The 45,256-nt window shown below is 73.2% G+C and carries 45 protein-coding genes; 23 read left to right on the top strand and 22 right to left on the bottom strand.

Annotation, left to right across the window (positions count from 1 at the left end):
- Positions 1–274 precede the first annotated feature (274 nt).
- The 3 genes from ABZW32_RS29250 (at position 275) to ABZW32_RS29240 (ending at position 3,201) form a co-directional block, all read left to right on the top strand.
- The gene (locus ABZW32_RS29250) at positions 275–1,090 is read left to right on the top strand and encodes a PP2C family protein-serine/threonine phosphatase (protein WP_356221411.1); all 816 of its coding nucleotides are present in this window, start codon (positions 275–277) and stop codon (positions 1,088–1,090) included.
- Positions 1,091–1,175: 85 nt separating this feature from the next.
- On the top strand, positions 1,176–2,129 hold the full coding sequence (locus ABZW32_RS29245) for an MASE1 domain-containing protein (RefSeq protein ID WP_356221408.1): 954 nt from the start codon (positions 1,176–1,178) through the stop codon (positions 2,127–2,129).
- 106 nt (positions 2,130–2,235) lie between these two features.
- Positions 2,236–3,201: an aldo/keto reductase gene (locus ABZW32_RS29240; RefSeq protein ID WP_356221405.1), complete on the top strand. Its 966-nt coding sequence runs from the start codon at positions 2,236–2,238 to the stop codon at positions 3,199–3,201.
- A gap of 23 nt (positions 3,202–3,224) precedes the next feature.
- Here the strand turns inward: ABZW32_RS29240 and ABZW32_RS29235 are convergent, their stop codons facing one another.
- Both ABZW32_RS29235 and ABZW32_RS29230 read right to left on the bottom strand, forming a co-directional pair.
- Positions 3,225–3,482, bottom strand: a complete 258-nt coding sequence (locus tag ABZW32_RS29235; RefSeq protein WP_356221404.1) for a hypothetical protein — start codon at positions 3,480–3,482, stop codon at positions 3,225–3,227.
- On the bottom strand, positions 3,469–3,759 hold the full coding sequence (locus ABZW32_RS29230) for a DUF6400 family protein (protein ID WP_356221401.1): 291 nt from the start codon (positions 3,757–3,759) through the stop codon (positions 3,469–3,471). Before ABZW32_RS29230 ends, ABZW32_RS29235 begins: the two co-directional genes overlap by 14 nt.
- A 225-nt stretch (positions 3,760–3,984) precedes the next feature.
- Here ABZW32_RS29230 and ABZW32_RS29225 point away from each other — a divergent pair, with 225 nt between their 5' ends.
- On the top strand, positions 3,985–5,193 hold the full coding sequence (locus ABZW32_RS29225) for a cytochrome P450 (protein WP_356221398.1): 1,209 nt from the start codon (positions 3,985–3,987) through the stop codon (positions 5,191–5,193).
- 45 nt (positions 5,194–5,238) lie between these two features.
- Here ABZW32_RS29225 and ABZW32_RS29220 read toward each other — a convergent pair whose 3' ends face one another.
- Together ABZW32_RS29220 and ABZW32_RS29215 are read right to left on the bottom strand one after the other, a co-directional pair.
- The gene (locus tag ABZW32_RS29220; protein ID WP_356221396.1) at positions 5,239–5,721 is read right to left on the bottom strand and encodes a hypothetical protein; all 483 of its coding nucleotides are present in this window, start codon (positions 5,719–5,721) and stop codon (positions 5,239–5,241) included.
- Between the two features lie 67 nt (positions 5,722–5,788).
- Entirely contained in the window at positions 5,789–6,343 is a 555-nt protein-coding gene (locus ABZW32_RS29215; protein ID WP_356221393.1) for a YceI family protein, read from the bottom strand.
- A 269-nt stretch (positions 6,344–6,612) separates the two neighbouring features.
- Between ABZW32_RS29215 and ABZW32_RS29210 the strand changes: the two genes are divergently transcribed.
- Positions 6,613–7,461 carry an aldo/keto reductase gene (locus tag ABZW32_RS29210; protein WP_356221391.1) on the top strand — a complete coding sequence of 283 codons (849 nt, stop codon included), beginning with the start codon at positions 6,613–6,615 and terminating at the stop codon, positions 7,459–7,461.
- 21 nt (positions 7,462–7,482) lie between these two features.
- Here the strand turns inward: ABZW32_RS29210 and ABZW32_RS29205 are convergent, their stop codons facing one another.
- Positions 7,483–8,682 (bottom strand): MFS transporter, encoded by a 1,200-nt coding sequence (locus ABZW32_RS29205; RefSeq protein WP_356221389.1) that lies wholly within the window; start codon positions 8,680–8,682, stop codon positions 7,483–7,485.
- A 96-nt stretch (positions 8,683–8,778) separates the two neighbouring features.
- Here ABZW32_RS29205 and ABZW32_RS29200 point away from each other — a divergent pair, with 96 nt between their 5' ends.
- Together ABZW32_RS29200 and ABZW32_RS29195 are read left to right on the top strand one after the other, a co-directional pair.
- The gene (locus tag ABZW32_RS29200; protein WP_356221386.1) at positions 8,779–9,375 is read left to right on the top strand and encodes a hypothetical protein; all 597 of its coding nucleotides are present in this window, start codon (positions 8,779–8,781) and stop codon (positions 9,373–9,375) included.
- A 131-nt stretch (positions 9,376–9,506) separates the two neighbouring features.
- Positions 9,507–9,857 carry a hypothetical protein gene (locus ABZW32_RS29195; RefSeq protein WP_030230066.1) on the top strand — a complete coding sequence of 117 codons (351 nt, stop codon included), beginning with the start codon at positions 9,507–9,509 and terminating at the stop codon, positions 9,855–9,857.
- A 55-nt stretch (positions 9,858–9,912) separates the two neighbouring features.
- Here the strand turns inward: ABZW32_RS29195 and ABZW32_RS29190 are convergent, their stop codons facing one another.
- A complete protein-coding gene (locus ABZW32_RS29190; protein ID WP_356221383.1) occupies positions 9,913–10,890 on the bottom strand; it encodes a hypothetical protein in 978 nt (325 codons plus the stop codon).
- 251 nt (positions 10,891–11,141) lie between these two features.
- On the opposite strand from ABZW32_RS29190, the gene ABZW32_RS29185 reads away from it, so the two are divergent.
- Positions 11,142–11,423, top strand: a complete 282-nt coding sequence (locus ABZW32_RS29185) for a hypothetical protein (protein ID WP_266846054.1) — start codon at positions 11,142–11,144, stop codon at positions 11,421–11,423.
- A gap of 45 nt (positions 11,424–11,468) precedes the next feature.
- Here the strand turns inward: ABZW32_RS29185 and ABZW32_RS29180 are convergent, their stop codons facing one another.
- Both ABZW32_RS29180 and ABZW32_RS29175 read right to left on the bottom strand, forming a co-directional pair.
- The gene (locus ABZW32_RS29180) at positions 11,469–12,332 is read right to left on the bottom strand and encodes a class I SAM-dependent methyltransferase (protein ID WP_356221380.1); all 864 of its coding nucleotides are present in this window, start codon (positions 12,330–12,332) and stop codon (positions 11,469–11,471) included.
- 208 nt (positions 12,333–12,540) lie between these two features.
- Positions 12,541–13,134: an MBL fold metallo-hydrolase gene (locus ABZW32_RS29175; protein WP_356221378.1), complete on the bottom strand. Its 594-nt coding sequence runs from the start codon at positions 13,132–13,134 to the stop codon at positions 12,541–12,543.
- A gap of 92 nt (positions 13,135–13,226) precedes the next feature.
- On the opposite strand from ABZW32_RS29175, the gene ABZW32_RS29170 reads away from it, so the two are divergent.
- Entirely contained in the window at positions 13,227–14,183 is a 957-nt protein-coding gene (locus ABZW32_RS29170) for a helix-turn-helix domain-containing protein (protein ID WP_356221376.1), read from the top strand.
- Here the strand turns inward: ABZW32_RS29170 and ABZW32_RS29165 are convergent.
- The 3 genes from ABZW32_RS29165 to ABZW32_RS29155 are packed head-to-tail and all read right to left on the bottom strand — an operon-like array spanning position 14,153 to position 19,092.
- The gene (locus ABZW32_RS29165; protein ID WP_356221373.1) at positions 14,153–15,367 is read right to left on the bottom strand and encodes an FAD-dependent monooxygenase; all 1,215 of its coding nucleotides are present in this window, start codon (positions 15,365–15,367) and stop codon (positions 14,153–14,155) included. The two genes, ABZW32_RS29170 and ABZW32_RS29165, sit on opposite strands and share 31 nt — an antisense overlap.
- Before the next feature lie 35 nt (positions 15,368–15,402).
- Positions 15,403–18,291, bottom strand: coding sequence for a BTAD domain-containing putative transcriptional regulator (locus ABZW32_RS29160; protein WP_356221370.1), 2,889 nt, complete (start codon positions 18,289–18,291; stop codon positions 15,403–15,405).
- A gap of 36 nt (positions 18,292–18,327) precedes the next feature.
- The gene (locus ABZW32_RS29155) at positions 18,328–19,092 is read right to left on the bottom strand and encodes an SDR family oxidoreductase (RefSeq protein ID WP_356221367.1); all 765 of its coding nucleotides are present in this window, start codon (positions 19,090–19,092) and stop codon (positions 18,328–18,330) included.
- 269 nt (positions 19,093–19,361) lie between these two features.
- Between ABZW32_RS29155 and ABZW32_RS29150 the strand changes: the two genes are divergently transcribed.
- The 3 genes from ABZW32_RS29150 to ABZW32_RS29140 all read left to right on the top strand — a co-directional run bounded on the left by ABZW32_RS29150 (position 19,362) and on the right by ABZW32_RS29140 (position 21,455).
- Positions 19,362–20,309 carry a nucleoside hydrolase gene (locus ABZW32_RS29150; RefSeq protein WP_356221365.1) on the top strand — a complete coding sequence of 316 codons (948 nt, stop codon included), beginning with the start codon at positions 19,362–19,364 and terminating at the stop codon, positions 20,307–20,309.
- A 211-nt stretch (positions 20,310–20,520) separates the two neighbouring features.
- Positions 20,521–20,730: a hypothetical protein gene (locus ABZW32_RS29145; protein WP_356221362.1), complete on the top strand. Its 210-nt coding sequence runs from the start codon at positions 20,521–20,523 to the stop codon at positions 20,728–20,730.
- Between the two features lie 95 nt (positions 20,731–20,825).
- Entirely contained in the window at positions 20,826–21,455 is a 630-nt protein-coding gene (locus ABZW32_RS29140) for a restriction endonuclease (RefSeq protein ID WP_356221359.1), read from the top strand.
- A gap of 87 nt (positions 21,456–21,542) precedes the next feature.
- On the opposite strand, the gene ABZW32_RS29135 is transcribed toward ABZW32_RS29140, so the two are convergent.
- Both ABZW32_RS29135 and ABZW32_RS29130 read right to left on the bottom strand, forming a co-directional pair.
- Entirely contained in the window at positions 21,543–23,099 is a 1,557-nt protein-coding gene (locus ABZW32_RS29135) for a hypothetical protein (RefSeq protein WP_356221356.1), read from the bottom strand.
- Positions 23,100–23,187: 88 nt separating this feature from the next.
- Positions 23,188–23,355, bottom strand: a complete 168-nt coding sequence (locus ABZW32_RS29130) for a hypothetical protein (RefSeq protein ID WP_356221353.1) — start codon at positions 23,353–23,355, stop codon at positions 23,188–23,190.
- Between the two features lie 218 nt (positions 23,356–23,573).
- Here ABZW32_RS29130 and ABZW32_RS29125 point away from each other — a divergent pair, with 218 nt between their 5' ends.
- Positions 23,574–24,254 carry a class I SAM-dependent methyltransferase gene (locus tag ABZW32_RS29125; protein ID WP_356221351.1) on the top strand — a complete coding sequence of 227 codons (681 nt, stop codon included), beginning with the start codon at positions 23,574–23,576 and terminating at the stop codon, positions 24,252–24,254.
- Here the strand turns inward: ABZW32_RS29125 and ABZW32_RS29120 are convergent.
- Complete coding sequence (locus tag ABZW32_RS29120) at positions 24,251–27,862, bottom strand: pentapeptide repeat-containing protein (protein WP_356221349.1); 3,612 nt, start codon at positions 27,860–27,862, stop codon at positions 24,251–24,253. The genes ABZW32_RS29125 and ABZW32_RS29120 overlap by 4 nt on opposite strands.
- 89 nt (positions 27,863–27,951) lie before the next feature.
- The gene (locus ABZW32_RS29115; RefSeq protein ID WP_356221417.1) at positions 27,952–28,773 is read right to left on the bottom strand and encodes a helix-turn-helix transcriptional regulator; all 822 of its coding nucleotides are present in this window, start codon (positions 28,771–28,773) and stop codon (positions 27,952–27,954) included.
- Between the two features lie 142 nt (positions 28,774–28,915).
- On the opposite strand from ABZW32_RS29115, the gene ABZW32_RS29110 reads away from it, so the two are divergent.
- A complete protein-coding gene (locus tag ABZW32_RS29110; RefSeq protein ID WP_356221346.1) occupies positions 28,916–30,328 on the top strand; it encodes an MFS transporter in 1,413 nt (470 codons plus the stop codon).
- 105 nt (positions 30,329–30,433) lie between these two features.
- Here ABZW32_RS29110 and ABZW32_RS29105 read toward each other — a convergent pair whose 3' ends face one another.
- Together ABZW32_RS29105 and ABZW32_RS29100 are read right to left on the bottom strand one after the other, a co-directional pair.
- Positions 30,434–32,359, bottom strand: coding sequence for a choice-of-anchor J domain-containing protein (locus ABZW32_RS29105; protein WP_356221343.1), 1,926 nt, complete (start codon positions 32,357–32,359; stop codon positions 30,434–30,436).
- A gap of 217 nt (positions 32,360–32,576) precedes the next feature.
- Positions 32,577–33,149 (bottom strand): TetR/AcrR family transcriptional regulator, encoded by a 573-nt coding sequence (locus tag ABZW32_RS29100; protein ID WP_356221341.1) that lies wholly within the window; start codon positions 33,147–33,149, stop codon positions 32,577–32,579.
- Positions 33,150–33,289: 140 nt separating this feature from the next.
- Between ABZW32_RS29100 and ABZW32_RS29095 the strand changes: the two genes are divergently transcribed.
- Positions 33,290–34,027 carry an SDR family oxidoreductase gene (locus ABZW32_RS29095; RefSeq protein WP_356221339.1) on the top strand — a complete coding sequence of 246 codons (738 nt, stop codon included), beginning with the start codon at positions 33,290–33,292 and terminating at the stop codon, positions 34,025–34,027.
- Positions 34,028–34,115: 88 nt separating this feature from the next.
- Here the strand turns inward: ABZW32_RS29095 and ABZW32_RS29090 are convergent, their stop codons facing one another.
- Positions 34,116–35,228 carry an alpha/beta hydrolase-fold protein gene (locus ABZW32_RS29090; RefSeq protein WP_356221337.1) on the bottom strand — a complete coding sequence of 371 codons (1,113 nt, stop codon included), beginning with the start codon at positions 35,226–35,228 and terminating at the stop codon, positions 34,116–34,118.
- Between the two features lie 201 nt (positions 35,229–35,429).
- On the opposite strand from ABZW32_RS29090, the gene lpdA reads away from it, so the two are divergent.
- Both lpdA and ABZW32_RS29080 read left to right on the top strand, forming a co-directional pair.
- Positions 35,430–36,833: a dihydrolipoyl dehydrogenase gene (gene lpdA, locus ABZW32_RS29085; RefSeq protein WP_356221335.1), complete on the top strand. Its 1,404-nt coding sequence runs from the start codon at positions 35,430–35,432 to the stop codon at positions 36,831–36,833.
- Positions 36,834–36,878: 45 nt separating this feature from the next.
- A complete protein-coding gene (locus ABZW32_RS29080; protein ID WP_356221332.1) occupies positions 36,879–37,472 on the top strand; it encodes a putative glycolipid-binding domain-containing protein in 594 nt (197 codons plus the stop codon).
- Positions 37,473–37,533: 61 nt separating this feature from the next.
- On the opposite strand, the gene ABZW32_RS29075 is transcribed toward ABZW32_RS29080, so the two are convergent.
- The 3 genes from ABZW32_RS29075 to ABZW32_RS29065 all read right to left on the bottom strand — a co-directional run bounded on the left by ABZW32_RS29075 (position 37,534) and on the right by ABZW32_RS29065 (position 39,439).
- A complete protein-coding gene (locus ABZW32_RS29075) occupies positions 37,534–38,316 on the bottom strand; it encodes a maleylpyruvate isomerase family mycothiol-dependent enzyme (protein WP_356221330.1) in 783 nt (260 codons plus the stop codon).
- Positions 38,317–38,415: 99 nt separating this feature from the next.
- Positions 38,416–38,913, bottom strand: a complete 498-nt coding sequence (locus ABZW32_RS29070; RefSeq protein WP_356221328.1) for a GNAT family N-acetyltransferase — start codon at positions 38,911–38,913, stop codon at positions 38,416–38,418.
- 79 nt (positions 38,914–38,992) lie between these two features.
- Positions 38,993–39,439, bottom strand: a complete 447-nt coding sequence (locus ABZW32_RS29065; RefSeq protein WP_356221325.1) for a MarR family winged helix-turn-helix transcriptional regulator — start codon at positions 39,437–39,439, stop codon at positions 38,993–38,995.
- An 88-nt stretch (positions 39,440–39,527) separates the two neighbouring features.
- Between ABZW32_RS29065 and ABZW32_RS29060 the strand changes: the two genes are divergently transcribed.
- From ABZW32_RS29060 to ABZW32_RS29035, 6 genes are all read left to right on the top strand, one after another.
- Positions 39,528–40,451: a zinc-binding dehydrogenase gene (locus ABZW32_RS29060; RefSeq protein ID WP_356221322.1), complete on the top strand. Its 924-nt coding sequence runs from the start codon at positions 39,528–39,530 to the stop codon at positions 40,449–40,451.
- 178 nt (positions 40,452–40,629) lie between these two features.
- Complete coding sequence (locus ABZW32_RS29055) at positions 40,630–41,289, top strand: DUF4360 domain-containing protein (RefSeq protein ID WP_356221319.1); 660 nt, start codon at positions 40,630–40,632, stop codon at positions 41,287–41,289.
- Between the two features lie 227 nt (positions 41,290–41,516).
- A complete protein-coding gene (locus ABZW32_RS29050) occupies positions 41,517–42,320 on the top strand; it encodes an ABC transporter substrate-binding protein (RefSeq protein WP_356221414.1) in 804 nt (267 codons plus the stop codon).
- Positions 42,317–43,117, top strand: coding sequence for an amino acid ABC transporter permease (locus ABZW32_RS29045; RefSeq protein WP_356221316.1), 801 nt, complete (start codon positions 42,317–42,319; stop codon positions 43,115–43,117). Before ABZW32_RS29050 ends, ABZW32_RS29045 begins: the two co-directional genes overlap by 4 nt.
- 7 nt (positions 43,118–43,124) lie before the next feature.
- On the top strand, positions 43,125–43,985 hold the full coding sequence (locus tag ABZW32_RS29040; RefSeq protein WP_356221313.1) for an amino acid ABC transporter ATP-binding protein: 861 nt from the start codon (positions 43,125–43,127) through the stop codon (positions 43,983–43,985).
- A 127-nt stretch (positions 43,986–44,112) separates the two neighbouring features.
- Positions 44,113–44,280 (top strand): hypothetical protein, encoded by a 168-nt coding sequence (locus ABZW32_RS29035; protein WP_356221310.1) that lies wholly within the window; start codon positions 44,113–44,115, stop codon positions 44,278–44,280.
- On the opposite strand, the gene ABZW32_RS29030 is transcribed toward ABZW32_RS29035, so the two are convergent.
- Positions 44,262–45,256: carotenoid oxygenase family protein (locus ABZW32_RS29030; protein ID WP_356221307.1), on the bottom strand; the 995-nt coding region annotated here is incomplete at its 5' end. The two genes, ABZW32_RS29035 and ABZW32_RS29030, sit on opposite strands and share 19 nt — an antisense overlap.

Raw genomic sequence — 45,256 nt, 5'->3', positions numbered from 1 at the left:
GGCGGATGCGGCCCGCCCCGCCCTGCATCCGTTCTGCATTTGCCCCGCCCCCATCCGCCCCGCCCGGGGGCGCGCCGTCTGCCCGGCACGGCGTGCGCGTCCGCTCCGGCCCGGCCCGCCATCTGCCCTGACCAGGGCTGATGCCGTGCGCGCCCGCTCCGCACCGGCCCGCCGCCTGCGCGGACCCCGGCGAGCGGAAATATGATGAGCAGGATCCCGCGCAGCGGAAGCGAAGGCGGAAGCAGAGGCACATGGACGTACTCCGGAGCGGCCCGTGACCCGGCGCCGCCCCCCTCGGCCGGACAGCGCCGACCTGCTGAGCATGCTGGGGCAGCTCACCGCCCAGGCTCGGGAGGGGGCCGAGCTGCACCAGGCCCGCGTGGAGCTGGCCGAGGCCCTCCAGCGCGAACTGCTGCCCGCCACCCTGCCCACCCTGCCCGGACTGCGCGCCGCCGCCCGCTACACGCCCGCCCGGCGCGGCCTGGAGATCGGCGGCGACTGGTACGACGGGTTCCTGGTGGCGCCGGACGCCGTCGCCTTCTCCATAGGCGACGTCCAGGGCCACGACGTCGCGGCCACCGCCTTCATGGGCCAGGTCAGGGTCTGCCTGCGCGCCCTGGCCTCCGTCATCGCCGACCCCGGAGAAGTCCTGAACAGGGTCAACGACGTCCTGCTCGCCATGGACAGCGAACTGTTCGCGACCTGCACCCTGCTGCGCGTCGATCCGCGTACGGGCGAGATCGCGGGCGCACGGGCGGGCCACGTACCGGCCGTCTGGGCCACCTCCGACGGCCGGTACGGGATCGCCGAGGACGCCGGGGGCCCGCCGCTGGGCACGCTGCCCGGAGCGCGCTACGAGGTCACCCGGCGCACCCTGGTGGACGCCGGGTCCATCGTCCTGCTCACGGACGGGGTGGTCGAGGGGCCGGCGTTCCCGATCGAGGAGGGGCTCGCGCGCGTGCTGCGACTGGTCCGCGACGCCGCGGGCGGGGATCCCGACGAGCTCGCCGCCGAGGTGCTGAAGGTGGCCGACTCCACCGGGCACGCCGACGACGCCGCCGTGCTGGCCATCGCCTACGACCTCGGCTGACCGCCCGGGCGCCCGCCGTCGCGGGTCCGGCTTCCCCGTCGCGCGTGTCACGCGGCCCCGCGGGCCCGGACTGTTGTCTGATGCTGTGATGCGCACCGTGGAATGGCGGGGTCCGGCCCTGGCGCTGTCGCGGATCCTCGCCGTCGCCGCGGCCTACTACGTGTCCGGCCGGCTCGGCCTGCTGTGCCAGGTGGTCGTCGAGGGTTCGGTCGTCACACCCCTGTGGCCGCCCACCGGCATCGCCCTGGCCTCCCTCCTGTGGTTCGGCCCCCGGATCTGGCCCGGGATCGCGGTGGGCACGTACCTGACCATCGAGAACCTCAGCTCCTTCAGCGTGTCCGACATCGGCATCGTCGCGGGCAACGTCCTCGCCCCGCTGTGCGCCTACGCGCTGCTGCGCCTGGTGGGCTTCCGTCCCGAGCTGGACCGGCTGCGGGACGGGACCGCCCTGGTCTTCCTGGGCGGGATGCTCCCGATGCTGATCAGCGCGGGCACCGGCTGCGGGACCCTGCTGCTCACCGGAAACCTGCCGGCCTCGAACTTCTGGGCCGTGTGGTCCGCCTGGTGGACGGGGGACACGATGGGGGTGCTGCTGGTGACCCCCCTGCTGCTGGTCCTGCGCCGGCCCCGGCTGCCGCGGGACCCGTACCGGGTGCTGGAGGCAGTGGCCCTGGCGGTCGCCACCGCCGCGGGCACGTTCCTCGCCACGAGGAGCAGCCTGTCCCTGCTCTTCCTCGTCTTCCCGCTGCTGATCTGGGCGGCCGTGCGCTTCCGGCTCGCCGGGAGCGCCCCGTGCGCCCTGCTCGTATCGGTGCTGGCGATCTCGGCGGCCACCGAGCACGTCGGCCCGTTCGCCGGGCACACCCTGCTGGAGATCATGGTCAACCTCCAGGCCCTCAACGGGGCGGCGGCCCTGACCGGGCTCCTGCTGGCCGCGCTCGTCACCGAGCAGAACAACATCCGGATGAAGATCGAGGAGGTGTGCGAGGACCTGGCCGAGGTGGTGGCTCACCTCACGCCCCGGAAACCGGCGGACTAGGCCCTGTCGTCAAAGTGGTGCCGGGCGTCGCGGGCCAGGCTCCAGTTTGACGACAGGGCCTAGCCCGCGCCGCGGCCCGGCCGGGCGCGGCCCCTACGCTGGGCCCGTGACGAACGCGAGCGTGGTGGGTGCGGGGCAGGGCGGCCGGGTGCTGTACGGGTGCATGGGGCTGGGCGGGAGCTGGGATCCGCAGCCGTACGGACCCGGGGACGTGGACGCCGCCGAGGCCGCCGTCCACGCCGCCCTGGACATCGGGATCACCGTCTTCGACCACGCCGACATCTACCGCCACGGCAAGGCGGAAGCGGTCTTCGGCGAGGTCCTCGCCCGGACCCCGGGCCTGCGCGAGCGGATCGTCCTGCAGACCAAGTGCGGCATCCGGCTCCCGGACGGGGACCGCCCCGGCCACTACGACCTGCGCGGTACGAGCATCGTCCGCCGGGTGGAGGAGAGCCTGGCCCGGTTGCGGACCGACTCCGTGGACGTCCTGCTGCTGCACCGCCCCGACCCGCTGGCGGACCCGGACGACATCGCCTCCGCCCTGATGTCCCTCCACCGGCAGGGCCTCGTCCGCCGCTTCGGGGTCTCCAACACGGGCGCCGCCCAGATAGCCCGCCTCCAGGCCCGCCTGGACGTCCCGCTGGTCGCCAACCAGCTGGAGATGAGTCTGCACAGCCGCGCCTGGGTCGAGGCCGGGGTCCTGCTCAACACTCCCGAGGGGGCCGCGCACGGTTTCCCGTCCGGCACGCTGGAGCACTGCCAGGAGCACGGCATCCGTCTCCAGGCCTGGGGCGCCCTGGCGCGGGGACGTTTCACCGGCGGCCAGCGGACCCCCGCCGAACACGCCACGGCCGAGCTCCTCTCCGACCTCGCCCGCCGCAAGGACACCACCCCGGAGTCGGTCCTGCTGTGGTGGCTGACGCGGCACCCCGCCGACATCGCCCCCGTCATCGGCACCGCCCGCCCCGACCGCATCCGCGCCTGCCGCGACGCCTCCCTGCGCGCGCCCGACCTCACGCACGAGGAGTGGTACGCCCTGTGGACCACCGCCCGGGGCCTCCCGCTGCCCTGAGCCGGAGGCCGGTCAGGGGCCGGTCAGAGCCCGGTCAGGCCGCTGCCGATGCGCCTCCACAGGGAGCGCGTCGCCCCGAAGCCGCTCTCGTGCTCCCAGACGTGGGTGCACCCCGGGCACTGGAGGTGGAGCAGGCTCCCGGTGTTGGAGAGCATGTAGCGCCAGTGCTCCGAGCAGCTCCGGCGCTCGGCGCACGGGGCGCACCCGCGGGCGTCGTCGCAGTTCGGGCAGGCCACCCAGGCGCGTCGCCCGATGTCGGCCTGCGGGTCAAGCGGCAGCACGGCCGCCCCCGCGCGGGGGCAGCACGCCGGCAGCGACGAGCTCCTCGTACACGCGCTGCTGCTCCGCGTCGAGGCCGGAGTACAGCAGGTCGTACGCCGCCTCCTCGCCGCGCAGTACCTCGATGGGGTCCCAGTCGGGGCCGAGGGCGGCCATGACCTGGGCGCGCCGGGCCACCTCCTGGGAGGTCAGGTCGACGTCGAAGGGCACCAGAGCGGGGCCACCGGGCTCGGTGGGGCCGTCGGGGCCTGTGGGGGGTGTGTGGCCGTGGGGGGTCATACCTCGAAGTTAGGTAACCCTTCCTTTCCCGGTCAAGGGAGGGTGGGCGGAGTCACAGCGGGCCGGGGGCCGGGGCGGGCGGCCGCCCGAAGGATGCGGAGGGATGGATTCCGTACCGCTCAAGGGCGTCAGGACCTCACCGGCGGCCGTATGGCCGCCACCACTGTGGGGGATACATGTATCCGCGGAGTGATACCGCGACGCATTCGATTCAGGGGGAATGGAATGGCGACTCGGCCTGGCATGATCGATCTGCTGGAACTCGGCCCGGACTTCGTCCGCGACCCGTATCCGGTCTACGCGCGACTGCGGGCCGAGGGGCCCGTGCACCACGTACTCACCCCGGACCGCCAGGAGGTCTGGCTGGTCGTCGGACACGAGGCCGGCCGCACGGCCTTCACCGATCCCCGGCTGAGCCGCGACTGGCGCCGCTCCGGCGACATCGGCAAGATCATCAACGCCGAGCAGGACCACCCCGCGCTCGCCCACATGCTCATGGCCGACCCGCCGGACCACACCCGGCTGCGCCGTCTCGTGGCGAGCGCGTTCACCCCACGGCGGATCGAGACCCTGGCCCCGCGCGTCCGGCAGATCACCGACGGACTGCTGGACGCCATGGCGGCGCTCCCGGAGCGCCGGGCCGACCTGGTGGACGCCTTCGCCTTCCCGCTGCCCATGACCGTGATCTGCGAGCTGCTCGGCGTACCGGAACTGGACCGCGGGGCGTTCCGCGGCTGGTCCAACGAGATGGTCGCCCGCACCAGCCCGGAAGCCGAGGCCGCCGCGTACGCGCAGATGCCCCGGTACCTCGTCGGGCTCATCGAGGCCAAGCGAGCCGCGCCCGGCGACGACCTCCTCAGCGCGATGATCCACGCCGTCGACGAGGGCGGCGACCGCCTCTCGCCCGACGAGCTCATCGGCATGAGCGTGCTGCTGCTCATCGCGGGGCACGAGACCACCGTCAACATGATCGGCAACGGGATGCGCGCCCTGTTCGCCCACCCCGACCAGCTCGCCGACCTGCTCGCCCACCCCGGCCTGCTGGACGGGGCGATCGAGGAGATGCTCCGCTACGACGGGCCGGTGGAGACCTGCACCGACCGCCTCGCCCTGGAGGACGTGGAGATCGGCGGGGTGGTGATCCCGGCCGGTTCCGCCGTCCTGATCGCCATGGCCGACGCGGACCGGGACCCGGCGCGCTTCGCGGACCCGGACCGTTTCGACATCCGCCGCGACGCCCGCGGCCACATCGCCTTCGGCCACGGCCTGCACCACTGCCTCGGGGCGCCCCTCGCCCGCCTGGAGGGCCGCATCGCGTTCCGCTCCCTGCTGGACCGCTTCCCCGGTCTCACCGCCGACGCCGACGGGGCCGAGCCGGCCTGGGTGCCGGGCATGCTGATCAGGGGCGTACGACGGCTGCCCGTGCGCTGGTGACCCGGTCCCGGGGAGGGGGCCCGCGTCCGTGGCCCCTGCCCGGGATCAGCAGCCGGACGTCGCGCCGGGCTCGGGAGGGTACGGGACCACGGCGGCCGACGGATCGTCGGCGGGCCCCACCGGCCGGCGTCCACGGGCGAAGGCACGGGCGAACTCCACCGGGTGATCGAGCGTCAGCGTGGCCGCGCCGCCCGCACCGCGGGGCCCGGAAGGCGACGAGTCTCCGCAGTCCAGCCGGTACCCCGTACGGATCAGTTCGTCGTCCGGGCCGCTGTGGTCCACGGCGGCGAAGCCTTCCGAGCCGATCCCCCACTGTCCGTCGACCCGCCACGTGTAGCGCAGTTCCAGCAGGCCGGGACCGGGGCAGCTCCAGCGGAACCGGCCGACGCTCAGCTCGGAGCTGAAGCTCTCGAAACGGCTCCAGCCCCGGCCGTCCGGCAGGAGGGCGAGCGCACTGGTTTCCATCGCGCCCTGTTCCAGGGGCGCGCTGTCCCACAGGCCGGTCAGACGTTCGTCGAGAGGAGTCACCGCCCGATCATGGCCGATCCGGGCCGACGGCGAGCACCCGGCCCCCTGAGCGGGGGAGCCGACCCGGTCAGGCCTGCCGGATCGCGGACACCTCGAACTCCAGGACGACCTTGTCGCCGACCAGGACGCCGCCGCCCTCCAGGGCCGCGTTCCAGGTGATCCCGTACTCCTTCCGGCTGATCGGCACCGAACCCTCGAACCCCACCCGCAGGTTCCCGAACGGGTCGGTCGCGCTGCCCTGGTACTCGAACTCGATGCCGATCGGCCGGGTGACGTCCTTGATGGTGAGGTCGCCCGTCACGCGGAAGCGGGTGTCGTCCAGCGGCTCCACACCCGTGGACACGAAGGTGATGTCCGGGAAGTTCGGGGCGTCCAGGAAGTCGTTGGTGCGCAGGTGGCCGTCGCGCTGTTCGTTGCGCGTGTCGATGCTGGCGGCCTTGATGGTGACCGTCGCCGACGACTTCGCGGGATCCGTGCCGTCCAGGTGGGCGGTGCCTTCGAACTCGTTGAAGGCCCCGCGGACCTTGGTGACCATCGCGTGCCGGGCCACGAACCCGATCTGGGTGTGGGCGGGGTCGAGGGAGTAGTTCCCTGTGAGCGAGGTGAGGGGGGTCGTGGTCATGGACCTGCTCCGCGGGGTCTGGGGGACGGGGGAATCGCTGGACCACGCTAGCCAGACCCGCCCTGACGGGCGCGTGCGACCACGCCCGGAGCGCCCGCGCGTCACCCGATCGGCGAACGGGCCCCGTCGCGTCGGCAGCCCGCGGTCGGCGGCCACTTGGAGGACGCGCCGGGAGGCGGCGCCGGACGCGGGGTAGCGCTGGGAAGGGGGCCGGCGTCCGTCCTGGCACCGGTCCCGGCCCGCGCACGTCCCCCGCGTAAGGACCCCGCATGCAGCACGTCACCCTGAACAACGGCGTCGAGATGCCGATCCTCGGCTTCGGCGTGTACCAGATCCCGCCGGAGGAGACCGAGCGGGCCGTCGGCGAAGCCCTCGCCGCCGGATACCGCTCCCTCGACACCGCCGCCGCCTACGGCAACGAGGAAGCCGTCGGCCGCGCGATCAGGAGCAGCGGCGTCCCGCGCCACGAGCTGTTCGTCACCACCAAGCTGTGGATCTCCGACGCCGGCGAGGACAGGGCCGGGCGCGCCTTCCACACCTCGCTGCGCAAACTCGGCCTGGACCACGTCGACCTGTACCTGATCCACCAGCCGTACGGCGACGTCTACGGCTCCTGGCGCGCCATGCAGAACCTCCAGCGCGAGGGGCTGGTCCGGGCCATCGGGGTCTCGAACTTCCACCCCGACCGGCTGCTGGACCTGATGGACCACAACGAGATCACCCCGGCGGTCAACCAGGTCGAGACCCATCCCTTCCACCAGCGCACCGGAGATCAGGAACTGATGGCCGAGCGCGGGGTCCAGATCGAGTCGTGGGGCCCCTTCGCCGAGGGCCGGGGCAGCCTCTTCACCCACCCGGTGCTCGCCGGGATCGCCACCGCGCACGGCAGGTCGGTGGCACAGGTCGTACTGCGCTGGCTCGTCCAGCGGCAGGTGGTGGTGATCCCCAAGTCGGTGCGCCCGGAGCGGATGGCGGAGAACCTCGACGTCTTCGGCTTCGAGCTCACCGACGAGGACATGGCGGCCATCGCGGCCCTGGACACCGGGGCGTCGGTGTTCTTCGACCACCGCGACCCGGCCGTGGTCAGCCGGCTCGGCAACGTCACCATCGACACCTGAGGGACGGCCGGGCGGCCGTCCTCACGGCTCCGGCGCGGGCGTCGGCACGGGGCGGCGCAGCAGGTAGAGCGCCGCCGCCGAGACCAGGACGGCCATGCAGGCGATGAACACCAGCCCGGCACCCTCCAGCCCGAGCGGGCCCGTCAGCACTCCCACGCCGATCACCGGCAGCGAGATGCCCGTGTACGCCACCACGAACAGGGTCGAGATCACCGCCGCCCGTTGGTGCGGCGGGGACACCCCCGCGACCGCGGACAGGGCCCCCCGGAAGGCCATCCCCTGTCCCACGCCGCCCACCAGCGCGCTCAGCACCACCAGTGCCAGAAGGTCCCATCGCAGCGCCCCCGCGAGCAGCGCCAGACCCGCGAGGAGCCCGGCGCAGCCCAGCGGCAACGACCGCCGTACACCCACCCGGCCGACGGCCAGTTGCCCCGCGGTGGAGGCGAAGAAGGCCAGCGCGACGACCAGTCCGCTCACCGCCGGGTCGTGGACGCCGAGGGACTCGGCGAGGAACGCCGGGCTGACCGAGGTGAAGACCCCGAACAGCGCGAACCCCACGAACGAGGCGATCGCCGCCGGTCCGAACACCGCCCTCACCTGCGCGGGGAGCCGGAGCCGCTGCGGCCGTACGGTGCTCAGCGGACGCCGCTCCCGTACGGTCTCCGGCAGCCCCGCCAGCACCGCCGCCGAGCCCGCCACCAGCGCGAGGTGTACCCAGAAGGGCAGGTACAGGGGCCAGGGGGCGTACTGCGCGAGCAGTCCGGCGAGCAGCGGACCGCAGCCGAGGCCGCCCATGTTGGCGGCCGTCGCCACGAACGTGGCCCGGGAGGTGCCGCCGTGCGGGGCCAGCTCCATGACGAACACCGTCGCCGCGCCGGTGAACAGCCCGGCGGAGAAGCCCGACAGGACCCGCCCCGCGTACAGCCAGCCGAGGCCCGAGGCGCACAGGAAGCAGACGGCGCTGCCGGCCGCGCACGCGAGGCCCGTCCAGAGCACGGGCCGCCGCCCCACGGCGTCCGAGGCGTTGCCCGCCAGCACGAGCACCCCGATGACCGCGAAGGCGTAGACCGCGTACACGACGGTGACGGTCAGTTCGGAGAAGCCGAACTTCTCCTGGTAGAGGCCGTAGAGGGGGGTCGGGAGCGTGGTGCCCGCCATGCACACGGCGAACACGGCCCCGGCGAGCAAGCACTGGCGCCACTGCCGGCGATCACCGTCCATGCCGCCGAAGGTAACCCCGCGCGGGTCCCCGTGCCCGGCGCGCGGCGCGGCAACCGGGGGCGGGGCGGCGGGCGTCCCCCTGCGGGGGTGGTGTTCATGACAGAGATGGTCCGACCGGGGTGGCGGCTCGCCACCGTGGCCCTGCCCGGCCTCGCCGCCGGGGCCGTGTACGCAGGGGCGAGCTGGTGCTATGCCGCCTCCTCCGCGCCCTCAGGGGCGGTCGCCGTCGTCGGCGGAGCCGCGCTGATCCTCGGCGTCTGCACGGCGTACTCCGTGCTCCTCGGCGGCGCCGGGGGCCTCTTCGGGGCCCTGCTGCTGTCCCTGGGGCTGCTGCTGGCCGTGGCCGCGGCCGACCAGGCGGCGGCCCGCACGGCCGCCGCCACCTGCGCGGTGCGCGAGGTCCGCACCAGGGTCCAGGACTCCGCCGGGGAGGGGGCGCCGCCCACCCGCACGGTGTACCGGCTCGTGCTGGACTGCCCGGGAGGCTACCCGGCCGAACTCAAGGAGGACCGGCCCGTCGCCGCGCGGGGAGAGCGGATCCGCGTCGCCTTCGACCCGGCGCACCGCGTCTCCCCGGAGCTCCAGGGGCGTACCCGGCCCTGGAAGGCCGGCCTGTGGGGCGCGGCCCTGATCGGCCTCAGCACGGTGATCGCCTGGGCGAAGCGGCGCCCCTACCGGGAGGACCGGACCTGACCGGACGCGCCCGGCGCCCCGTCCGTCGCGGGCCGGGGTTCATCCGGCCGGCCGCGCAACGGATGCCGCCGGAGCGCCGTCGGTGCAGGCTGCGGGCAGGAGAGCCACCACCGCACAGACGAGGATCCGCCATGTCCCACCACCGGCGCACCGGCGTCATCACCGGGGTCGCAGCCCTGCTGCTCACCGCCACCGCCTGCTCGGGCCTGGGCCGGAGCACGGTCGGCATGCTCACCTTCCGCGGCCACGACTCCCCGGTCGCGCTGTCGTACTCCAACACCAACGTCAACGGCTGCCACCGCATCAACCTGCCGCGGGGCGCCACCCACGTCGAGAACAACACCCTCGTCGACGTCGTCCTGTACCGGACGGAGAACTGCCAGAAGACCGACAAGGCGGACGGCATCTACGTCGCCACCACCCTCTCGAACGTGACGGCTCCGGTCTCCCTGCCCTGGCGCAGCTTCAGCGTCATCCACTGACGCGCCGTGCGGGGCAGCGCCGGCCCCGCCGCGGGGGCGGGGCCGGCGCGCGCGGTCACCAGTAGATGACCACGTACCCGTTGCCGCCGTCCTTGCCGTTGCCGCCGGGCCGGGCGGGATCGCCGCCGTAGCCGCGCTCGCCGCCGTTGCCGCCGACCACCGTGTTCGGGGGCAGGCCGACGATGCCGTCCGGGGCGACCCCGCCCGTGCCGTTGGAGCTGCCGTTGCCGCCGTTCAGGTTGACCCCGCCGGTCGAGCACCAGCCCTTGCCGCCGGCCCCGCCCGCACCGTTGCCGCCGTCGACGATTCCGCCGCCGGCCCCGCCGCCGCCCCCTTCGCCCCCGGTCGCGTTGAGCAGGAGCGTGCTGTCCGAGGACCGGGTCAGCGAGGACGCGGTGCCCGCGGTGCCGGAACCGCCGGTCGAGCCGGGGCCGCCCATGGTTCCGGGCGCACCGCCCTGACCGCCGTCGCCGCCGTCGCCGACGTCCACCCCGTACGTGGTCAGCGGCTTCACCTGGATGGCGCACCAGGTGAAGCCGCCCGCTCCGCCGCCACCGCCGTTGCCGCCGTTGTAGGCACGGGCCTCCATGCGGCCGCGGCTGCCGCCGCCACCGCCGCCGCCCCCGCCACCGGCACCCCACGCCTGGACGAACACCGAGGTGACGCCCGGCGGCGGGGTGAAGGTGTTGTCGGACGTGAACTGCTGCAGCCCGTGGATGACCTGAGGCGGCTTCTTCTTGTCCTTGTCCCTGTCCTTGTCCTTCTCTTTCTCCTTGCCCCAGTCGTCCCCGTCGTCGTCGCTGTTGCCGCCGTGGTCCTTGTCCCTGTCCTTGTCCTTGTCCGACGGGTTCTGCTTCTGCTGGGCGGCGGGCGCCGGCTTCGGGCCCGAGGGCCCCGGCCCGTGGGCGGACGCGGCCGGAGCCATCGCCACCACCTGGCCGGTCAGGGACGCCGCGGCGGCCAGGGAGGCGAGGAGGACCCGGGAACGGACACGGGGCCGCCTGGTCGTGACGGGATGCTGCGAGAGGTTCATGAGTTCCTTCCCCGCCGGCCGCCGGAGGCGCCGCGGGATTGCGAGGGGACGGGTGCGTGGCCGACTGGGCACCCCCGTGGACCGGGCGTCCCCGCCACGCGATGCCCATCCCAGCGCTCCCCGCCGCCGGGCCGCCGTCGGCACGGCCGGGGCTGTGGACCAGGCAGGTGAGCATTTCGTCAGACCGGAGCAACGCTGGGCCGGCCGGGGTAGCCGGTGTCACGGAGCCGACCGGCCGTCGTTGCCTTGACATGACCGACTTGATGGTGAAGATCCCCGCCGACTGGCTCGCCCGCGTTTTCCTCTCGCTGCGCCGCAGCGCCCTCGACGACGCCCAGGCCGTCGCCGCCGAGCTGTGGCCGTTCACGGAGCAGCCCGGGCAACGGGTGCCCGTGCCCCGGGCCACGGTGATGCGTACGGAACGGGCCCTGCGGGGAGAACTGGCCCGCGTGGAGGAACCAGGACGCCGCGCCCGCCTGCACGAGGAGACCGCCCAGCTGATCAGCGCGCGCCTGGGCACCGGGGACCGCTGACCCGGCCGGGGCCGGGCCGGGGGTTCCGGCTTCCGCCCCGGGCGCCTACCCGGACGACCGCCCGCCCTCCGTGCCCGCTCCGGCCCGCCGGCCCCAGGCGGTGATCAGCCCGGGGGACAGGGCGGCGCAGTCGGGGGAGTCCAGGTAACGGACGGCCGCGTCCACGGCGGCGTCGTCCACGAGCCCGGTCGCGGTCATCGCGGCCTTGGCCCGCTCCCAGGTGTCGGCCCAGAAACGGCTGATGGGGCTGCCCGGGAGCAGCGGCGGGACGTGGATCTCGGCGGCCACCTCCGACAGCCCTGCGGCGCGCAGCAGTTCCGGGTACCGCGGCGTCCAGTCCACGTCGGTGCCGATGGTCGCCCGCAGCCCCTGCCACATGGCGCGCACGGCCCGTGTGTACGGGGTCGCGGGCGCCGCCGCGGTCGTCAGGTCCACGGCATCGCCGAGCACCAGCACCCCGCCGGGGACCAGCAGATCGGCGAAGCGGGAGATCAGGCGCTCCCGTTCGGGCAGGTGCATCAGGACGAAACGGGCGTGCACCAGGTGGAAGCGCCCGGGGTCGAAGGCGGGGTCGCCGATGTCCGCCTCCAGGGTGGCCAGGCCCGGCTGCGGGCGGGAGGCCAGGAATCGGATGTCGCGGTCGACGGCCAGCACGCTCGTCACGCCGGCCCGCGTCAGCAGCCCCCGGGCGACGCTGCCGGTGCCCGCGCCCAGCTCCAGGCAGATCCAGCCGGGTCCCGCGCCCAGGGCCGTCAGCCGGGCGAGCGTGATGTCGTCGTAGGCGAGCGCGCCGAGGTCGATGCGCTCGTCCTCACCGGCCCGCTCCGGCCGGAACACGGCCGTGCCGTAACGGCCCGGCACCCCGTCACCGGGCCGGGCCCCGTCGCCCGCCGCCGCGTGTGCGCCCATGAACCGGTCACCGCCTCCCGCTCGTGCCGGCCCGGCCCGCGCCTCGCGCACGGCACCGGGTCCGTGGCTCCAGTATCGGCGCGCGCCGCGGGGTCGGCGCGGTGGTCCCCCGGAAGGCCACGGTGACGGCGACGGCGACGGCCACGTTCAAGGCCAAGGCCACGTTCAAGGCCAAGGCCAAGGCCAAGGCCAAGACGGCGCTCGCCGCCTAGCGGGGCGCCGTGTCGTCGGCCGGGAAGGCGGGGCCGTGGCCCGGGACGATCACGTCCGCGGCGTCCAGCACCCGCAGCCGGGACCGGAGCAGCACCTCGTGGTCGGGGGCCACCGGGTCCTCGACCGGGCCGTTCGGCCGCCACCACAGGTCGCCCACGAAGGCCACGACCCCCGCCTCCGTGCCCGCCAGCAGCGTGATGTCCTCGGCGCTGTGCCCCGGGGTGCGGATCAGCCGCAGGGACGGGGCGAGTTCGTATCCCTCGGCATCGCGGTCGGTCCACTGGTCGTCGCGGTAGATCGCCTTGTGGTCGTGGACGCGGGCCCCGCCGAACAGGCCGACGTTCATGGTGTTGTCCGGATGGTGGTGACTGAGCACCACGTCGGTGATGTCGTCCGGGCCGAGTCCCAGCGCGGCGAGCGGGCCGAGGATCCGGTCGCGGCCGGCCACCATGCCCGGGTCGACGACCACATGGCGGTCCCCGTCCGTGACGTAGGAGACGGTGGCGGCGACGCCGGGGCCCGTGGAAAGGGTGTAGCCGGTGGTCAGGATCGTGTACGCGGCGCTGCGGCCGAGCGGGGTGTCGTTCATGTGCCCCAGTCTTCGCGAGCCGCGGCACCGCGACGAGTGTCCGTACTGCCACCCATCGCAGGAAACGTGCCACCGCGTGGCACACTCTCCCCATGCCGCCCTTCGTGACCGTCGCCGCCCATGCCCCGCCCGGAGTGGGGATGCTCGGGGCCGCGATCGTCTCCGAGGTGTTCGACGCACGCGGCCAGGGCCTGCCCCCCTTCGACTTCGCCCTGTGCACCGAACGCCCCGGCACGGTCCGCACCGACGTCGGCCTGCCGCTCCTCGTCGAACACGGTCTGGACCGCCTGGCCTCGGCCGACCTGGTGATCGCCCTGCCCTGGGCGGACTTCCGCACCCCGCCCGGCCCGGCCGTGCTCGACGCGCTGGCCCGCGCCCACGCGCGCGGGGCCCTGGTCGCGGCACACTGCGTCGGCGCCTTCGCGCTCGCCGCGGCCGGGCTCCTCGACGGGCTGCGCGCCACCACGCACTGGCGCTTCGCCGGCCTGCTGGCCGGGCGCCACCCCGAGATCAGCGTGGAGGCGGACGCGCTCTACGTCGACGAGGGCCGGGTCGTCACCGGCGCAGGCGCCGCCGCGGGCTTCGACCTGTGCCTCCACCTCCTGCGGCGCGAGCACGGAGCGGCGACCGCCAACGCCATCGCCCGCGACCTGGTCCTTCCTTCCCACCGCGAAGGCGGACAGGCCCAGTACCTCACCACCCCCGCGCCCGAGGACTGCCGGGACGAGCGCCTCGCCGACGTGCTCGCCTGGGCCCGTACGCACCTCCACGAGCCGATGCCCGTCGGCGAACTGGCCCGCCGCGCCCTGATGAGCCGGCGCTCCTTCGCCCGCCGCTTCACCGCCGCCACCGGAACCACCCCGCACGCCTGGCTCCTCGGCCTGCGGCTCAGCCGCGCCGAGGAACTCCTGGAGACGACGGACCTGCCGGTCGAGGAGGTCGCCCGCCAGGTCGGCTACGGCAGCGCGGCCGTGCTCCGCGCCCAGTTCACACGCCGCCGCGGGGTACCGCCCCGCACCTACCGACGCTCGTTCACGCGCACCCCGTAGTCCGGCAGGTCGATGTTCTCGGCGGCCTTGCGGGCGATCCTGGCGGCCATGTCCTTTCCCGGCAGGTACGGCATGAGGCGGTAGTAGCGGTTGAGGAACGCCGCGAGGAAACGGCTGCCCGGGACCATCAGCTTCGCCACGCCGTCCCCCATCTTCTGGCAGCCCTCCGCGTACGCGCGCATCCGCTCCTCGTAACGGGCGAAGGCGACGCGGTGGTCGCCCGCCGCGGCGGCCAGTTCCCCCGCGAGGACGTAGGCGCCGACGAGCGCCAGGCCCGAGCCCATCCCCGACAGTGAGGAGGGGCAGGACGCGGCGTCGCCGACCAGGCAGACCCGGTCCCGCGACCAGGTGTCCATCCGCACCTGACCGACGGAGTCGAAGTAGAAATCGGGGGCCCGCCGCATGTCCCGCAGCAGCCGCTCGCATTCCCAGCCGTTGCCGGAGAACTGCTCCGCGAGCACGTCCTGTTGCGCGGCCGCGTCCCGGTGGTCGAGGTCCAGCTCCGGTGAGGCGAAGTAGAAGACGGCCTTGGCCTCGGTGTTGTTCCGGGCGCTGTACATCGCCGCCAGCCGGCCCGCGGTGCGGTAGGCGTGGCCCGTGCGGTCGAGGCCGAGGTGGTTCTCGGTGGTGAACACCGCGCAGTGGACGCCGAGGTGGCGCACGAACCGGTCGTGCGGACCGAAGGCCAGCCTCCGGGTCGTCGAGCGCGTTCCGTCGGCCCCGATCACCAGGTCGAACCTGCGGGGCGCGCCGTGCTCGAAGGTGACGTCCACGCCGTCCGCGTCCTGGGTGAGGGAGGTGACGGAGTCCCCGAAGACGTACTCGGTGTGGTCCTCCGTGGCGTCGTGGAGGACCCGGGCGAGGTCGCCGCGGAGCACTTCCAGGTCCCCCGCGAACAGGTCGGCGGGCAGGGTGGCGCGGGTCCGGCCGCGGGTGTCGACGTAGCTCATGGAGCCCGTGTGGGTGCGGACGGCGTCGAGTTCCCCGAGGAGGCCCATCCGGTCGAGGACGGAAAGGTGGGCCCGGCCGCGGAAGTCGACGGCGTAGCCGCCCTCGCGCAGGGCGGGGGCGCGCTCGACGACGGTCGGGCGGAAGCCGTGCCGGTGGAGCCAGTGGGCAAGGGCGGGGCCCGCGACGGAGGCGCCGGAGATCAGGACCGTGGTGTTCTTCTTCGTGTTCGTCATGCCGGTCAGCCTGGACGGGGAGGCTCACCGGGCGCTCACATCCGGCTGACCGCCTCGGTGAGCGGCTCCGGCAGCCCCAGGATGCGCAGCGCCTCCCGGGTGTCCCGGCCGGTGAGCCTCCGGGCGTACGCGGCGGCCTCCCGGGCGCGGGCCCGGGCCGTCACGCCGTCGCCGCACAGCCCGGCGACGCGGGAGAGGCCGGCGAGGATGCGGACCCGGTTGCCCGCGCTCTTGACCCAGTGCGGGTCGGCGTGTTCCAGGGCCTCGGCGTACAGGCGCCCCGCCCCGCCCGGGTCGGCTTCCAGGAGGGCCATGTCGCCGAGTCCGCGCAGGGCGGCGGCCAGGCCCGCCGGGCTGCCGGCGCTCCGGGCCAGGGCGGCGGCCTGCGCGTAGTCGGCGCCGGCGGCCACCGGGTCCGCGTCGACGACGTGGTCGCCCCGGTTGACCAGCAGGTCGGCGCTGTCCTCCAGGGCCCCGAGCTCCTGGGTCAGCGCGAGCGCCTCGTCGGTGAGGGCGACGGCCCCCGCACGGTCCCCCCGCGCCCCCGCGAGGCCCGCGAGCACGTCCAGGGCCAGCGCCCGGCCCCACCGGTCACCCACCGCCCGGAAACCGTCCGCGGCCTCCGCGAAGGCCGCTTCCGCGCCCGCGTCGTCCCCGTCACCGAGGGGCCCGAACCCCGCCACGTAGCGGGCGGCCGCGCGTACCCACGGGTCCCCGCAGTCGTGTTGGGCCGAGACGAAGGCGAAGGCCCCGTCGGGGTCGCTCTCGGTCGCGTTGCGCATCATCCACGACAGCAGCACCACCGGGTAGCGGCCCGTCCGGTCACCCGGCCAGGCGGCGGCGAGTTCCCGCCCGGCCCGCTCGCGGTGGCGCCGCCACACGGCCGCGCCGCCGTCCCCGGCGGCGGCCAGCAGCACGCAGACCGCGTACTCCTCGCCGAACCCCTCCGGCACCTGCGTGCCGACGCCCTCCAGCAACGCGGCGGCCTGCGGGGAGACGGAGGACCGGACGCCGCGGATCCACAGGTAGGAGGAAGCCGAGGCGAGGAGTTCCAGGCCCGTCTCCCACCGGCCCGCGTCGACGGTCCAGGCCAGCGCCGCGAGCAGGTTCCCGTGCTCGGCCGACAGCGCCGCGAGCCGGCGCAGCTGGCCGGCGCCCCTGGTGTCCGGATCGGCCGCCCGTACCAGGTCCAGGAGGAGCCGGGCGTGGACCGCCCGTACGTCGTCGGCCTCGCCCGCCGCCGCCAACTGCTCGGCGCCGTACGCGCGGATCGTCTCCAGCATCCGGTAGCGGCCGCCCGCCACCTCCAGGAGCGATTTGTCGATCAGGGACTCCAGCGTCTCCCCGTCCGCCCCGCACACCCGCCGCGCCGCGTCGGGGGCCGCGCCGCCGGCGAAGACGGTGAACCGCCGTGCGGCACGCTGCTCGGACTCGGAGAGCAGCTCCCAGCTCCAGGCGACCAGCGCCCGCAGGGTCCGGTGCCGCTCCTCGGCGCTGCGGTTGCCGCGGGCCGCGCCGATCCCGAGCCGGTCGTCCAGCCGGCCAGCCAGGTCCTCCGGCTCCAGGGTGCGCAGCCGTGCCGCCGCGAGCTCGATGGCCAGCGGCAGGTTGTCGAGGGCCGCGCAGATCCGGCCGACCGTCTCCGGGACGGGCGCCGGCCCCCGCCGCACCGCCGCGGCCCGGTCGGTGAACAGCCGGGCGGCCGCCGTGTCGTCCAGCGGCCGCACCGGCCACAGGCTCTCCCCGATGACGGCGAGCGGCTCGCGGCTGGTGGCGAGCACGCGCAGCCGCGGACAGGCCGCCAACAGGCGGCCCGCCAGCAGGGCCGCCCCGTCGACGAGGTGCTCGCAGTTGTCCAGGACGAGCAGCAGCGCCCGGTCGGACAGGGCCATGACCAGGCGCTCCACGGGCGTCTGCCCGGCGGGCCCCAGCTGCAGCCCGCTCTCGCGCAGGCCGAGTGCCCCCAGCACCGCCTGCGCCGGATCGGCTCCCTCGCGTACCTGGGCGAGCTCGACGAAGCAGACCTCGTCACCGCTGCCCGCCGCGACCTCCACCGAAAGCCGGGTCTTGCCGACCCCGCCCGGACCGATCAGGGTGACCAGCCGGGCCGCCCGCAGGAGGGAGGCCACCTCCTCGACCTCCGTGGCGCGGCCGACGAAGGAGGTCAGCTGGGCCGGGGGAGCGGTGGGGCCCGACGAAGGGCCCGCGCTCAGCAACTCCCGGTGGAGTGCGCTCAGATCGGCCGACGGGTCCGAGCCGAGCTCGTCCGCGAGGTGCCGCCGGGTCTCCTCGAAGACGACCAGCGCCTCGCCCTGCCCGCCGTCGGCGGCCAGGGCCCGGATCAGCAGCCCCGCCAGCCGTTCCCGCAGCGGATGCCGGCCCACCAGCTCGCGCAGTTCGGCCGAGACCCCCCGGTGCCCGCCGAGCCGCAGCTCGGCCTCGATGCGGTCCTCCAGGGCGGCGAGGCGCCCCTCCTCCAGCCGCGCCGCGGCGGCCCCGGCCGTCCGGCTCTCGGCGAGGTCGGCCAGGGCGGGCCCCCGCCACAGCCCCAGCGCCTCGCGCAGGAGCGGGACCGCCCGCGCGGCGTCGCCGGCGTCCAGTGCCTCCCGCCCCTCGCGGGCCAGCCGCTCGAACCGGCAGGCGTCCACGTCTTCTTGACTGACCGTCACCCGGTAGCCCGCTCCGGCGCGTTCGATCGCCGCCGGGCCCAGGGCCGCGCGCAGCCGGGACACCTGGGAGTGCAGCGCGTGCGTCGACGTCGCCCCGTGCGGGGCCGTCTCCTCGGCCAGCAGGTCGGCCGAGACGACCTCCCCGGGCCGCACCAGCAGCAAGGTGAGCAGCGCCCGCCGGGCCGGCCCTCCGAGGGCGACCTCGGTGCCGTCTTCGTGCCGTGCCAGAGTCTCGCCCAGGATGGAGAAGCGCATGCGGGCGATTATCCATCAGCCGTCCATCAGCGGAGATCATCCCAGGGGGCCGAGCCAGGTTCCGCCGGAGACGTCGACGGTCTGCCCGGTCACCCACCGCCCGTGCGGACCCGCCAGGAATCCGACGACGTCGGCCACGTCCTCCGGCTCACCGAGCCGTCCCAGCGCGGTGATCGACTCCAGTGCGGCCACCACCTCGGGAATGGCGGTGTATCCGGCCGTCATGTCGGTGCGTACCGCACCCGGCGCGACCGTGTTCACCGTGATCCCGCGCCGGCCCAGTTCGTTGGCCAGCGAGGGCGCCATCGCCTCGATCGCGGCCTTGGTGATGGTGTAGCCGATCTGCGTGGTGACGGCGAACCGGCTGGCCGTCGAACCCATGTTGATGATGCGTCCGCCGTCGTTGAGCAGCGTCAGCGCCCGCTGGATGACGAAGAACGGCGTGACCACGTTGACGGTGAGCAGGTTCGCCAACTCCTCCAGGCCGAGGGTGTCGACCGAACTGCCCGAACTCATACCCGCGTTGTTGACCAGGATGTCCAGCCCGCGCCCGGCCAGCCCCTCGGTCAGTCCGTCGAACAGCCGGCCCACGGCGTCCGCTTCACCGAACCGCGCCCGTACGGCGAACGCCTGCCCGCCCGCTTCCTCGATCAGGGCCACCGTCTGCCGGGCGGCGGCCTCGTTGCCACCGTAGTGGACGGCGACCAGGGCGCCCTCGTCGGCCAGCCGCAGCGCGATCGCCCGCCCGATGCCCCGGGATCCGCCCGTCACCAGCGCCGTCTTGCCGTTCAGCATGCCCATGGTCCGCTCCCTCGTCAGGTGGCCGGGTCTCGGTCGATCCGGCGACGAGGACCACATTGGCGAGACCGGCTCACCGCCCGCTCACCGCCCGCTCACCGCCCCCGTCCCAAGGAGCACGGGCCTCGGGCCGTGACCGGGCGACGCCCGCATCCGGCCGACCCGGCCGACCGGGTCGGGGCGCCGCGCGTTTTGGCTCGGAACGAGCGGCCGACGCGCCCCGACGACGGCAGACTGGGCAGGTCAGCAGCCCCGTACGAGGAGGACCGCCCGTGCCCGTCCCGATCATCATCGACTGCGACCCCGGGCACGACGACGCCCTCGCGATCATGCTGGCCGCCGCCGACCCCGCGGTCGACCTGCTCGCCATCACCACGGTCGCCGGCAACCAGACGCTGGAGAAGACCACCCTCAACGCCCGCCGCGTGTGCACCATCGCCGGGATCACCGACGTGCCCATCGCCGCCGGGTGCGCACGGCCGCTGCTCCAGCCGCTCGCCGTCGCCGAGGACGTGCACGGCGCGTCGGGGCTGGACGGACCCCGGTTCCCCGAACCCACCGTCGACGTGGTGCCCGAGCACGCCGTCGACCTCATCCACCGCATCCTCCTCGAACACCCCGAACCGGTCACCCTGGTGCCGACGGCCCCGCTGACCAACATCGCCCTGCTGCTGACCCGCCACCCCGACAGCGCCGCCCGGATCCGGGAGATCGTGCTCATGGGCGGATCCACCGAACGGGGCAACCGCACCCCGGCGGCCGAGTTCAACATCATGACCGACCCGGAGGCCGCCGACATCGTCTTCCGCAGCGGGGTCCCCCTGACCATGTGCGGGCTCAACGTCACCCACCAGGCCCTCGCCACGCCCGAGATCCGGGCCCGCTTCGACGGCCTGGGCACCGAACTCGGCCAGGTCTGCTCGGAACTGCTGGCCTTCTTCGCCTCGACGTACAACCGCCTGTGGGGCATGCCCCACCCGCCGCTCCACGACCCCGTAGCGGTGGCCCGGGTCATCGATCCGTCGATCGTCGACGTCGAGGACGCCAACGTCACGGTCGAACTCCACGGCCGCTACACCCGCGGGGCCACGGTCGTGGACCTCCACCGCTACCTGGACCGCCCCGTCAACGCCCGCGTCGCCGTGCACCTGGACGCCGAACGGTTCTGGGACCGCATGGTCACGGCCGTCGAGGTCCTCGGATCCCGCCGCACCACGTAGCACCGGGACACGGCCGCCGGCGCGGCCGGCGCTCCGCCGCGCCCGGTCGCACGGACGGACTCGAACGCACGCACTCGCGGATCCGGCCACCACAGCACATTTGCCGCCTTTCCCCATCGATCCGGGCACGACGCGCCCGGGCACGGGCTACACAGGAGTACGGGGCCGTCGTCCGCGGCCCCGGTGGGATTCGGGGTGGGGGGCTGGGCGCTTGCTGTCGATCGACGTGGCGGTACTGCTGTCGGTGGTCGTGGTGCTGCGGCTGCGCCGACGGGTCCAGGCCCGGAGCCGGTCCGACGAGAGGATGACCGTGCTCATCGTCCTGGCCCTGGGTGTCGTCCTCGCTCCCACCGAAGTGGGCCGGAGCATCGCCGATGTCGTGGGCCGGCTCGTCGACGGCGTGTCGCAGGCCGGCCAGTGACCGGGCCGAGTCGCCGGCGCCGGCGACCCGTACGGGGGCCCGTGCGCCGCGCCGTGCGGCGGCAACGGCGGCGGCGGAAGCAGTTCCCGGAACAGGTGGTACTCGCCGTGCTGGCGGCGGCGTTCGCGGTCGCCCTGGCGGCCACCGCCCTACGGTGGCTCGCCGCCCACCCCTGGACCGTGGTGGCCGTCCTCTCGGTGGCCGCCGTGGTGGCCGCCGCGCGGGTGTGGCACCGCAGGGAGGCCCTTCGGTGGGACCGGGTGCGGGCGAGCGGTGTGCGCTACGCGCTCGGGCAGCTCGACGCCCTGCACCACCGGGAGTTCGAGTTCGCGGTACGGGACCTGATGCGCCGCGACGGCTGCGCGGACGCACGGCAGGTCGGGGGACGCGGGGACAACGGCGCCGACGTCAAGGCCACCGACCCGTCCGGCCGGCGGTGGGTCATCCAGTGCAAGCACCGCAGGGACGGCTGGGCCGGGAAGCCCGTCGGCACCCCCGACCTGCACGTACTCAACGGGACCGGCAGGCAGGTCCACCACGGCGACGTCCTGGTCATGCTCACCAACGGCCGCATCACCGACAACGCGGCCCGGTTCGCGAAGTCCCAGCGGCTGCACCTCGTCGACCGTCACCTCCTCGCCGAATGGGCCGGCGGATCCCGCCCGTTGTGGGACCTCCTGCGCGCCCTCCCGCCGGGCGGCCGCCCCACCCGCCTCGAACCCTGAGGGCCTCGCGCGGATTCCGGATCGCGCCCGACCACGCCGGCGCCGGTGCCGTGACCCGGTGAACCCGCCGGGTCACGGCACCCCGGATCAACGGCGCGGGGTACGGCGCCCCTGGTCGGGACGGGAGGAGGCCGCTGCCAGCTCCCGGCTGGAGGCCTCCACCATGACGCGCACCATCTCGTCCGCGGACGGTCCGGGGGCGCGGCACAGGGAGTCGAGGCTGTAGCCGTTCGGGGCGAGCCGCAGGAGGGTGTCGGCGATGTGGTGGCGCTGTTGCGCGAAGGCCGCGTGGTCGCCGGTGTCGTGCTCCCGGGCGGGCCCCGGCGCCGGTCCGGCCGTGACGGTGTGGAGCTGCTCCTCGGCACCGACGGCCGACAGGACCTCGCGGAAGGCCTCGGCTTCGGACCGTTCGAGAGCCGCCAGGGTGGTCGCCAGATCATCGGAGGCCGGTGCCTTGCGAAGCCGGCGGGCTTCCTTGAGGTAGCGGTCGAGGATGAGGTGGAGGAACGAGCCGGCCGGGGGAGGAGCCTGGTCCATGGCGTCCAGGACGGCGCTGAGCCAGTCGACCATGCGCCGGCCCGCGAGTCCGAGTTCGTCCCAGCACTCGGACCGCAGGTTCTCGGCCAGGTAGCGGGCCCGTTCGAAGGCCTTCCGGCTCGATGTCATGGGGCTCGGGGCGTCCAGCGGGCCGTGGACGTCCCGTAGCCGGGGAGCGTGCTGCTCCGCGAGGGAGCACAGCAGGGCCAGGTGGACGTAGACGTGGAAGGCCGCCATGGTCCGGTGGGCGTTCCAGCGGTTGTTCCCGTCGAGGCCCGGGACGTTCCACAGCGACACGACGCGCCGGACCTCGGTGGGGGCGTGCGGGGAGTCGTCGAGGTCGCGGGCCAGCACGGAGTGGGCGTGGCGGAAGTCGTACAGCTTCTGGTGGAGGGCCTCGTGGAGCAGGTGCTCGGCCACCCACCACGGGTTCTGGAGGAGCTTGCGGTTCAGGAAGACGATGCCGACCAAGGTGAACTGCGAGCTCGACGCCTTGCCCGCCCACGCGTCGGTCCCGGAGGTGATCCCGATCAGGTGAGTGTGGCTCAGGGCGCCGCGGGAGGTCAGCGGGAGGAGTTCGCCGAGGAGCCGGTAGCCCTGGCGCAGCCGTGCCAGGTCCCCCTCATCGGGTTGCTCCAGCCCGGCGGCGAACTGCTGCTCGACGAAGCGGTCGAACGTCCGGCCGAGGAGGCCGTCGTCCCGGCCGGGGGAGTAGACCCAGGGCGTGTCGGACGGATCGCCGAGCCACTGCGCGCCGACGGGGTCGCCCTGCAGCGGTCCGTGGTCGGCGCCGGTCTCCACGTGCTGCGCGACGGCCTCGATCACCTCGGCGCACACCTGCGGGGACAGCGAGTTCCGCCGGGGCCCGATGGTCTCCTGGGCCAGCAGCTGCTGGACGGCCTGGCGCAGGAGCGGATCGCCCAGGGCGCGGTATTCGGTACGGGGCCGGGCCCGTCGCAGTGCGGTGAGCAGGTGGCCGGCGGCCGGAACCGACGGGCTGAGGCCTTCGAGCCGGCGTTTGAACGCGAGGTGCATCTGATCCCGCACGTAGGGGCTGTCGCCGAACGGCTTGCGGGACAGCGCCGTGTCGAATGCGTTCAAGTCCATCTCTCGCCTTTCCGTCTGTGCCGTCCCGGCGCACCTGCGCGCCGTTCTCGTGTCGCCCGGTGGTGGTTCGCAGCTGCGGCTCGTGGGGCTACTCGGGGTCGTCGACCTCCCCGGCGTCCACGACGTCGGGAGTGTCGTCGTCGTCGTGGTGGTGGTGGCCGCCCGCGGCCTCCAGGAACGCGGAGGTCGCGTTGTGCTTGGCCTGCATCTCCTCGACCTCCTGGTCGGTCACCTCGCGGTCGAATTCGAGGATCACGCGGGATTCCGGATTGCGGTTCCCGTGATTGCTGGAAGCTCCCATGGCGCGGCGCCCTTCTCCGGAGGGGCGGCATCGGCCGGCTCCGGTGTTCGAATGCGGTGCGAAATTGCGGGACAACACCCCCCGTGCGAACATCATTTATGGCCGGGCTGCTCGCCACTACCACGTCGTGCGCCGGAAAGCCACCTGAACGGGCGCGTCCGAGGAGGCATGCCATGGAGCAAACGGCGACGCGGTCCTGGGTCAGCCTGACGTTCGACCGCGAGATGTCGACGGCCGAGGTCGAGGGCATGAAGCGGAGCCTGGGCGCGCGAACGGCCCTGCAGGTGCCGCCCGCGGTCGGCGCCGCCTACGCCCGGGCCCGGCAGGTCGGGTTCGCCAGATCCTGCTGCCCCGAGGTGGGCGCACTGATGTCCGTCCTCTCGGCGGCGGTCCCCACCGGCGGGCGGATCCTCGAACTCGGCACGGGAGTCGGCGTCGGCCTCGCGTGGATCGTGCACGGGCTGCGCTCCCGCACCGACGTGGAGGTCGTCAGCGTCGAGATCGACCCGCGCAACTCCGCCGTCGCGGCGGGCGCGGGATGGCCCGACCGGGTGACGCTGGTGGTCGGCGACGCCAAGGAGGTCGTCCCGTCCCTGGGGGAGTTCGACCTGATCTTCCTGGATGTCCCCGGCGGGTTGAAGGCCTCCCTGTTCGACGACGCCATCACCGCACTGAGGCCCGGCGGACAGCTCCTGATGGACGACATGAACCCGTACTGGGGCAAGGGCAGGACGCGCCTCCCCCTGGACGGGAACGACCCCGAACGGCTGCTGGAGGACTCCCGGGTCGCCTGCGCCCGGCTCGGCTACGCGAGCGGAATGATCCTCGCCGCGCGCCTGCCCGACAGGGCCTAGGGCTGCTCCTGGTCGACGAGTACGCCGCCGGCCCGGGTGACGGCGTCCAGCGTCTCCCGGTCCAGGCCGCAGGAGCGCGAGAAGCGGGTGCCGCGGAGTCGGCCGGTCAGCACGGTCCGCGACAGGATCTCACCGCTGCGGAAGTCGCACACCCACAGCTCGCCCATCTTCGTCGCCACGAGGAGACGGTCGCCCCGCTCGGAGCACCAGAGCGAACGGGTGCCGCCGGGCACCTTCAGCACCCAGCGGGCCTCCAGGGAGGAGGACACCCGCATGCTCCACCCGAAGAGCCGGTCCTGGGCGGCCAGGGCCAGCAGCCTCGACGAGGCGCGGAAGGCGAAGGCGTCCACCGGGCCGTCCCCCGGGACCATGATCGGCAGTCCCTTGCCGTCGATCCTGACCTCCTGACCGGCGGCGTCCACGATCGCGACGGCCCGGCCGTCCAGCATGAGCAGGGCGTTGTCGCCGGACGCGCTGATGGCCGTGCTCGCGGCCTCCCGGGAGTGTTCCTCCCCCTTGAGCGTGCGCCAGCAGCCCTCGGCGTTCTCGTCGGCGACGGCGTAGTACAGGGAGTCCTCGGTGTAGACCAGGGCGCTGATGCCGTGCGGGCCCGCCAGGAAGCTGATGACCCAGTGCCGTAGGGCGGGGAAGGGCACCTCCGCGACGACACGGCCCGAGGCCGGCTCCGTCAGCCGCAGGCACCTGCCCGCGAAGTCCCACTCCACGAAGGCGTGCCGGCCCTTCCAGACCACCGGGGAGTGTTCCCCCGTGGCGGCCGTCCTGCCCGTCACCCGGCCCGTCCCGGCCTCCACCAGCAGTCCGCCGTCCGCGTCCCCGCACCACCAGGTCGTCGCGTCCCAGTGGTCGACGGCCACGGGTCCGCCGTCGCCGTTTGCCGTCAGCCGGCCGGGAGGGGAGTCCACCCGGCCGTCGGGCCAGTGGAGCACCTCGTTCCCGGAGGTGATGACCACCGCTCCGCCGGAGTGGAACAAGCCCCGGCGCGACCGGCCGTCATCCAGCAGGTTCCCGTCCCCGAGCCGGGCACCCGTGAGGTCGGCCCCGGAGAGGTCCGCACCCTCCAGGTCCGCCCGCGAGAGATCGGCCCCGCGCAGGTCCGCGCCCGCGAGGGACACCTCGACCCACCACCTGCGGGGCGCGAACCCCGCCAGATCGAGCCCCGCCAACCGGGTGCCCTCCAGGCTGCCGCCGCACAGCACGAGCAGGTTCAGGCAGTTGCCCGCGAGGTTGCCCGCCTCCGCCTCCCGTCCGGCGGTCGAGCCGGCCAGCGCGAGCAGCCGCTCCCGGTGATCGGGGCACTCCCGCACCATCGCGGACAGGAACTGGTACACCGCCTCGTCGCGCCCGAACGCCCCGAACGTGCCGCCCAGCACCTCCACCGGTTCCGCCACGAACTCGCCGAGGGGCGGGAGCGTTCCGTCCTCCGCGCGCGCCGCGAAGTACCGGGACCACGTCCACTCGCGCGTCCCGGCCTGCGCCGACCCGGCCGCCGGGATCACCTTCATGAAGTCGCCGCTGAGCAGACCGAGTTCGGCCGCGAACTTCAGGGCCACCAGGAATTCCAGCAGCGACTTGTGCGAAGGCCCGTAGTCACCCTCGGCGTTGCGCACCAGCATGCCCTGGTTGCGCATGTCCTGCTCCCAGTAGTCCAGGTCCTTCGCGCTCTGCACGGTCGACCCGAAGCAGGACCGCAACCGGTCCGGGAAGTCACGGTAGTTGAGGGTGAGGCGATGGGTGGAGAGCATCTCCCAGGCGACCTCGCACAGGAAGAGCAGCTTGTCCCCGCGCGAGGTGAACGTGCGCTCCGCGCTGACGTCGCGGTCCATCTTGCGCTGCACGGCGTAGAGATAGATCCGGGCCAGGTCGATCTCGGCGCCCTGCTCGATCTCCGGGAGCGCGTCGATCACCAGCTCCGACATGAGCGGGCGCCCCATCAGCTCGCGCACGTCGTCATGGGCCATCACCATGCGGACCTTGTCCTCGGACAGGTCGTGGCGCAGCATCCGCTCGATCTGCTCGTCGTCGAAGCGGACCAGCTCGACGATGTCGAAGTTCGGCCCGTCCTGGGGCACCTTGGATCCGAGCGCGGACGCGCTGACCTTCGCGCCGAAGAGGTTGCGCGCCTCCTGGGCGTTGCGGAAATGCTCCTGGCGGCTGCTGAGCAGCACCTTGGAGCCCGGGTCGACGGCGTTGGCCAGTTCCCAGAAGTTGGCGACGACCGTGTTGCGGTCGGCCCGCGCGGCCATCTCGTCGAAGCCGTCGAAGATGAGGAGTAGCCGTCCCATGCGGTTCAGGACCCGGAAGACGTCGTAGCTGCGCAGGTCGATCTTGTGCTTGTTGAAGAAGAACTCCGAGAGCAGCCCCTGCACCGTGGTCTGCTTGGCGTAGTCGCGCAGGGGGATCAGCAGCGGGATCCGGGGCCTCGGCACCCCCCGGCGCCTGGCGTCGCGCCAGCCGCGCGCCATCTCGCCGGCCAGGTGCAGGGCGAACCACGACTTCCCCATCCCGAACTCGCCGAGGACCGACAGGTGCCGCTTGGCGGGCTCCTGGAGCCAGCCCGCCACGTAGTCGTCCAGCCCGCCGTCGCGCCAGTGGTAGAGGCTGGTGTCCAGGGGCCGGCCGGTGGCCGGGTCGATCTCCTCCTTGCCGCAGGAGATGGGTACGTACCGGGTGTCGATGCCGCGCCGGCGCACCTCCTCCTCCACCCAGGCGATGTAGGGCTCGAAGTTCGCTTCGAGGTCCACGAGTTCGTCGAAGGAGTAGCAGAACAGCACGTCCCCGCTGTCCGCGGCCCGGCGGCGCGCGGCCTCGCTGACCCTGAGCCGGGCCAGCCCCCAGCCCTCCAGGGCCCCCTCGGCGGCGGTCAGTTCGCCGACCAGCCGCACGTGGTGCGGCAGGAGCTCCCCCTCGACGCAGAGCACGACCGTCCGGTCGAACCGCCCGGGGCGGCGCTGGGGGATGTCCACCAGCAGGGCGACGCACCCGTCGGCCGCCTCCCACGTGCGCCGGATCTCGTAGCCGACGGCGGTGAACCACTCGTGCACGTCGTCCATCAGGCGTTGCGCGGGGGAGAGTTCGGAGCGGCCCGGTTCGGTACGGGTGCGGTGGCTCTCCTCCTCGACCCGGGTCTGGCTCACCCGTTCCAGGAACACGTCGATCTTCTGCTCCAGCCGTGCCTCGTGCGGTGCCCGGCTGCGGTCCACGAGCCCCTGGAACGCCGCTGTGAACCCGTCCACGTGCTCTTCGAACCCGTGGCCGAGATGCCCGAACTCGGCCGTCTCCCGGTTGCGTTCCACGGCGTGCGCCGCCTCCGCACGGAACGCCGCCCAGTCGCCTTCGGAGAAGGAGCGCCGGAAGGACTCCAGCACGTAGGGGTTCCGGAAGAAGGCGAGCACGGGCGCGGGGCGGCCGAGGCAGTACTCGATCAGCGTGTGTGCGTAGAGGCTGCCGAAGTCCTGCGGCGGCACCGTGGGGTCGAGCCGGACCGCCCGCAGGGCCCGCAGCACCGCCTCCTTGCGCAACGCGGTGTCCGCCAGCGGTTTGGACGCCAGCTTGCCCAGGATTCCCGCGGCCGCCGTCACGATCTCCATCGCCGTCGCTCGCCCCCCGAACTCCGTTGTCCGTCAACCCACTCGGGGCACCCTAGCGGCTGCGGACCTCCGGCGGCGGGACAACCGGCTCACCCGGCGACCGGGTACATCAGGCCGCGCCGGCCCTCCGGCGAGGTCAGCCACTCCAGCTTCTCGGCCGTTTCGGTGCCCGGCAGCGGCGTGTGCAGCACGATCGACAGATCGGGACGGGCGGGCACGCGCAGCTGGGTCGACTCCACTTCGAGCGTGCCGACGACGGGATGCTCCATGCGCTTGTGCAGCAGACCGCCCGGCCGCACGTCCCGCTCCTTCCACAACTCGGCGAACCGCGGGCTCAGTTCCCGCGCCTCCTCCAGGACCGCCCGGAACCCCTCGTCCCGCGGATGCTCCGAGCAGGCGGTCCGGAACTGCGCCACCACCTCGCGGGCGACCTCCTCCCAGTGCGGCGAGCGGGCCCGGTGGATGGGGTCGGTGAAGAAGGCGATCAGGCAGTTCTGCACGATCTCGGGCCGCATCCCGAACACCATGGCGGCGGCGTCGTTGTACATCACCGTGTTCCAGTACACGTCCATGATGTGCGCCGGGAACGGCATCCAGGCGTCGATCAGCCGCTTCAGGCCGTGGCACATGTCCCGGTCGCCCGGCTCGACTTCGAGGGCGGGCGGATTGAGCCCGGCCAGGACGTACAGGTGCCGGCGCTCGGCGCTCGTCAGCTTGAGGACCCGGCTCACCGAGTCCAGGACCTGCGAGGACACCGTGATGTCACGCCCCTGCTCCAGCCACTGGTACCAGGACACCCCGACCCCCGCCAGCACCGCGACCTCCTCCCGGCGCAGTCCCGGAGTGCGGCGGCGGGCCCCGCCGTCCGGCAGTCCGGCCTCCGCGGGCGAGATCCGGGCGCGCCGGTTCATCAGGAACGCCCGCAGTTCGCTCCGGCGGTGCTCGTCGATCGGCGTGGCCACGGACATTCCCCCTGTCGGCTGCCTGGTGGTGGCAACAACAGGATAAGTTCCCGCTCTTCACGGGCATTCCCGCGCGGCGAAGGTGGTGCCCATGACGATCGACACACAGACGGCGGTCACCGGACCGCACACGGTGGCGCCCGAGGGCCACCGGCTCACCGGACGGGCCCGGCTCGTCCTCTTCGTGCTCTGCGCAGCCCAGTTCATGGTGGCGCTCGACTTCTCGGTCCTGAACGTGGCCCTGCCCGTCCTCGGCAAGGACCTCGGCCTGAGCCGGTCCGCCCTGCAGTGGGCGGTCACCGCCTTCGCCCTGCCCTCCGGCGGATTCCTGCTCCTCTTCGGCCGGATCGCCGACCTGTACGGGCGCAAGAGGCTCTTCCTGGCCGGCCTGGCCCTCTTCGGCGGGGCCTCGCTGCTCGCCACCCTCGCCTGGGACCCCACCTCCTTCCTGACCGGACGCGCCCTCCAGGGGCTGGGCGCGGCGGTCGTCGTGCCGACCGGCATGTCCCTGCTGACCACGACCTTCCCCGAGGGCCCGTTGCGCGACAAGGCGCTCGGCATCTCCGGCACCCTGCTCTCCCTGGGCTTCACCGTCGGCATGGTGCTCGGCGGCGTCATGACCGACACCCTCGGCTGGCGCTCCACCATGGGCCTGCTCGCGGCGGCCGCCCTGATCGTCCTGTGCCTCGCCCCCCGGCTGCTGCCCGAGTCCCGCACCCCGGAGCGGCCGTGGCTGGACGTACCGGGCGCCATCACCGTCACCGGCGGTCTGCTCGCCCTGATCTACGCCCTGTCCAGCGCCGCCGAGCGCGGCTTCGGCGGCACGGACGTCCTCGTCTCACTGGCGGCCGGGGTCCTGCTGCTCGCCGCGTTCGCGGTGGTGGAGTCGAAGGCGCCCGCACCGCTGGTCTCGCTGCCGATGCTCAAGCGCGGCACCGTCGCCTGGGGCAACATCGGCGGACTGGTGACCTTCTCGATGATGTCGACGGTCGTGTTCGTCCTGACGCTCTACCTCCAGGAGACCCTGGGCCTGTCCTCGTTCCTGACGGGCCTCGTCTTCGGCGTCCAGGGCGTCGCCTCCGCCGTCGCCGGCTCGTACGCCCCCCGCTTCATCGGCCGCTTCGGTGCCCGGCGCACCCTGGTCGGTTCGCTGCTCGGCCAGGGCGTGTTCACCGCCGCGCTGCTCGCCGTGGGCGCGGAGTCGGGTGCCCTGCTCGCCACCGTCGCCGTCTCGGTGGCGAGCATGTGCCACCTCGGCGCGATCATCTCCTACGGGATCATCGTGACCAGTGGGGTGCCGGACGCGCAGCAGGGGCTGGCGACCGGCCTGGTCACCACGACCCAGCAGGTCGGCCTGACCATCGGCATCCCGCTGCTGGGCGTCCTGGCCACCACGCGGACCTCGCTCTTCGACGGGGTCCGGACGGTGCTGGCGCTCGACGCGGCCCTGGTGACGGTGGTGGCGCTGCTGGTCGCCGTCGGCCTCGGCCGACGCACGAGGTGAGCGGTCTCCATCACCCCGCGAGGGCCCCGGCCGGGGCGGGGAGCACCGCGTGCTCTCCCCGCCCCGGTCAAGGGGGTCCTACCGGCCTCTACGGGCGCGTACGGGTCATCCGCCGGGCTGGAGGACGCCGTTGACGGTGAGCCGGTAGGGGGCGGGGGCCAGGATCGTCTCGGTCGGCTCGTAGTGGTCGACGATCGCCGCGACCGTTTCGGCCTTGCCGTCCAGCAGGCGGCGCAGTTGCTCCCGGCCCAGCGCCGCGTGGTGGTCGGCGTCCAGGGGCACGTCGGCGGCCCAGACCTGCCGGTGGTCCGCCGTGTAGGCCACGAGGCGGAGGCTGATCCCCGGGATCCTCTTGACCTGGTAGGCGCTGATGGTCTGCCAGCCGGTCAGGGTCGAACCGTCGGAGACCGGGGTGGCCCCGGCCCTGAGGTTGTCGATCCACAGGCCCGGCCGGGTCACGCTGCTGTCGGTGACGTAGCGGAAGGCCACCAGGACGGTCCGGCCGGCGAGGTCGGAGAGGTCGATCGTCTGGTGGGTCCAGCCGCCGGAATCGCCGTTGAACCCCGGTGCCAGTGCGGCGATGCCGGCGGCGGCGTCGGGGAAGGCGGTGGTCATCCCGGCGCTCCGGCGGGAGGTGAAGGTGGCGCCCCCGTCGGTGGACACCTGCACGGCACCGATGTCGTAGCCGGGCTCGATGTCCCAGCGGGCGTCGAAGGAGAGGGTGGGGTCGGCCGGGTCGACGGTGACCGACCGTACGATGCTGCGGTCGAAGCTGACCTCGTCGCCCGGCGGGCCGGAGGAGAGGGCGGGGTCCCCGGCGGCGTGGCCGTCCGGATCGACGCTCCACTCCACCGGGCGCGTCGGGTAGACGGCCGGCGCGTCGAAGGTCAGGGAGCGCAGCGCGTCGGCCGTGAGGTACCCGCCCGCGCCGTCGCGCAGGCGTACGTAGTCGGCGCCGTTGGAGGGCGCGCCGGGGCGGGAGTAGGCGAAGGGCGTGTCGAAGTTCACCGTCGAGTGGAGCGCCTTCGCCCGGAAGCGGCCGGCCCCGGAGTGTCCGGCCGGCCGTGCGCCGTCGTCGAGGACGCCGTCGAGCGCCGCCGTGGTGGACCAGTCCTTGAGGAGGTCGAAGGGGGTCTCCTTGGCGTGGTGGCGTGCCAGGGTCTTGGAGAGCCGGTCGAAGCCGGAGCCGCCGCCCGCGAACAGCAGGTCCTTGACGAAGCCGGTTCCGTAGCGCTCGTTGAGCGTGTGGATCATGATCTCGGCGCCGCCGTAGTCACAGAGGAAGCTCTGGCCGGGATCGGGCCATACCGAGAGGGAGTTCTCGGGGCCGCCGTTCCGGTCGCCGTACGGGTCGGTGTATCCCGGGGGCATCATCGCGTTCTGGCGGCCCTGGAAGCATCCGACCTTGAGGTTCTTCAGGGCGTCCTGACGCCGGTCGTCGTAGCCGACCAGCCACCTGGCCCATTCGGCCGTTCCCTCGACGATCCAGTTGGGGCCGCTGACGTCGTCGGCCCTGCTGTTCCAGATCGCGTGGTTGTACTCGTGGGCGAGCAGGCCCTCGATGTAGTGGGGGAGGGGGAATCCCTCCCAGACGCGGCACGGGGCCGGGCCGAGGGACGGCGGCTCGGGGCCGACCATGGTCTTCCAGCCGGCGGCCTCGATGACGACGAAGTTGCGGTCGACCGCGGCGACGGCGTCCGAGAGGAACTCGCCGCCGGACGCGATGTTGTCGACGAGTACGACGAGCCGGTCGCCCGGCCCGCGCCAGGCGTCCGCCGGAATGCTCGGGTCCAGCAGTTCCGGTTTGGCGTTGCTCCCGTCGCGCGGGGTCGGGGTGCCGAACACCCGGGCCTCGCGCGGGCGGATGACGTGCTCGAACTGTTCGGCCACGTAGCGCAGCTGCCGGTCGGTGACGACGAGGTCGTCGGCGTTCGAGCTGCTGCAGTCGTCGCTGTCGACCCGCAGGTCACCGGTCCGCACCCAGAGCTCGACGTGCGGGGCGACCTCGCGCAGCTCGAACTCGCGCAGCACGGTCTGGAACGACCAGTCGATGGTCGGCCACGTACGGCGCGTGCCGACGGTCGCGTCCCCGCCGCCGTAGCGGCCGGTGCGCGCCTGCTCGTGCAGCCGGGGGGACTTGCGCCACTGCCGGGGTGCGGAGTGGGTGCGGGACGGCCCGTCGGACCGCTGGTGGGCCGTGGGGCCCGGGGGGCTGCCGGGGCCCGGGGCTCCGGCCCGGGACCGGGTCTCACGGGCGGGTCTTGAGGCCGTCCAGGGTGAGGTCGAGCAGGCGCTCCGCCCGCTGTCGTCGTTCGGGGCCCGCCGAGGTGAGGGCGATGCCTTCGAGGGCGGCGCCGATGTCGGCGGGGCCGATGTCCGTGCGGATCGTCCCCGCGGCCACGCACGCGTCCATGAGGGAGCTCAGGGCGGCGTGGATCATTTCGCGGCTGTGGCCGTACGGGCTGTCGCCGGCGGCGGCGATGGCGCGCAGGGCGTCGATCATGCCGTACTTGGCGGTCACGTAGTCGAGGAAGAGACGGGTCCAGGCGCGCAGGGCGTCCAGCGGCGGCTCCGTTGCCAGCAGGGTGGGGGCCGCGTCGCACAGCCGGGCCACCTCGTTGCGGTAGACCGCCTCGACCAGTGCTTCGCGGGTGGGGAAGTTGCGGTACAGCGTGGCGCTGCCCACTCCCGCCTCCTTGGCGATGCGCTCCAGGTGGGCGTCGAGCCCCTCCGTCGCGAATACGTGCACCGCGGCCGTGAGGATCTTCTCCCGGTTGCGCCGTGCGTCGGCCCGCAACGGCCGTTGTGCTCCCTCGGTCATGAGCGCTCGCCATCCCCTCTCAGGCTCTCCGCCTTGCTAAGTGGGGGCGTGTCCACTTAGCCTGAAGTAAGTGGGGGCTCCCCCACTTCCACTGTAGGCCAGCACGCCGGCCCGCAGCACCCCTCACGGAAGGACGGGCCATGTCAGGCATCGAGGGCAAGGTCATCGCACTCACGGGCGCCAGCAGCGGCATCGGAGAGGCGACGGCGGTCCATCTCGCCGAACGGGGGGCCCACCTGGTGCTCGGAGCCCGGCGGGAGGACCGGCTGAACGCGGTGGTGGACCGGATCAGGGAGCGGGGCGGCTCGGCCGTAGGTGTCGTCGTCGACGTCGCGCGCCGCGAGGACCTCCGGCGCCTGACCGGCGCGGCGGTCGACCGCTTCGGCCGGCTCGACGTCCTGGTCTCCAACGCCGGCACCATGGCGGTCTCGCCGCTGGACGAATTGCGCCAGGACGACTGGGACGCCATGGTCGCCACCCACATCACGGGCCTGCTGAACGGCATCGGGGCGGCGCTGCCCGTCTTCCGGCGGCAGGGTTCCGGTCAGTTCGTCAACGTGGCCTCCACCGCCGCCTACGTGGTCAAGGCTCCCCAGACCGTCTACGCGGCCACGAAGACGGCCGTGAAGGTCCTGACCGAAGGACTGCGGCAGGAGGCCGGTCCCGACCTCCGCGTCACCCTCGTCTCGCCCGGCTTCACCCACACGGAGGGCGTGGGCAAAGGGGCGAGTCCCGAGGTGGCGGCGGCGATGACCCGGCAGCGGGACGAGATCGCCATGCCGCCCTCCGCCATCGCCTCCGCCATCGGTTACGCGATCGGGCAGCCCGACGGCATCGACGTCAGCGAGATCGTCGTCCGTCCCACGGCGCAGGCCTGACGGCAGGAGCGGAGGGGCGGCGCAGAGGGCAGGCACGGAGGGCAGGCACGGAGGGCAGGCACGGAGCGGCGGCGCGCCCGCCGCGAGCTCACCCCGCGTTGAGGCGGGCGCTGACCCACTCCAGGGAGGGCGGGATCTCGCGCCTCCAAGTGTTGAAGTTGTGCCCGCCGTGGTCGAGGGTGATCGACGAGACGTGCGCGGGGGCCTTCACCTTCTTGATGAACTGCTGCGTCGGCTTGAGGTTCGGCTCGCCCTGCAGGGAGCTGGTGACCAGGAAGGAGGACTTGCCCTGCGGCAGGTGGTCCAGGCTCCACAGCAGGTCCGCCCGCTTCTCCTCCTCCTTGTTGCCGTGGAACAGGTCGCCCGAGTCCGCGTCGATCTCCGGCTTGTAGTCGGCCGAGAGGCCGACCCCGGCCGCGTAGCGCTCGGGGTGCTCCAGAGCGATCTTCAGGGCGCAGTAACCGCCCGTGGAGTCGCCCATGATGGCCCAGCTCGACGGCACGTTCTTCACCCGGTACGTACCCGAGACCGCCTGCGGGAGGTCGGTGGCGAAGTACGTCTCGCTCTGCGGCCCCCCGGGGACGTCCACGCACTGGGTGTTGCGGGTGGGGATCACCGACGGCCGCATCATCACGAGGACCATCGGCTGCGTCTTCTTGTGCTTGGCCAGCTTCCAGGCCGTCTTCGGGTAGTCGAGTCCCTTGATCAGGTTCTCCGACGTGCCCGGGAAACCGGTGAGGACCACGGTGGCGGGGAACGTCTTGTGCTCGTTGCCCTTCTGGAAGTACTCGGGCGGCAGGTACACGTAGGCCGAAGTGGCGGTCTTGGACCGCTGCCCCTGGATCGTCACCTTCTCGATCACGCCTCCCACGCGCGGGGTGGCGCCGCCGGGCACGTCGACCGGCTGGCGGCCGAGGATCTTCACGCCCGAAGCGTCACCCTGCCCCGCGTCGAGGGCCGGCGGCGCCTGCGCGTGCCCGGCCAGCTCGGCCCACGATCCGTAGATCAGGAAGCTCCGGTTGGCCGCCAGTCCGATCGAGGCCACGAGCAGCAGCTGGAGCACGACGACCAGCGCGACCCGGCCGAACACCCTGCGGGGGCCGCCCTTCGACAGCCGTGGCCACAGCCAGACCGTCAGGGCGAACAACAGGAGCGTGCACAGCAGGGCCAGCACGAGGGGAGCACCACTCGTCAGCTTCATGGATCGGTGAGACCTTCTGTCGGCTATCGGTCGGGACCCGCGGGCCCGTCGGCCCGCGTCGGCGTGCCAACCAAGGAGAGGGCACGGCGGAGCAAAAGGTTGCGGGCCTTGAGGTGATCTTCGAACACCCGCTCCCGGAACCCGGCGTAACGTGGGCGTGAACTCACGTGCGCACGACTTGTTATGGGAAGGAATCCATCCATGCAGGAGCATTTCGACGTCGTCGTCCTCGGGGCCGGCCCCGGCGGATACGTTGCCGCCATCCGTGCCGCCCAGCTGGGACGCAGCGTCGCGGTCGTCGAGGAGAAGTACTGGGGCGGCGTCTGCCTGAACGTCGGCTGCATCCCCACCAAGGCGCTCCTGCGCAACGCCGAGCTGGCACACCTGTTCACCCACGAGGCCAAGACCTTCGGCATCAAGGTGGACGGCGAGGTGTCCTTCGACTACGGCGAGGCGTTCCGGCGCAGCCGCCGGGTCGCGGACGGCCGGGTCAAGGGCGTCCACTACCTGATGAAGAAGAACGGGATCACCGAGTTCGACGGCCGGGGGACCTTCCTGGACGAGCGGACCCTGCGGGTCGACGAGGCGGGCGGCACCACCCGGGAGATCACCTTCGGCGACTGCATCATCGCCACCGGCGCCACCCCGAAGCTGCTGCCCGGCACGCGGCGCAGCGACCGCGTGGTCACCTACGAGGAGCAGATCCTCGCCGAGGACGTGCCGGGGTCCATCGTGATCGCGGGCGCCGGCGCCATCGGCATCGAGTTCGCGTACGTCCTGCACAACTACGGCGTGAAGGTCACCATCGTCGAGTTCCTGGACCGGATCGCCCCGCTGGAGGACGCGGACGTCTCCGCCGAACTGGCCAAGCAGTACCGCAAGCTGGGGATCGACGTCCTGACCTCGACCCGCGTCGAGTCGATCGACGAGTCGGGCCCGCAGGTCCGGGTGACCGTCACCGGCGCCGACGGCGCGACGAAGGTGCTGGAGGCCGACAAGGTGCTCCAGGCCATCGGCTTCGCGCCGAACGTCACCGGCTACGGGCTGGAGGCCACCGGCGTACGGGTCACCGAGCGCGGCGCCATCGACGTCGACGGCCGCTGCCGCACCTCGGTGCCGCACATCTACGCCATCGGCGACGTCACCGCCAAGCTGATGCTCGCGCACACGGCGGAGGCCATGGGCGTCGTCGCCGCCGAGACCATCGCGGACGCGGAGACGATGGAGCTGGACTACCCGATGATCCCGCGGGCGACCTACTGCCAGCCGCAGATCGCGAGCTTCGGCTGGACCGAGGCGCAGGCGAAGGAGAAGGGCTTCGACGTCCGCGTCGCCAAGTTCCCCTTCACCGCCAACGGCAAGGCGCACGGCCTCGGTGACACCGCCGGCTTCGTGAAGCTGATCAGCGACGCCACGCACGGCGAGATCATCGGTGCCCACCTGATCGGCCCCGACGTCACCGAGCTCCTGCCGGAGCTGACGCTGGCGCAGCAGTGGGACCTGACGGTCCACGAGGTCGCGCGCAACGTCCACGCGCACCCGACCCTCGGCGAGGCGGTCAAGGAGGCCGTCCACGGACTGGCTGGCCACATGATCAACTTCTGATTCCCGCCACGGGGCGGGAACCCGGCGCCGGTTAGGCTCGTTCCCATGAACGGGCAGCACCTGGCACGCACCTGGGAAATCCTCCCCGGCGGCGGATACTCGACGGCTTGGGCCGGCCTCACGGACCGCTCCCTCACGGCACGGGGGCGGGCCGTGGGGCTGGAGCCCGAGCCGTACTGGGTCACGTACGCACTGGAGACCGGCGACGCGTACGTGACCTCCGCGCTGCGGGTCACGGTCGAGACCGAGACCGGGGCCGGGCGCAGGACCCTGGACCTGCGCCACGACGCGGGCCGCTGGAGCGTCGACGGCGAGCACCGCCCCGACCTCGACGGCGCCCTCGACTGCGACCTGGGCCTGTGCCCGCTCACCAACACGATGCCGGTGCTCCGGCACGGCCTGCACCGGAGCCCGGCGGGCGCTGCGCACGCCTTTCTGATGGCCTGGGTCTCGGTGCCCGGCCTGGAGGTCACCGCGAGCCGGCAGACGTACACGCCCCTCGGCCCCGCCGGGCGGAGTGCGCGGATCCGGTACGAGTCCGGCGACTTCCAGAGCGACGTCGAGTTCGACGGGGACGGGCTGGTGCTGGACTATCCGGGGCTGGCCCGCGCCCTCCCGCAGGGCCCGGCGGCCGGATAGCCGTCCGGGGCGACCGGACCGCCGGGCGCGCCGACCGGACCGTCCGGCGCGCCGGGCGGGGTCAGAACGCCGAGTGGGCGAACCAGAGGTCGAGCAGGGCCGCGTCCCCGGTGCACTCCACACCCGGCGCCGTGCGCGCGGTGCGGCCGTAGAGGACCAGCAGCAGATCGGCGGCCGGCGCGCTGACGGCCGCGTCGGCGGCTTCGGCCCCGGCGCCGTCCCCCGCCCCGTCGGCGACGAGGCCGAAGCCGTCGGGCCGCAGGCGGACCAGCCACGAGCCGTCCGTGTCGGTGCACCGGAAGCGGATCGTCCGGTCCGTACCCCGCAGGTGGGCCACCCCGGGCGCGAAGGGGGTGGCGTAGGGCAGGTTGACGAGGAACTCGTCGACGCCGTCCCGCGCGAGCGGGGCGTCGATCGATGAGGCGAGCCCGAGGGCGCGCTCCGCGTCGACGCGGTGGACCAGGGTCTCGAACAGCATCCGGCGGATCCAGAACCGGGCGTGGCCGTCGGCTCCCCAGACCCACATGGGTGCGTCGGGGTCGGTTCCGGCGAACACCTCGGCCGCCGCGGCGGCGCCGGCGGCCAGCCAGTCGGCGTAGTCCTCCTCGCGCTCGGGAAGGCGCAGGTCCACGTCACGGCTCGTCGGGCGTTCCTGCACCTTCCGGAGCAGCAGCGCGGAGAACCAGCGGTGCACGCCCCCGCAGTGCCGGACCAGGTCGGCGAGGGTCCAGCCCGGACAGGTGGGCACGGGGGCCGTCAGGTCGGCGCCGCGGACCAGGTCCACGAAGCGTGCGCTCTGGGCGGCGACGGCCGTCGCGTGATCGGGCTGCTCGGCTGTGCTCATCGGGTGGTGCCTTCCTGACCTGGGGGTTCGCCTCTTCCGGCACTCTTTCACAGGGCTCGGGAGGTGCGGGCGCGGGGGGCGTCAGGAGTGTGGGGTGCGTCAGCAGGCCCGTTCGTACTCGACCTCGTCCAGGGGGTTGCCGTCGCCGAAGTCGTGGGGGCGCGAGGCGCCGGTCTCGGTGAAGCCGCACTTGGTGTAGAAGCGGCGCGACTGCGGTGTCCCGCGCAGCGTCCACAGGTGCACCCGGGTGAATCCGTCCTCGCGCAGCCGGCTCAGGGTCGCGTCCATCAGGGCGGCGGCGACCCCGCTGCCCCAGCCGTCGGGGTGGCCGTAGACGGAGAAGATCTCGGCGAGGCCGGGCCGGTCGGGGGAGGGGGCGAAGAAGCTGAGGGCCAGCGGGCGGCCGTCGACCGCGGCGAGCAGTACCGTCTCGGAACCCCCGCCCACCCGCGCGTGCCAGCGGTGCCGCCGGTCCTCCACCGCCCGTGCGGCGAAATCGGGGGCGAAGAAGGGCGCGTAGACGGCCTCCCAGGCCGCGGCGTGGATGTCACCGAGCACGGTCCCGTCGGCCGGGCCCGCACGACGAATCTCGATCATGCGGCGAGCCTACAGCGCAACGGGTCGCGCATGGCAGGGTGTTGGAGGCGTCGCCTCGCCTGACCCCCCTCGCCCCACCTCACGACGCGCCGGGCTGCGGTGCCTCGTGGAGCCGCGTCAGCAGGGCGATCAGCTGCCGCCGTTCGTCCGGGTCCAGCGGAGCCAGCAGCGCCGCGTTGGCCGTCGCGGCGAGCCGTGCGCAGCGGGTGAGGGTCGCCGCGCCCTCCGGGGTGACCGTGACGGCGTTCTTGCGGCGGTCGGCGGGGTCGGGGGTGCGCAGGAGGAGTCCGCTCTGCTGGAGGTGGTTGAGGAGGCCCACCATGTCCTTCGGGTCGACCGCCAGGAGGCGGCACAGGTCGGCCTGGGCGACGGGCCCGTACTCGGCGGTCGCGGCCAGCACCGCGTGGTGCATGAGGCCCAGCCCCTCGGCGGAGAGCGCGTCGGCGACCAGCCCGCGGCCGCGTGCCGCGACGCGGCCGACGAGCCAGGTCGGAAGGGACCGGATGTGCGCGAGGGGGGACGTCATGGGGCCAGCCTAACGAAAGTCGTTGGACGTCCCCACGATTTCCCGCTTATCGTTGGGACATCCAATGAATCCGGATCGGGGAGGTCCTGTGCTGCGCATCCGTCACGAGGTCAACGGCGGACCCGAGGTGCTGTTCGCCGAGCACGTCGAACGGCCCGTCGCGGGCCCCGGTGAACTGCTCGTCCGGGCCGAAGCCGTCGGCGTGACGCTGCCCACCGTGCGCAAGGTCAGGGAGGGTGACGGGCCCGTCTCCTTCGGCGGCGAGATCGCCGGAGAGGTCGTCGCCGCCGGCCCCGGGGTGAGCGGCTTCGCCGTCGGGGACCGGGTCACCGGACTGTGCTTCGCCGACGCCTACGCCGAGTTCGCGGTCCTGGGTGCCGCACTGGCCTCCCGCATCCCCGACGGCGTGAGCGCGGTCCAGGCCGTCGCGCTGCTGCGCAGCGGCCTCGTGGCCCGCGGCGCCCACGCGGCCGCCCGCGTCGAGCCCGGCGAGTCGGTCCTGGTCACCGCCGCGGCGGGCGCGGTCGGCGGCCTCGCCCTCCAGTACGCGAAGGCCGCCGGGGCCGGGCGCGTCGTCGCCGCCGTCAGCAGCGCCGACAAGGCCGATTTCGTCCGCGGGCTGGGCGCGGACCGGGTCGTGCTGTACGAGGACGCCGACTGGGGAGCCCCGTACGACGTGGTCCTCGACGGCGTCGGCGGCGCCCTGCTCGGCCCCGCCGTCCGCGCCCTCGCCACCGGCGGACGCATCGTGGCGTACGGCTCGGGCGGCGGTACGGTCGAGGCCTACGAGCTGCTCGTCCGCGGCGCCTCGATGATCGGCTTCCAGATGCGGGCGATCGCCTTCGGCAAGCCCGAACTCTACGACCGCTGGCAGCGCGAACTCTGGGAGCTGTACGCGGCGGGCACCCTGCGCCCCGCCGTCCACGAGGAGATCCCGCTCGCCGAGGCGGCCCGCGCCCACGCCGTCATCGAGGCGCGCCGCAACCTCGGCAAGGTGGTCCTGGTGCCCTAGGCCGAACGAGTGGGTGACACGAGCCGTCCCGCCCGGCCGGCTCGCACGGTCGACTCGGCCGTCCGGGGGGACACGCCGCTGCCCCGGACGCGGTGCGTGCCGCGCCTACGGCGGTGGTCGCGGGCGGTGTGGAACGGTTCGAGCCGGTCACGCAGAGCAGCGATCGGAAGGACTTCCCATGTTCAGAACGGTGTTCATCGCCGGCGCGGCAGCGGCCCTCGCCGCCTCCGCCCTCACGCCCTCCGCGGGGGCCGCCACCACCGCCCCGACCTCCGCGCCCTCCGACAGGATCACCATCGACGTGGTCCAGGTCAACGGCTCCGGCTGCCGGCCCGGCAGCGCCACCGTCGCGGTCTCCCCCGACAACACCGCCTTCACGGTGGCCTACAGCGAGTACACGGCGCAGGTCGGCAAGGACGCCAAGGCGACCGACTTCCGCAAGAACTGCCAGCTCGGCCTGAGCGTGAACGTTCCCCAGGGCTACACCTTCGCCATCACCCAGGCGGACTACCGTGGCTTCGCCAGCCTCGCGCCCGGCGCGAGCGGTGAGCAGAGGGCCAGCTACTACTTCCAGGGCATGTCCGAGACCGCCCGCCGCAGCCACACCCTGCGCGGCCGCTACCAGGACAACTGGCAGGCCAGCGACCAGGTCGCGATCGAGGCCCTCGTCTACCACCCGTGCGGGGCGAAGCGGAACCTCAACATCAACACCGAGCTGCTCGCGCAGGCCGGCACGTCCGACACGGCCAACACCACCAGCTTCCTGACGATGGACTCCACCGACGGCAGCATCAACACCAAGTACCACTTCGCCTGGAAGACCTGCCCGCAGCGCTGAGCCGGGGCCGATCGGGTGGCGGGGCGCAACAGGCACTGTCCGGCCGCGCGAGGGCGATGTCCGGCCACGTCTGCGCCGCGTCACGCCGGCTCCGCCGTCCCGTACCGCCCCGGGCTTACGATCTCGACGGACGGTCCCCTCCCGCGACCGCTCCCACCCCGCATCCGTGGAGGTCACCCGTGTTCCGGACGGCCGCAGGACACCGCAGTCAGCGCAGCAGTCTCCGTATCCGCGCCACGGCCGGCCTCGCCGCCGCGGCGGGCGTGTTCCTCGCCGCGGGCTGCTCCTCCGGCGGCAGCGGCCCGGGGGAGGCGGCCGGAGGCGTCCCGGTCGTGGAGAAGGGCAAGCTGACCACCTGCACCCATCTGCCGTACCCGCCCTTCCAGTTCGAACAGAACGGCAAGGTCGTCGGCTTCGACGTGGCCCTGATCGACCTCGTCGCCCGGAACCTCAAGGTCGAACAGAAGGTCCTCGACACTCCGTTCGAGAACTTCAAGACCGGGGCCTTCCTGAACTCCGGCCAGTGCGACCTCGCCGCGGCCGGCATGACGATCACCGACGAACGCAAGAAGAACGTGGACTTCTCCGTCCCCTATTTCGACGCCACCCAGGCCCTCCTCGCCACCAAGAAGAGCGGTGTCACCACGCTCGCCGAACTCAAGGCCAAGGGCGGGAAACTGGGCGCGCAGGCGGAGACCACCGGGGAGAGCTACGCCAAGGCACAGGGGTTCAACCCGGTCTCCTTCGAGAGCTCCGACGCGGTGCTGAACGGACTGCGCACCGGCCAGGTCGACGCGGTCGTGATCGACTACCCGGTCGTCCAGGGCTGGCTCAAGGACAAGGCGAACGCCGCCGAGTTCGTCCTGGGCCAGAACATCGACACCGGCGAGAAGTACGGCTTCTCGGTGAAGAAGGGCAACGCCGCCCTCCTCGCCGCGATCGACAAGGCGATCACCACCGCCAAGGCCGACGGCACCTACAAGAAGCTCTACGAACAGTGGATCGGCCCCCTGCCCCAGGCCACCTCGTGACCTCTCGGCTGACCCGGCGCCAGCGGCGCCGGGTCTGGCAGTGGATCCAGTACGCGGTCTTCGTGGCCGTACTGGTCCTGGTGGCCGTCCTCGCCGACTGGGGCCGGCTGGCGAACCAGTTCGCGCAGCCCGGCCTGGCCGCCCGGCTCTTCCCGGACATCATCACCATCGCCCTGCGCAACACGGTGGTGTACACCTTCTCCGGATTCCTCTTCGGCCTCGTACTCGGCCTGGTCGTCGCCATGATGAGGCTCTCCTCGGTGGCCCCCTACCGATGGGCCGCCGGTGTATACATCGAACTGTTCCGGGGCCTGCCCGCGCTGCTCATCTTCATCTTCGTGGGCGTGGCGGTGCCGCTCGCCTTCCCCGGCACCCAGATCCCCGGCGGCATCTACGGCAAGGTCGCGCTCGGCCTCGGCCTGGTGGCGGCCGCCTACATGGCGGAAACGATTCGGGCCGGCATCCAGGCCGTGCCCAAGGGGCAGATGGAGGCGGCCCGTTCGCTGGGCTTCTCGCACGCCCGCGCCATGGCCTCGGTGATCATCCCGCAGGCCTTCCGCATCGTGATCCCGCCGCTCACCAACGAACTGGTGCTGCTCTTCAAGGACTCCTCCCTGGTGCTCTTCCTCGGGGTGACGCTGGAGCAGCGGGAACTGACGAAATTCGGCCGGGACCTCGCCAGCGAGACCGCCAACTCCACCCCGATCCTGGTCGCGGGCCTGTGCTACCTCCTGGTGACCGTGCCGCTGAGCTTCGTGGTGCGCCGCCTGGAAGCCCGTGCCGACAAGGCCACGTGAGGAAGACATGCCACAGCAGACACCACCGGCGGACACGGCGCCGACGCGCACGCCGCCGACGGACCGCCCGGAGATCGAGATCCGCGATCTGCACAAGTCCTTCGGCGACAACCACGTCCTGCGCGGCATCGACCTCGACGTCGCCCCCGGCGAGGTCGTCTGCGTCATCGGCCCGTCCGGCTCCGGCAAGTCGACGCTGCTGCGCTGCGTGAACCTGCTGGAGGAGCCGAGCCGGGGCACCGTCCACGTGGGCGGTACCGAGCTCACCGACCCCGACGTGGACATCGATGCCGTCCGCCGCCGCATCGGGATGGTCTTCCAGCAGTTCAACCTCTTCCCGCACGTGAACGTCACCGGCAACCTCACGCTGCCGCAGCGGCGGGTGCTGGGCCGGGACAAGGCCCGGGCCGCCGAGGTCGCCCGGGAGAACCTGGAACGGGTCGGTCTCGCCGACAAGGCGGGCGCCTTCCCGGCCCAGCTGTCCGGCGGACAGCAGCAGCGCGTGGCGATCGCCCGGGCCCTGTCGATGGGGCCGGAGGTGATGCTGTTCGACGAGCCGACCTCGGCGCTCGACCCCGAACTCGTCGGCGAGGTCCTCTCGGTGATGCGGCTGCTCGCCGGCGAGGGGATGACCATGATGGTCGTCACCCACGAGATGAGCTTCGCCCGGGAGGTGGCGGACCGCGTCGTGTTCATGGACGGGGGAGTGATCGTCGAGCAGGGACCGGCGGCGCAGGTGATCACGCGCCCGGCGCACGAGCGGACCCGGAACTTCCTCGACCGCATCCTGGACCCCGCGGCGGCCGAGCCGCCCGTCGGGGAAGAGGGCGGGGACGGGGAGGGCGAGGCCGAGGGCACCGCCACGTAGGCGACGACGACCCTGGTCCTGGTGTGACGAGATGCCGTTGGGTGCGTTCGGGTGGGGCGGAGCGCGGTGCGCAACCGGGAGCACGCAGTGATGAGTCCTCACGGTCGGTCATGACAAGGGAGGTCCGATGGACACGCAGCCCACGTACGCACTGTCGTCGCGGACGCCGCGATGGGCGCTCGACCCCTACCGGTTCCGCGGGCTGGAGGGCCTCGACGTGGACGAGGCCCTCCACGACGGATCCGCCCCGCCGTCCGCCGGCCCCGCCGAAGCCCCTCAGCGCCAGGCCCGCTGAACGGGCCCGTTCAAGGCCGCGTCCGGGATCCACGAGCCATGGATCATGGCGGGCACCCGGCGCGGCAGGTGGACCGTGGCCACCGTCGCGAGGGCCGGATCCCCGGCGTCCAGGACGAGCAGCCGCGAGGCGTCGGCGTTCAGGTCGCCGACCACCGTCAGGAGGTAACCGGCGTCCTCCTCGCCGGCACCGGAGGCCGGGACGAACACGGCCTCGCTGGGGAGCTGCCCGGCATCGAACGGCCGCAACAGGCGGGCGCCGGTGGCGCGGTCGTACTTCACGAGGGTGTGCCGGCCGATGCCCCGGTCGTCGGGGAAGGCGAGCGCGTACTGGTAGCGGTGCTCGCGCCCGGTGAACGCGTCGTTGATCGTCGGGAACTCGACCGTGAGGTCGTCGCTCTCCTCCTCCGTGGTCCGCCCGGTCGCCGGGTCCACGGTCCAGCGCCGGCCCCGGGAGCCGGTGGCGGGCTCGGCGCCGCGGTCGGGGGCGCCGACCCACCAGTTCCAGGACCGCCGCCAGCCGTCGCGGCCCACTGACGGGCCCTCGATGACGATCCGCCCGCGAGCGTCCTCGTAGGCGTTGGCGAGGTGCATGGCGAAACCCTGGCCGATCTCGAACCAGCGGACCCGCCGCGCGCCGCCCGCGCCGCGCGGCAGGACGCCGATGCGCGAGGGCTGCGCGTCGCTCCAGCCGTACGGGATGCCGGAGTGCTCGGAGGGGTCGAAGGTGACCGAGCCCTCCAGGAAGACGACGTGGCGCTCGGTGAGGGCGAAGTCGTGCTTGAGGGCGGCGGTGGCGCCCGGCACCTCCTGGCTGTCCAGGACCTGCCCGTCGGCCGAGGCCACGTGGTGGACCAGGTACGGGGGGAAGGGGGAGGAGGAGAAGAAGTGGAGCTCGCCCGTGGCCGGGTCTTCCTTGGGGTGGGCGGTCATGGCGGAGGTGAGTTTGCCGCCGAAGTCGTAGGCGCCGATGGTTT

Source organism: Streptomyces sp. NPDC004667 (assembly GCF_040609475.1).
GTDB lineage: Bacteria > Actinomycetota > Actinomycetes > Streptomycetales > Streptomycetaceae > Streptomyces.
The sequence above is the reverse complement of the archived record's forward strand: the minus strand, read 5'-3'. Positions and strand labels throughout refer to the sequence as shown.

What these genes read in the sequence shown, in the direction of transcription:
- ABZW32_RS29225 (WP_356221398.1), top strand. Translation starts at nt 3,985, where the DNA reads ATGGCGACTCGGCCTGGCATGATCGATCTGCTGGAACTCGGCCCGGAC.
- ABZW32_RS29175 (WP_356221378.1), bottom strand. Translation starts at nt 13,134, where the DNA reads ATGAACGACACCCCGCTCGGCCGCAGCGCCGCGTACACGATCCTGACC.
- ABZW32_RS29180 (WP_356221380.1), bottom strand. Translation starts at nt 12,332, where the DNA reads ATGGGCGCACACGCGGCGGCGGGCGACGGGGCCCGGCCCGGTGACGGG.
- ABZW32_RS29125 (WP_356221351.1), top strand. Translation starts at nt 23,574, where the DNA reads ATGGAGCAAACGGCGACGCGGTCCTGGGTCAGCCTGACGTTCGACCGC.
- ABZW32_RS29215 (WP_356221393.1), bottom strand. Translation starts at nt 6,343, where the DNA reads ATGACCACGACCCCCCTCACCTCGCTCACAGGGAACTACTCCCTCGAC.
- ABZW32_RS29135 (WP_356221356.1), bottom strand. Translation starts at nt 23,099, where the DNA reads ATGGACTTGAACGCATTCGACACGGCGCTGTCCCGCAAGCCGTTCGGC.
- ABZW32_RS29095 (WP_356221339.1), top strand. Translation starts at nt 33,290, where the DNA reads ATGTCAGGCATCGAGGGCAAGGTCATCGCACTCACGGGCGCCAGCAGC.
- ABZW32_RS29065 (WP_356221325.1), bottom strand. Translation starts at nt 39,439, where the DNA reads ATGACGTCCCCCCTCGCGCACATCCGGTCCCTTCCGACCTGGCTCGTC.
- ABZW32_RS29100 (WP_356221341.1), bottom strand. Translation starts at nt 33,149, where the DNA reads ATGACCGAGGGAGCACAACGGCCGTTGCGGGCCGACGCACGGCGCAAC.
- ABZW32_RS29190 (WP_356221383.1), bottom strand. Translation starts at nt 10,890, where the DNA reads ATGAACCTCTCGCAGCATCCCGTCACGACCAGGCGGCCCCGTGTCCGT.
- ABZW32_RS29155 (WP_356221367.1), bottom strand. Translation starts at nt 19,092, where the DNA reads ATGGGCATGCTGAACGGCAAGACGGCGCTGGTGACGGGCGGATCCCGG.
- ABZW32_RS29040 (WP_356221313.1), top strand. Translation starts at nt 43,125, where the DNA reads ATGCCACAGCAGACACCACCGGCGGACACGGCGCCGACGCGCACGCCG.
- ABZW32_RS29035 (WP_356221310.1), top strand. Translation starts at nt 44,113, where the DNA reads ATGGACACGCAGCCCACGTACGCACTGTCGTCGCGGACGCCGCGATGG.
- ABZW32_RS29230 (WP_356221401.1), bottom strand. Translation starts at nt 3,759, where the DNA reads ATGACCCCCCACGGCCACACACCCCCCACAGGCCCCGACGGCCCCACC.
- ABZW32_RS29195 (WP_030230066.1), top strand. Translation starts at nt 9,507, where the DNA reads ATGTCCCACCACCGGCGCACCGGCGTCATCACCGGGGTCGCAGCCCTG.
- ABZW32_RS29110 (WP_356221346.1), top strand. Translation starts at nt 28,916, where the DNA reads ATGACGATCGACACACAGACGGCGGTCACCGGACCGCACACGGTGGCG.
- ABZW32_RS29160 (WP_356221370.1), bottom strand. Translation starts at nt 18,291, where the DNA reads ATGCGCTTCTCCATCCTGGGCGAGACTCTGGCACGGCACGAAGACGGC.
- ABZW32_RS29205 (WP_356221389.1), bottom strand. Translation starts at nt 8,682, where the DNA reads ATGGACGGTGATCGCCGGCAGTGGCGCCAGTGCTTGCTCGCCGGGGCC.
- ABZW32_RS29055 (WP_356221319.1), top strand. Translation starts at nt 40,630, where the DNA reads ATGTTCAGAACGGTGTTCATCGCCGGCGCGGCAGCGGCCCTCGCCGCC.
- ABZW32_RS29090 (WP_356221337.1), bottom strand. Translation starts at nt 35,228, where the DNA reads ATGAAGCTGACGAGTGGTGCTCCCCTCGTGCTGGCCCTGCTGTGCACG.
- ABZW32_RS29080 (WP_356221332.1), top strand. Translation starts at nt 36,879, where the DNA reads ATGAACGGGCAGCACCTGGCACGCACCTGGGAAATCCTCCCCGGCGGC.
- ABZW32_RS29070 (WP_356221328.1), bottom strand. Translation starts at nt 38,913, where the DNA reads ATGATCGAGATTCGTCGTGCGGGCCCGGCCGACGGGACCGTGCTCGGT.
- ABZW32_RS29075 (WP_356221330.1), bottom strand. Translation starts at nt 38,316, where the DNA reads ATGAGCACAGCCGAGCAGCCCGATCACGCGACGGCCGTCGCCGCCCAG.
- ABZW32_RS29170 (WP_356221376.1), top strand. Translation starts at nt 13,227, where the DNA reads ATGCCGCCCTTCGTGACCGTCGCCGCCCATGCCCCGCCCGGAGTGGGG.
- ABZW32_RS29115 (WP_356221417.1), bottom strand. Translation starts at nt 28,773, where the DNA reads ATGAACCGGCGCGCCCGGATCTCGCCCGCGGAGGCCGGACTGCCGGAC.
- ABZW32_RS29210 (WP_356221391.1), top strand. Translation starts at nt 6,613, where the DNA reads ATGCAGCACGTCACCCTGAACAACGGCGTCGAGATGCCGATCCTCGGC.
- ABZW32_RS29120 (WP_356221349.1), bottom strand. Translation starts at nt 27,862, where the DNA reads ATGGAGATCGTGACGGCGGCCGCGGGAATCCTGGGCAAGCTGGCGTCC.
- ABZW32_RS29200 (WP_356221386.1), top strand. Translation starts at nt 8,779, where the DNA reads ATGACAGAGATGGTCCGACCGGGGTGGCGGCTCGCCACCGTGGCCCTG.
- lpdA (WP_356221335.1), top strand. Translation starts at nt 35,430, where the DNA reads ATGCAGGAGCATTTCGACGTCGTCGTCCTCGGGGCCGGCCCCGGCGGA.
- ABZW32_RS29165 (WP_356221373.1), bottom strand. Translation starts at nt 15,367, where the DNA reads ATGACGAACACGAAGAAGAACACCACGGTCCTGATCTCCGGCGCCTCC.
- ABZW32_RS29185 (WP_266846054.1), top strand. Translation starts at nt 11,142, where the DNA reads ATGACCGACTTGATGGTGAAGATCCCCGCCGACTGGCTCGCCCGCGTT.